38 protein-coding genes and 1 tRNA gene (1 of these 39 only partly in view) are annotated in these 44,780 nt (G+C 71.0%); 21 read left to right on the forward strand and 18 right to left on the reverse strand.

Features of this window, described 5'->3' with window-relative positions; genetic code table 11:
* From prmC to ACFQ53_RS06385, 5 genes are all read right to left on the reverse strand, one after another.
* On the reverse strand, window positions 1-674 hold the 5' portion of the coding sequence (prmC, locus tag ACFQ53_RS06365) for a peptide chain release factor N(5)-glutamine methyltransferase (RefSeq protein ID WP_377856950.1). 238 nt of this gene lie to the left of the window's left edge; 674 of the gene's 912 nt are visible here — the first part of the coding sequence; the start codon lies at window positions 672-674; the stop codon falls past the left edge of the window.
* On the reverse strand, window positions 671-1,831 hold the full coding sequence (gene prfA / locus ACFQ53_RS06370) for a peptide chain release factor 1 (protein ID WP_377856953.1): 1,161 nt from the start codon (window positions 1,829-1,831) through the stop codon (window positions 671-673). Before prfA ends, prmC begins: the two co-directional genes overlap by 4 nt.
* Window positions 1,832-1,942: 111 nt before the next feature.
* Window positions 1,943-2,155, reverse strand: coding sequence for a 50S ribosomal protein L31 (rpmE, locus tag ACFQ53_RS06375; protein WP_200500990.1), 213 nt, complete (start codon window positions 2,153-2,155; stop codon window positions 1,943-1,945).
* A 201-nt stretch (window positions 2,156-2,356) separates the two neighbouring features.
* Window positions 2,357-3,364 carry a LacI family DNA-binding transcriptional regulator gene (locus ACFQ53_RS06380; protein WP_377856957.1) on the reverse strand — a complete coding sequence of 336 codons (1,008 nt, stop codon included), beginning with the start codon at window positions 3,362-3,364 and terminating at the stop codon, window positions 2,357-2,359.
* Complete coding sequence (locus tag ACFQ53_RS06385; RefSeq protein ID WP_377856959.1) at window positions 3,361-5,439, reverse strand: aldo/keto reductase; 2,079 nt, start codon at window positions 5,437-5,439, stop codon at window positions 3,361-3,363. Before ACFQ53_RS06385 ends, ACFQ53_RS06380 begins: the two co-directional genes overlap by 4 nt.
* Before the next feature lie 379 nt (window positions 5,440-5,818).
* Between ACFQ53_RS06385 and ACFQ53_RS06390 the strand changes: the two genes are divergently transcribed.
* From ACFQ53_RS06390 to ACFQ53_RS06400, 3 genes are read left to right on the forward strand one after another with little or no spacing between them, the layout of a single operon-like run.
* Window positions 5,819-7,111 (forward strand): ABC transporter substrate-binding protein, encoded by a 1,293-nt coding sequence (locus tag ACFQ53_RS06390; protein ID WP_377856962.1) that lies wholly within the window; start codon window positions 5,819-5,821, stop codon window positions 7,109-7,111.
* Window positions 7,108-8,094 carry a carbohydrate ABC transporter permease gene (locus tag ACFQ53_RS06395; RefSeq protein WP_377856965.1) on the forward strand — a complete coding sequence of 329 codons (987 nt, stop codon included), beginning with the start codon at window positions 7,108-7,110 and terminating at the stop codon, window positions 8,092-8,094. The genes ACFQ53_RS06390 and ACFQ53_RS06395 overlap by 4 nt, the downstream gene beginning before the upstream one ends.
* Window positions 8,091-9,029, forward strand: coding sequence for a carbohydrate ABC transporter permease (locus tag ACFQ53_RS06400; protein WP_377856968.1), 939 nt, complete (start codon window positions 8,091-8,093; stop codon window positions 9,027-9,029). The genes ACFQ53_RS06395 and ACFQ53_RS06400 overlap by 4 nt, the downstream gene beginning before the upstream one ends.
* A gap of 96 nt (window positions 9,030-9,125) precedes the next feature.
* Here ACFQ53_RS06400 and rho read toward each other — a convergent pair whose 3' ends face one another.
* From rho to lysA, 5 genes are all read right to left on the reverse strand, one after another.
* Window positions 9,126-11,225, reverse strand: a complete 2,100-nt coding sequence (rho, locus tag ACFQ53_RS06405; protein WP_377856971.1) for a transcription termination factor Rho — start codon at window positions 11,223-11,225, stop codon at window positions 9,126-9,128.
* Between the two features lie 269 nt (window positions 11,226-11,494).
* Entirely contained in the window at window positions 11,495-12,472 is a 978-nt protein-coding gene (gene thrB / locus ACFQ53_RS06410) for a homoserine kinase (protein WP_377856974.1), read from the reverse strand.
* 10 nt (window positions 12,473-12,482) lie between these two features.
* On the reverse strand, window positions 12,483-13,541 hold the full coding sequence (gene thrC / locus ACFQ53_RS06415) for a threonine synthase (protein WP_228358174.1): 1,059 nt from the start codon (window positions 13,539-13,541) through the stop codon (window positions 12,483-12,485).
* Between the two features lie 4 nt (window positions 13,542-13,545).
* Window positions 13,546-14,871, reverse strand: coding sequence for a homoserine dehydrogenase (locus tag ACFQ53_RS06420; protein WP_377856978.1), 1,326 nt, complete (start codon window positions 14,869-14,871; stop codon window positions 13,546-13,548).
* Window positions 14,872-15,035: 164 nt separating this feature from the next.
* Window positions 15,036-16,448 (reverse strand): diaminopimelate decarboxylase, encoded by a 1,413-nt coding sequence (gene lysA, locus ACFQ53_RS06425; protein ID WP_377856981.1) that lies wholly within the window; start codon window positions 16,446-16,448, stop codon window positions 15,036-15,038.
* A 451-nt stretch (window positions 16,449-16,899) separates the two neighbouring features.
* Between lysA and ACFQ53_RS06430 the strand changes: the two genes are divergently transcribed.
* On the forward strand, window positions 16,900-19,161 hold the full coding sequence (locus ACFQ53_RS06430) for a bifunctional alpha,alpha-trehalose-phosphate synthase (UDP-forming)/trehalose-phosphatase (RefSeq protein WP_377856988.1): 2,262 nt from the start codon (window positions 16,900-16,902) through the stop codon (window positions 19,159-19,161).
* Window positions 19,162-19,248: 87 nt separating this feature from the next.
* Here the strand turns inward: ACFQ53_RS06430 and ACFQ53_RS06435 are convergent.
* From ACFQ53_RS06435 to ACFQ53_RS06455, 5 genes are all read right to left on the reverse strand, one after another.
* Window positions 19,249-19,321, reverse strand: a tRNA-Arg gene (locus ACFQ53_RS06435).
* Window positions 19,322-19,399: 78 nt separating this feature from the next.
* Complete coding sequence (gene tsaD / locus ACFQ53_RS06440; RefSeq protein ID WP_377856991.1) at window positions 19,400-20,464, reverse strand: tRNA (adenosine(37)-N6)-threonylcarbamoyltransferase complex transferase subunit TsaD; 1,065 nt, start codon at window positions 20,462-20,464, stop codon at window positions 19,400-19,402.
* Between the two features lie 46 nt (window positions 20,465-20,510).
* Window positions 20,511-21,293, reverse strand: a complete 783-nt coding sequence (locus ACFQ53_RS06445; RefSeq protein WP_377856993.1) for a M23 family metallopeptidase — start codon at window positions 21,291-21,293, stop codon at window positions 20,511-20,513.
* 250 nt (window positions 21,294-21,543) lie between these two features.
* A complete protein-coding gene (locus ACFQ53_RS06450) occupies window positions 21,544-22,596 on the reverse strand; it encodes a hemolysin family protein (protein WP_377856996.1) in 1,053 nt (350 codons plus the stop codon).
* Window positions 22,593-23,960, reverse strand: a complete 1,368-nt coding sequence (locus tag ACFQ53_RS06455; protein ID WP_377856999.1) for a hemolysin family protein — start codon at window positions 23,958-23,960, stop codon at window positions 22,593-22,595. Before ACFQ53_RS06455 ends, ACFQ53_RS06450 begins: the two co-directional genes overlap by 4 nt.
* A 192-nt stretch (window positions 23,961-24,152) precedes the next feature.
* On the opposite strand from ACFQ53_RS06455, the gene ACFQ53_RS06460 reads away from it, so the two are divergent.
* The 5 genes from ACFQ53_RS06460 to ACFQ53_RS06480 all read left to right on the forward strand — a co-directional run bounded on the left by ACFQ53_RS06460 (window position 24,153) and on the right by ACFQ53_RS06480 (window position 30,949).
* Entirely contained in the window at window positions 24,153-24,947 is a 795-nt protein-coding gene (locus ACFQ53_RS06460; protein ID WP_377857002.1) for a response regulator transcription factor, read from the forward strand.
* Between the two features lie 47 nt (window positions 24,948-24,994).
* Window positions 24,995-26,023 carry an ATP-binding protein gene (locus ACFQ53_RS06465; protein ID WP_249479366.1) on the forward strand — a complete coding sequence of 343 codons (1,029 nt, stop codon included), beginning with the start codon at window positions 24,995-24,997 and terminating at the stop codon, window positions 26,021-26,023.
* Between the two features lie 183 nt (window positions 26,024-26,206).
* Entirely contained in the window at window positions 26,207-30,121 is a 3,915-nt protein-coding gene (locus ACFQ53_RS06470) for a multifunctional oxoglutarate decarboxylase/oxoglutarate dehydrogenase thiamine pyrophosphate-binding subunit/dihydrolipoyllysine-residue succinyltransferase subunit (protein ID WP_377857007.1), read from the forward strand.
* Window positions 30,122-30,133: 12 nt separating this feature from the next.
* Window positions 30,134-30,811, forward strand: coding sequence for a GDSL-type esterase/lipase family protein (locus tag ACFQ53_RS06475; RefSeq protein WP_377857010.1), 678 nt, complete (start codon window positions 30,134-30,136; stop codon window positions 30,809-30,811).
* 63 nt (window positions 30,812-30,874) lie between these two features.
* Window positions 30,875-30,949 carry a 50S ribosomal protein bL37 gene (locus ACFQ53_RS06480; protein ID WP_370645926.1) on the forward strand — a complete coding sequence of 25 codons (75 nt, stop codon included), beginning with the start codon at window positions 30,875-30,877 and terminating at the stop codon, window positions 30,947-30,949.
* 132 nt (window positions 30,950-31,081) lie between these two features.
* Here ACFQ53_RS06480 and rsrA read toward each other — a convergent pair whose 3' ends face one another.
* Window positions 31,082-31,405, reverse strand: a complete 324-nt coding sequence (gene rsrA, locus ACFQ53_RS06485) for a mycothiol system anti-sigma-R factor (protein WP_249479363.1) — start codon at window positions 31,403-31,405, stop codon at window positions 31,082-31,084.
* Window positions 31,402-32,043, reverse strand: coding sequence for a sigma-70 family RNA polymerase sigma factor (locus ACFQ53_RS06490; protein ID WP_249479362.1), 642 nt, complete (start codon window positions 32,041-32,043; stop codon window positions 31,402-31,404). The genes rsrA and ACFQ53_RS06490 overlap by 4 nt, the downstream gene beginning before the upstream one ends.
* 370 nt (window positions 32,044-32,413) lie before the next feature.
* Here ACFQ53_RS06490 and ACFQ53_RS06495 point away from each other — a divergent pair, with 370 nt between their 5' ends.
* From ACFQ53_RS06495 to ACFQ53_RS06520, 6 genes are all read left to right on the forward strand, one after another.
* The gene (locus tag ACFQ53_RS06495; RefSeq protein ID WP_377857015.1) at window positions 32,414-33,067 is read left to right on the forward strand and encodes a hypothetical protein; all 654 of its coding nucleotides are present in this window, start codon (window positions 32,414-32,416) and stop codon (window positions 33,065-33,067) included.
* A gap of 3 nt (window positions 33,068-33,070) precedes the next feature.
* Complete coding sequence (aroA, locus tag ACFQ53_RS06500; RefSeq protein ID WP_377857017.1) at window positions 33,071-34,393, forward strand: 3-phosphoshikimate 1-carboxyvinyltransferase; 1,323 nt, start codon at window positions 33,071-33,073, stop codon at window positions 34,391-34,393.
* Complete coding sequence (gene rsgA / locus ACFQ53_RS06505) at window positions 34,390-35,433, forward strand: ribosome small subunit-dependent GTPase A (RefSeq protein ID WP_377857020.1); 1,044 nt, start codon at window positions 34,390-34,392, stop codon at window positions 35,431-35,433. Before aroA ends, rsgA begins: the two co-directional genes overlap by 4 nt.
* Window positions 35,434-35,502: 69 nt before the next feature.
* Window positions 35,503-36,294: an inositol monophosphatase family protein gene (locus ACFQ53_RS06510; protein WP_377857023.1), complete on the forward strand. Its 792-nt coding sequence runs from the start codon at window positions 35,503-35,505 to the stop codon at window positions 36,292-36,294.
* A gap of 139 nt (window positions 36,295-36,433) precedes the next feature.
* Window positions 36,434-37,654: a pyrophosphate--fructose-6-phosphate 1-phosphotransferase gene (locus tag ACFQ53_RS06515; RefSeq protein ID WP_249479357.1), complete on the forward strand. Its 1,221-nt coding sequence runs from the start codon at window positions 36,434-36,436 to the stop codon at window positions 37,652-37,654.
* Between the two features lie 16 nt (window positions 37,655-37,670).
* Window positions 37,671-38,471: a crotonobetainyl-CoA--carnitine CoA-transferase gene (locus tag ACFQ53_RS06520; RefSeq protein WP_377857027.1), complete on the forward strand. Its 801-nt coding sequence runs from the start codon at window positions 37,671-37,673 to the stop codon at window positions 38,469-38,471.
* Window positions 38,472-38,486: 15 nt separating this feature from the next.
* Here ACFQ53_RS06520 and ACFQ53_RS06525 read toward each other — a convergent pair whose 3' ends face one another.
* Entirely contained in the window at window positions 38,487-39,128 is a 642-nt protein-coding gene (locus ACFQ53_RS06525) for an SGNH/GDSL hydrolase family protein (RefSeq protein ID WP_377857030.1), read from the reverse strand.
* A gap of 112 nt (window positions 39,129-39,240) precedes the next feature.
* Between ACFQ53_RS06525 and ACFQ53_RS06530 the strand changes: the two genes are divergently transcribed.
* The 6 genes from ACFQ53_RS06530 (at window position 39,241) to ACFQ53_RS06555 (ending at window position 44,677) form a co-directional block, all read left to right on the forward strand.
* Window positions 39,241-40,128 (forward strand): alpha/beta fold hydrolase, encoded by an 888-nt coding sequence (locus ACFQ53_RS06530; RefSeq protein WP_377857033.1) that lies wholly within the window; start codon window positions 39,241-39,243, stop codon window positions 40,126-40,128.
* 272 nt (window positions 40,129-40,400) lie between these two features.
* Window positions 40,401-41,735, forward strand: a complete 1,335-nt coding sequence (locus ACFQ53_RS06535) for a hypothetical protein (RefSeq protein WP_377857035.1) — start codon at window positions 40,401-40,403, stop codon at window positions 41,733-41,735.
* A 289-nt stretch (window positions 41,736-42,024) separates the two neighbouring features.
* On the forward strand, window positions 42,025-42,231 hold the full coding sequence (locus ACFQ53_RS06540) for a helix-turn-helix domain-containing protein (RefSeq protein WP_377857038.1): 207 nt from the start codon (window positions 42,025-42,027) through the stop codon (window positions 42,229-42,231).
* Window positions 42,228-42,812 carry a hypothetical protein gene (locus ACFQ53_RS06545; RefSeq protein ID WP_377857040.1) on the forward strand — a complete coding sequence of 195 codons (585 nt, stop codon included), beginning with the start codon at window positions 42,228-42,230 and terminating at the stop codon, window positions 42,810-42,812. The genes ACFQ53_RS06540 and ACFQ53_RS06545 overlap by 4 nt, the downstream gene beginning before the upstream one ends.
* Window positions 42,813-42,916: 104 nt before the next feature.
* Complete coding sequence (locus tag ACFQ53_RS06550; RefSeq protein WP_377857043.1) at window positions 42,917-43,705, forward strand: metallophosphoesterase; 789 nt, start codon at window positions 42,917-42,919, stop codon at window positions 43,703-43,705.
* A 495-nt stretch (window positions 43,706-44,200) separates the two neighbouring features.
* A complete protein-coding gene (locus tag ACFQ53_RS06555) occupies window positions 44,201-44,677 on the forward strand; it encodes a hypothetical protein (protein WP_377857046.1) in 477 nt (158 codons plus the stop codon).
* The last annotated feature ends 103 nt before the right edge of the window (window positions 44,678-44,780 follow it).

Here is a 44,780-nt window from a genome sequence, read left to right on the forward strand (position 1 = left end):
AAGAGTGCGCGTGCCGGGTCGTGCTCGCGCACCTCCTGCTCGCGGGGGATCGCATCGGCGGGGATGTAGGGCGGGTTCGCGAGCACCGCGTCGACTCCCCCGGCGCGGGCGCCGAGCACGGGCTCCGGGTCCGCCAGCAGCTGCGCGTCCCCGACGTCGCCCGTCCGGACCTCGCCGCGCTCCGGGTCCACGGCCGAGAGGTTCCGGGCCGCCAGGTCCCGGGCAGCGGGATCGATCTCGAGGGCGAGGACGCGCGAGGAGGGCATCTCGTCGAGGACGGCGGCGGCGAGGGCGCCGCTGCCCGTGCAGAGGTCCACGACCGTGCGCACCTCGTCCGACCGTGCGTGCTCGAGCAGCAGATCGATCGCGAGCTCGGTCTCCGGGCGCGGGATGAACACGCCGGGAGCGGTCTCGAGCAGGAGCCGTCGGAACGGGGCGCGGCCCAGGATCAGCTGCAGGGGCTCCCGGCGCTCGCGGCGGGCCACGAGCTCCTCGAGGCGCGCGTCGAAGTCCTCCGGGAGCGCATCGAGCATGACCAGAGGCCCGTCGGCGCGCGCGGCGGCCTCGATGAGGGTGCGGGACTCGGCGCTCGAGGACACGATGCCCGCCTCCCCCAGCCGGGCGGTCGTGCGCGACAGCGCGGTGCGCAGGCGCATCCGCACGTCGATGCTCACAGCTCTCCCTCGGCGGCCTCGCGCAGACGCTGCTCGGCCTCGGCGCGGCGGGAGGATTCGATGAGGGCGTCGAGGTCGCCGGCGAGGACGGCCTCGAGGTTGCCCGCCTTGAAGCCGGTGCGGTGGTCGGTCACCCGTGACTCGGGGAAGTTGAACGTGCGGATCCGCTCGGAGCGGTCGACGGTGCGCACCTGGGAGCGGCGGCTCGCGGAGGCCTCGGCGTCCTGTGCGGCGCGGCGCGCCTCCAGCAGGCGCGAGCGCAGGATCCGCATCGCCTGCTCGCGGTTCTGCAGCTGGCTCTTCTCGTTCTGGCAGGAGACGACGATGCCGGTGGGCAGGTGGGTGATGCGCACGGCGGAGTCCGTGGTGTTCACGCTCTGCCCGCCGGGCCCGGAGGAGCGGAAGACGTCGATGCGCAGGTTCGCGGGGACCATCTGCTCGGCGAGCAGCTCGGCCTCGTCGGTCTCGTCGGCCTCGGGCATCACCAGGACGCCGACGGCGGAGGTGTGGATGCGCCCGGCGGACTCGGTGACCGGCACGCGCTGGACCCGGTGGACGCCGCCCTCGTGCTTGAGATGCGCCCAGACCCCGTCGGCCGCTCCCCCGCCGGTCCCGGCCCCGCCGCCGACGGCGGACGAGCCCGCGCGGATCGAGAGGGTCGCGTCCTTGATGCCGCCGAGGTCGGAGTCGGTGGAGTCGATGACCTCGAGCGTCCAGCCCCGGGAGAGCGCGTACTGCCGGTACATGCGCAGCATCTCCGCGGCGAACAGGGCGGACTCCTCGCCGCCGGCTCCGGCCTTGATCTCCATGAGCACGTCCCGGGAGTCGTCCTCGTCGCGGGGGGCGAGCAGCTCGCGCAGGTGCTCGCGCAGGGTCTCGACGCGCTCGGCGTCCCGCTCTGCCTCCGCCGCGAACTCGGGGTCCTCCGCGGCGAGCTCGCGCGCGGCATCGCGGTCCTCGGCCGCACCGCGCAGGTCGCGCAGCGCGGTGACGATCTGATCGACCTCGGCGTAGCGGCGTCCCACGCGTCGCGCGCGGGAGGCGTCGGTGTGCAGGGAGGGGTCGGCCATGCGCCGCTGCAGCTCGGCGTGCTCCGCCTCGAGGGCGCTCAGCCGCTCGAGCGGGAGGCCGTCGAGGTCATCGGCGGGATGCGCCACGGCCTCTCCTCGGATCAGGACACCGGCAGGATCATGTCATCGCCCGACCGGGAGGCCGGAGACACGACACCGGCGGCTCCCCAGGGGGAACCGCCGGTGTCGGAAGCGCTGTTACTTGGACTTCTTGCCGTAGCGGGCCTCGAAGCGGGCCACGCGACCGCCGGTGTCCAGGATCTTCTGCTTGCCCGTGTAGAACGGGTGGCAGGCGGAGCAGACCTCGGCGCGGATCTCGCCGTCGCCCTTGGTGCTGCGGGTGGTGAACGTGTTGCCGCAGGTGCAGGTCACCTGGGTCACGTGATAATCCGGGTGGATGTTCGCCTTCATGATCTCTCCTTCGTGAGGTCGCTGGGTCGGTGCCCGACGGGCGCCGTGAACCAGAACCGACGCCCGATTGTGCCACGTGCGCACGAGCAGGCACACCCCTCGACGCGCAGGGGTGACGAACTCCCCACGGCGGCCTCCGCACAGGGGGCGCCCGAGACGCGCGCGGGAGCCCCGAGCACCGGGAGGCGGCCCGTCCCGCCCTCAGGCGGACTCGCGGATGACGAGCCGGTAGGGCACGGTGCGCACGGCCCCGCCGTCGGCCGCGCTCAGGCGTCCGGTGAACAGCCCGTCCACGAGGTCGACCGCTTCGCGGGCCACGGCCTCGAGGTCGACGCCGATGGTCGTGAGCTCCGGGGAGACGAGCTCCCCCAGCGCGAGCCCGTCGACGCCTGTCACGCGCACGTCGTCGGGGACGTTCAGGCCGCGGGTGCGCAGCGCCTTGAGCACCTGCAGGGCGTGCACGTCGTTCCAGGCCATGAGGGTGTCCGCGCCCGCATCGAGCGCCGCCTCGACCTGGGCCGGGATGCCGTCCGCCGACGCGGGGACGAGGTCCACCGCGGCGATCCGCCGGCCGACGACCTCCCGCATCTCGTGCGCGCGGCGGCTCTCCCCGTCCCGGGTGCTGTCGAGCACGGCGACGCGAGCGGTGCCGGAGCTCTCCAGATGCGCGGCGAGCTCGCTCATCGCAGCCTCCTCCGCGAAGCGCACGCCCGCACCGTCGGCCTCCTGGAGGTCGAGGCGCACGAGCGGCATGCGCGCGGGGACGATCTCGTCGGCGTCGGCCGGGAGGCTGTAGCCCAGCAGGGCATCGGCCCGACGCACGAGCTCGGTCGCGATCGCCTCGGCCTCCGCTCCGTTCTCGGTCTCGGCGACCACCACGTTCCAGCCGCGCCGTGCGCTCTCGCGGATCACGGCGGCGGCGATCTCGGGGAAGAACGTGTTGGTGAGCTCGTTGACCAGCAGGCCGAGGGTGGGCGGCCCCTGGGAGACGAGGCCTCGTCCGAAGCGCGAGGGCCGGTAGTTGAGCTCCTCGGCCGCCGCGAGGACTCGCTCGCGGGTGTCGGGGCTGATGCCGGGCATGTCGTTCATGGCCCGGGTGACCGTCTGCCGCGAGACGCCGGCGCGCGTGGCGACGTCGACGATGGTGGCGCGCCGGGCGCCCGTCGTCCGGTCCGTCCGCGCACCGGCGCTCTCACGGCTTCTGCTCACGCAATGCCCTCCCGAAGATCCAGCCAGGCGACCTGCTCGGGGGTCAGCTGCACCGAGAGGCCTTCCATAGAGGATCGCATCTCCGCGATCGAGCGGGGACCGAACAGCGGGAACGTGGGGAACGGCTGGGCGAGCACATACGCGAGCGCGATCGCGGTGGGCGGGACCCCGAACTCGCGGGCGAGGGTGCGGGCGCGCTCGAGGCGCTCGAAGTTGTCATCGGAGTAGTAGCAGCGCACGAGCTCGGCGTCCGAGCGGTCCTCGGGCGCGGCGCGGCCGGTGAAGAAGCCCCGGGCCTGGGAGGACCAGGGGAAGAGCGGGATCTTCCGCTCCTCGAGCCAGGCCTTCGAGGCCGGGTCGGTCGCGTGCACGCAGCCGGCCCAGGGGACGTCGAGCGCCTCGGCCAGGCCGAAGTGGTTGCTCAGCAGGCTGAAGCCCTGCTTGCCGTGGGCCGCGGCGTACGCGTTCGCCTCGTCGACGCGCGCGGGCGTCCAGTTCGAGCCGCCGAACGCCCGGATCCGGCCGGCCTCGAGGTGCTCGTTGAGCACGTCGACGAACTCGCCGACGGGGATCTCGAGGTTGTCCCTGTGCATCATGTAGAGATCCGCGTAGTCGGTCTGCTGGCGCTCGAGGGACTCGAGCAGCTGACGGCTCAGGGACTCGGGGTCGCAGTGCGGCGTGTGCGCGCCCTTGGTGATCACGACGACGTCCTCGCGGATGCCGCGGTTCGTGATCCACTGCCCCAGCTGCACCTCGTGGTGACCGCCGCCGTAGATGTACGCGGAGTCGAAGGTGGTGCCGCCGGCCTCGACGAAGGCGTCGAACAGGGCGGAGGCGTGGGCGAGGTTCGGCTGGTTGTCGCAGCCCATGACCAGGCGGGAGATCTTCTTGCCGACGCCCGGGATCTCGCCGTAGGGCATGGCGGAGTGCTCGCGGTCCGCCCGCACGCGCAGCGGGGCGCCCGAGACGGTGGGGATCGCGGAGTCCTCGCACTCGAAGGGATAGCGCAGGCCGATCTGCTCGCGCCAGTCGTCGAGCGCGCGCGCCTGGCCGAGGCTCGCCTCGAGATCGAGATCGGGGACCTCGGACCGTCCGGCGAGGACGGCGCGCGCGAGGGCGTCCGCCTCCAGGGCGTAGGGGTGGGCGTGCTCCACGCGGATCTCGCGCGGCTCCTCGCCCGCCGCGTCGAGACTGATCACGGTGTCCTCGCCGAGCGTCCACGGATCCTCGAGACGGATCACGCCGCGACTGCCGGCGATCGTGGCGGACTGCGGATCCGCCAGACGCACACCGGTGCGCAGGCTCGCGGTGGCACCGCCCGGGAAGGTGAGCTCCGCGGTCGCCCACTCGTCGACGCCCGTGGGGCCGACGGTGCCTGCGGCGCGGAGCGCGGCGGGCTCGACGACGGTGCGCCCCGCGGCGGCCCCGGCGACCAGACGGGCCAGGGACAGCGGGTAGCAGCCGACGTCGAGGATCCCGCCGCCGGCGATCTGCGGGTCGAACAGACGCCCCTCGCGCGCCCCGGTGTCGAACGAGAACGAGGCGTCGACGTGCACGAGCTCGCCGATCGCGCCCTCGCGCACGAGGTCGAGCACCTGGACGGTCTGCGGATGGAAGCGGTACATGAAGGCCTCGAGCAGCACGCGCCCGGTGCGGCGGGCGACGTCCGCGACGGCCATCGCGGTGCCGTGGTTCACCGCCAGCGGCTTCTCGCAGAGCACGTGCTTGCCGGCCTCGAGGGCGGCGATGCTCAGGCGCGCGTGCTCGGTGTGCACCGTGGAGACGTAGACGGCGTCGACCGCATCGGAGGCCAGGACCTCTTCGTAGGTGCCGATCACGGCACCCGGGTCCTCGGCGATGCCGAACTCGCGTGCGAACTCGCGGGCCCGCTCCGGGTCGCGGCTGCCCGCGCCCACGAGCACGCCGAGCTCGCTGTGGGGCAGCTGGCCGGCGAAGCGACGGGCGATCGAGCCTGGCCCGAGGACCGCCCAGCGCAGGCGGGCCGGAGCGCCGGGCGCGGCGGCGCGCTCCGTGCTGCTGTCGTCGTGGGTGGGGACGCTGCTGTCGGTGTTCATGGATGCGACCTCGCTGTCGATGGGTGGGAGCTGCGGACGGCGGACGGATGCTGCGGCGGATGCCGGACGAGGACCGCACCGGGGCACCCGGGCACCGCGGCCCATCCGCCTGCCGTGAACGTTCACGGCGGGGATCACGCTACACGTCCGTCGGCCGCGGCGCCATGCCCGGCAGAACTCCGCCGGGAGGCGTCGATCCGCCGCGGCCGCCAAGGGCGCCGGCACGGAGATGCGCAGGAGACACGATCCGGCATCCGTCGGAGAAGCCGGACCCGCCGGCGAGTTGTGACCCTTGACACCCCCGCGAGCGGGTGCCATAGTCCTGGCCAGCTGTGAACGTTCACGGCCCCGACCGCCTGCTCGATGACGAGGAGAGCCCATGCACCCACCCACGCGACGACACGTCCTGCGAGGCCTCGGCCTGGCGGGACTGGCAGCGGGAGGACTGGCCGCCTGCGGCTCCTCCCCCACGATCTCCGACGACCCCGATGAGCTGGTCATGTGGTACTGGAACCGGTCCGCCAGCCCGAAGCTCCTCGAGCAGGCCGCGAAGAACGTCCCCGGCACGGATCGGCACGTCCGCGCCGACGTCATCGGCACCACCTTCGACACCAAGCTGCGCACGAGCCTCGCGGGCGGCGCCTACATCCCGGACATCACGTACATCAACTCGAACAACGCCCTCTACTTCCGCAACGAGCACCAGTTCCTGGACATGAACGACCTGGGGGCCGCGCAGCACGCGGACGACTACTACGAGTGGAAGTGGAAGCTCGGGGTCACGCCCGAGGAGCGCTTCTGCTTCTTCCCTCTCGACATCGGCCCGACCGGCTTCTACTACCGCCAGGACGTGTTCGAGAAGGCGGGGCTGCCGACGGAACCGGACGAGGTCTCCTCCGCGGTCTCGACGTGGAAGGACTGGATCGCACTCGGCGCCGAGCTCCGCAAGGCGACCGGCTCCGCGCTCGTCAACACCGCGCAGTCCATCTACGAGCAGTTCCTCAACGCGAGCCCCGAGCGCTACCTCGACGCCGAGGACACGCCCCTGTACACGGCCGAGGGCTCGGCGGTGCGCGAGGCCTGGGACACGGCCGTCGCCGCGATCGACGCGCACATCACCGCGGGGATCCCGGACGCCCGCGGCACGGACCAGAACGCCGCGTGGTCCAGCGGGAAGACGGCCGGCCACGTGAACGCCTCGTGGTGGTCCCAGATCATCCAGGAGTCCGCGCCGGACTCCGCGGGCCTCTGGCGCCTGGCCGACCAGCCCGTGCGCCCGGGGAACTCCGGAGGCTCCTTCGCCGCGATCCCCCACACCTGCAAGGACCCGGAGGCCGCCTTCGCCTTCATCCGCTGGATCAACACCCCGGACCACCAGGCCGAGGCCTACAACGACGTCCAGCTCTTCCCCTCCGCACCCGCCTCCTACGAGAGCGGCACCATGAAGTACGCGGGTGACTTCTTCGGGGACCAGGATCCGCTCGCCTTCTTCTCGCACGCCGCCGAGCAGGTGCCGGAATCGTTCATCAGCACGTGGGAGAGCGTCGTCTCCGGCAGCTTCACCCTCGAGATCACCAACGTCGAGACCGCCGGCAAGGACCCGGACCGCGCATGGGCCGATGCGATCGCCGCCGCCGAGAAGGCACTGCGCAAACGAGGAGTCCAGCGATGAGCGTCATGACCACTCCCCCGCCCGTCGACGCCGCCCGGGCCCCCGCCGCGGCCGTCCCTCGCACCCGGGCCCGCGGCTGGCGAGGGATCCTCTCCCACTGGCCCCAGTACGTCGCGATCGCCCCGTTCTACGTGCTCTTCCTCGTGTTCGGGCTGTTCCCGATCGTGTTCTCGATCGTGCTCTCCTTCACCGACTGGGACGGCATGGGCGAGATCCGCTTCGCCGGGCTCTCCCAGTACATCTACCTCGTGCAGGACTCCCGGTTCTGGAACGCGGTCGCGAACACGTTCATCATCTGGTTCCTCTCCACGGTCCCGATGCTTTTCCTGGCGCTCGTCATCGCGTTCCTGCTGCACCAGAACATTCGCTTCCGCGGGTTCTACCGGGTGGCCTTCTTCCTGCCGAACGTCACCAGCATGGTCGCGATGGCGATCGTCTTCGGCTCGGTGTTCTCCGACTCCTTCGGACTCGTGAACTCGGCGCTGACCGCCCTGCATGTCGACTCCGTGCCCTGGCTCTCGAGCAGCCTGGGCATCAAGGTCACCATCGCCGTCATGGTGATCTGGCGGTTCACCGGGTACAACGCGATCATCTACCTCGCCGGGCTCCAGTCGATCCCGACGGACCTGTACGACGCCGCGAAGACGGACGGCGCCTCGACCTGGCAGATCTTCACCCGCGTGACGATCCCGCTGCTGCGGCCGATCATCCTCTTCACCGTCATCACCTCGACCGTCGGCGGGCTGAGCCTGTTCACCGAGCCGCAGGTGCTCCTCGGCGACGCCGGCGGCAACGGCGAGGCCGGCATGACCATCGTGCTCTACCAGTACAACCAGGCATTCACGCAGTTCGACTTCGGCTACGGCTCGGCCATCGCCTGGGCCCTCTTCGTCCTCGCCTCCGTGTTCGCGATCATCAACTGGCGCCTGCTCAGCGAGCGCAGGGACGCGCCCCGTCGGACCGGCAGGAAGGCACGCTCATGACCACCGCTGATTCCACCCGCACCTCCGGACCTCAAGCACTGGGAGGCCCGACGGGGCCGCGGGGGAACGACCGGCCGGGACTGCGGACCTCGGGCGACCGGGCCGCGATCGCGCGCGCCCGCCTCGAGAAGGTGATCACGCATCTGCTGGTCCTCGTCGGCGTCCTGCTGTCGGTGTTCCCGTTCTACTGGCTCGCGGTGATGTCGACATCGACGACCGCGCAGATCTTCGGGTACCCGCCGCGTCTCACGTTCGGCACGAGCTTCGCGGAGAACCTGAGGAACCTCTTCTCGAGCGTGGACATCCTCTCGGCCCTCGTGAACACGATCATCGTGTCCGCGCTGTGCGCCGTGCTGGTGATGTTCTTCGACTCCCTCGCCGCCTTCGCCTTCGCGAAGTACGACTTCCCGGGCAAGAACGCCCTGTTCGTGCTGATGATCGCGACCTTCCTGATCCCCGGGAGCCTCTCCCTGGTGCCGAGCTTCATCCTCATGTCGAAGATCGGCTGGGTGGGGACGCTGCAGGCGCTCATCGTCCCGGGCGCCGCGAACGCCTTCGGCATCTTCCTGCTGCGGCAGATGGCGAGCTCGTCCATCCCCGACGAGCTCGTGGAGTCCGCGCGGATCGACGGCGCCGGCTTCTTCACCATCTACCGCCGGATCGGCGTGCCGATGATGCGCGGCGGCCTCGCGTTCCTGGGCATCTTCACGTTCATCACCGCATGGAACGACTACGTGTGGCCGTTGATCGTGCTGGTCGACCCGAAGCGCCAGACCCTGCAGACCGCCCTGCAGAACCTCAACTCGCTGTACCTCACGGACTACGGGATGGTCATGGCGGGCGCGCTGATCAGCGTGCTGCCGCTCATCGGCGTCTTCATCATCGGCTCGCGCCACTTCATCGCGAACATCGCGGCGGGCGCGATCAAGGGATGACGGAGCCGGGATGACGAAGCGGGGCGGGCACCGAAGTGCCCGCCCCGCCGTCATCGGCCCGGAAGTCCGGACCCGAGAGCTCACTCCCCGGGGAGGTCAGTCGCCGGAGCGGCCGCCCACGCTGGGGGTGTTCTTGGAGACCGTCATCAGGAACTCGGTGTTCGACTGCGTCTTCTTCACGCGCTCCAGGAGCAGCTCGAGCGCCTGCTGCTGGTCGAGGGCGCCGAGCACGCGGCGGAGCTTCCACATGATGGCCAGCTCCTCCTTGCCCATGAGCTCCTCCTCGCGGCGGGTGCTCGAGGCGTTGACGTCCACCGCCGGGAAGATGCGCTTGTCCGCGAGGTTCCGCGAGAGGCGCAGCTCCATGTTGCCGGTGCCCTTGAACTCCTCGAAGATGACCTCGTCCATCTTGGAGCCGGTCTCCACCAGGGCCGAGGCGAGGATGGTCAGCGAGCCGCCGTTCTCGATATTGCGGGCGGCGCCGAAGAACCGCTTGGGCGGGTACAGCGCCGAGGCGTCGACACCGCCGGAGAGGATGCGGCCCGAGGCCGGGGCTGCCAGGTTGTAGGCGCGCGAGAGGCGGGTGAGCGAGTCCAGCAGCACCACCACGTCCTTGCCCATCTCCACGAGGCGCTTGGCGCGCTCGATCGCGAGCTCGGCGACGATCGTGTGGTCCGACGCAGGCCGGTCGAAGGTCGAGGCGATGACCTCGCCCTTCACCGTGCGCTGCATGTCGGTGACCTCCTCGGGGCGCTCGTCGACGAGCACGACCATGAGGTGGGCCTCGGGGTTGTTCGTGGTGATCGCGTTCGCGATCTGCTGCATGATGATCGTCTTGCCGGCCTTCGGGGGCGCGACGATGAGGCCGCGCTGGCCCTTGCCGATCGGCGAGACCAGATCGATGATGCGCGGGGCGATCGCGTTCGGCGCGGTCTCCAGGCGCAGGCGCTCGTCCGGGTACAGCGGGGTGAGCTTGCCGAAGTCCACGCGTTGCTTCGCCCGATCGGGCGTGAGGCCGTTGATCGTGTCGACCTGGAGCAGCGGGGCGTACTTGCCCTGCTGGTTGCCGCTGCGATTGCGGCGGTTGCGCCCGCCGCCGCCCTGCTGGGGCTGCTCCTGGCGCTGCTCCTCGCCGTCCTTGGGGGCGCGCACCAGGCCGGTGATCGCGTCGCCCTTGCGCAGGCCGTTCTTGCGCACCATGTTCATGGAGACGTAGACGTCGCTCGACCCGGGCAGGTAGCCGGTGGTGCGCACGTAGGCGTTGTTGTCGCGCACGTCGAGGATGCCGGCGACGCTCACGAGCTCCTCGCCCTCGCGCACCTGCTCGTCGTCGCCGCCCCCGTTGCCGGTGCCGCCGCCGTCCTGCTGCGGGTTCTCGCCGCCGTTGCGGCCCTTGCGCTTGCGGTCGCGCGAGCGGTTGCGGGAGCGGCGGTTGCGGCCGTCCTCGGAGTCTCCGCGGCCGCCCCGGCCGCCCTGGTCGTTGCGGCTCATGTCGGAGTCCTCACCCGTGCGATCGGGCAGCTCGATGTCCTCGAGACGAGGGCGCGATCCGCGCCCGCCCTGATCGCCGTGGTCGTTGCGGTCGTTGCTGTCCTTGCGGTTGTCGCGGTCCTTGCGGTCCCCGCGGCCCGAACGGTCGTTGCGGTCCTGACGGTCGCCGCGATCCTGACGATCCTGGCGGTCGCCGCGGTCCTGACGGTCGCCGCGCTGGCGGCCCTCGCCCTGGTCGCCGCGCTCCTGGCGCTCGGCGCGATCGTTCTGCTCCGCGCGCGCCGGGCGCTCGCTGCGCTCGTCGCGGCCCTGGCGGTCGTCGCGACCCTGGCGCTCGTCGCGGCCCCGGCGCTCCTGGCGCCCGCCCGTGCCGCGCTCGTCCTGCGCGGGCAGATCCAGGCGCAGGTCCAGGGCGTCGGCCGACGAGGCCGAGCCCTCGGAGGCTCCGCTCGTCGGCGCCGTGCTCCGCGGCGCGGCGGCGTCTGCTGTCGCGGTCTTCGACGCGTCGGCCTTCGGAGCGGTGCTCGTCGAGGAGGTGTTCTTCGGGGCGGTGGAGCCGCCCCCGCTGATCGCGTCGATGAGCTCGCCCTTGCGGAGGCGACGCGCCCCCTTGATGCCGAGCCCGGCAGCGATCTGCTGCAGCTCGGGAAGCTTCTTCGCCGCGAGCGACGTGCTGTCGCCCTGCGGTGCGGTGGTGTCGTTCACCCAGGTTCCTTCCTGTGGATCGCGCGGCGCGCGTCCGTGATGAGTGCATGAGCTGCGCGGCGACCGGGCCGGTGGACGGCGGGGTTCGCGGCAGTCCTCTCCCCGAGGGCGGCCGTGGCGCACAGCGCACGGAAGCACGCGAACGCGGCGTCGCCGGGGATTCTCTGGGGTACGTCCTCACCCAGGACCTCTCTGCACCCACTGTGCGGAAGTCCCCGGGCCGTGGTCGCCGGCGCTGGGCCGGGCCGATCACGTCGTCGGACGCGGCTTCAAGGTACCACAGGCTCCGCACCGGTCGATGAGAGTCCGACACGGGCGATGCGCCAAGCACGGGGGTCGTCGACCACGCGCCGCACGAGCGGCGCGAGCGCAGGGCCCGCACCGTCTATGACCAGCACGGACGGGCCCGCGCCGGAGATCACGGCGGGGTACCCCTCGCTGCGCAGCACGCGCACGAGCTCGACGCTCTGCGGCATGCCCGGGGCGCGGTACTCCTGGTGCAGGCGGTCCTCGGTCGCGGGCAGAAGCAGCGACGGGTCGCTCGTGAGCGCGTGCACGAGCAGAGCGGCCCGGGCCGCGTTGAAGGCGGCGTCGGCGTGGGGCACGGTCTCGGGCAGCAGCGAGCGGGCCGCGCTCGTGGCGAGCCGGGCCGTCGGCAGGAGCACGACGGGGCGGATCGACGGGTCCTGCGCGGCACCGTTCCCGCTCTGCAGGGTCCGGCCGCCGCGTGGCGCACGGCCGCCGGGCGCCGCGAGGTCGAGGCGCTCTGCGCGGGCGCCGACGCGGTCCGTCCAGGAGAGGACCACGCCGCCCAGCAGCGCCGGGGCGGCGTTGTCCGGGTGGCCCTCCATCTCGGTCGCCAGATCCAGCAGCACCTGGTCGTCGAGGGCCTCCGGCTCGGAGACCAGGAGGCGCGCGAGCATGAGCCCGGCGACTGTCGCCGCCGCGCTCGAGCCCAGGCCGCGCCCGTGCGGGATCCGGTTGCGGCAGTGCAGGCGCACCCCGGCCTGCGGGGCGCCCGCGTGGTCGAGGCCCCGGCGCAGGGCGCGCACCACGAGGTGGTCCTCCCCTGCCGGGACGTCGCCCGCGCCCTCCCCCTCGACGGTGACCTCGACCGGGCCCGTGGTGGCCTCGAGCTCGAGGTCGTCCACGAGGTGCAGGGCGAGGCCCAGCGCGTCGAAGCCCGGCCCCAGGTTCGCGCTGGTGGCGGGCACGCGCACGCCGACGCGCTCGGTGGTGATCCTCATGCCGGGCGGCTCACAGCCCCATCGCGTCGGCCGCGGCCTCGACGTCGACCGGGATGACGGTCGGGGTCAGGTCCTGACGGGTGAGCGCGGTGTCGATGTCCTTGAGCCCGTTGCCGGTGACGGTGATCGCGATGGTCGCGCCGCGGGGCACGAGCCCCTTCTCCGCCTGCTGGAGGAGCCCGGCGACCCCCGCGGCCGAGGCGGGCTCGACGAAGATGCCGACCTCGCCCGCGAGCAGCGCCTGCGCGTCGAGGATCTGGTCGTCGGAGACGGCGTCGATCAGGCCGCCCGAGTCGTCGCGCGCCGCGACGGCGAGGCTCCAGGAGGCGGGCGCGCCGATGCGGATCGCGGTGGCGACCGTCTCGGGATCGGTGATCGGGCGGCCGGCCTTGAAGGGCGCGGCGCCCTCGGCCTGGAAGCCCCACATGGCGGGGGCGGAGCCGGTGATGCCCTTGTCGCGGTACTCGGTGTATCCCATCCAGTAGGCGGAGATGTTCCCCGCGTTGCCCACGGGCAGGATGTGGATGTCCGGGGCCTTGCCGAGCGCATCGCAGACCTCGAAGGCGCCCGTCTTCTGCCCCTGGAGCCGGAAGGGGTTCACGGAGTTCACGAGCTCCACGGGGTGGGCGGCGTCGAGCTTGCGGGCGATCTCGAGGCAGTCGTCGAAGTTGCCCTCGACCTGGATGAGCTTCGCCCCGTGGACGACGGCCTGGGCGAGTTTGCCGGCGGCGATCTTGCCCTGCGGCAGGAGCACGGCGCACGTGATCCCGGCGCGCGTCGCGTAGGCGGCGGCCGAGGCGCTGGTGTTGCCCGTCGAGGCGCACACCACGGACTTCGCGCCGTCGGACACGGCCCGGGACATCGCGGAGACCATGCCGCGGTCCTTGAAGGAGCCGGTGGGGTTCATGCCCTCGACCTTGACGTGGACATCGGCGCCGACCGTGCGCGAGAGGGTGGGCGAGTGCACGAGGGGCGTGCCGCCCTCGCCGAGCGTCAGCAGGGTGTCCTCGTCGGAGAACGGGAGGTGCTCGCGGTATTCGGCGAGCACGCCGCGCCACTGGTGTGCCATCGGGTCATTCTCCTTCGAGGCGGATCACGGAATCGATCGTGAGGACGGCCCCGGAGCTGTCCAGGTCGTCCAGGGCGGAGTCCATCGCGGACTCGAGCGCCCGGTAGGTGGCGATGCCGATGCGCGCGCGCTCCGGCTCGCCCTCCTCGGCCGGCTCCGTCTCCTGATGGATCGTCGAGATCGAGATGCCGTGGGAGGACAGGGTGCCGGCGACCTCGGCGAGCACGCCGGGCTTGTCCTGCACGGTGAGGGAGACGTAGAAGGCATTGCGCAGCGCGTCGACCGGGATGATCCCGAGGTCCGCGTAGCGCGACTCGCGCGGGCCCACGCCGCCGTGCACGCGCTGGCGGGCGACGGTCACGAGGTCGCCCAGGACCGCGGACGCCGTCGGCGCGCCGCCCGCGCCCTGCCCGTAGAACATGAGGGAGCCGGCGGCCTCGGCCTCGACGAACACCGCGTTGTAGGCCTCGGACACCGAGGCGAGCGGGTGGCTGTCGGGGAGCATCGCCGGGTAGACGCGCGCGGAGACGCGCTCCTCGCCCTCCTCCTCGACGCGCTCGACGATCGAGAGCAGCTTGATCGTGCGTCCCATGCGGGAGGCGGCGGCGATGTCGGCGGCGGTGACCGTCGTGATGCCCTCGCAGTGCACGTCCTGCATGCCCACGCGGGTGTGGAAGGCGAGGGACGCGAGGATCGAGGCCTTCGCGGCGGCGTCGTGGCCCTCGACGTCGGCCGTCGGGTCCGCCTCGGCGTAGCCGAGCTCCTGCGCGCTGGCCAGGGCGTCGTCGAAGGAGGCGCCGGTGCGGGCCATCGCGTCGAGGACGTAGTTCGTGGTGCCGTTGACGATGCCGAGCACCTTGCCGATGCGGTCGCCCGCGAGCGACTCGCGGATCGGCCGCACCAGCGGGATCGCGCCGGCGACGGCCGCCTCGAAGTGCAGGTCCACGCCGTTCGCGTCGGCCGCCTCGTAGAGGGCGACGCCGTCCTGCGCGAGCAGGGCCTTGTTCGCGGTCACGACGCTCGCGCCGTGCGCCATCGCCTCGAGCAGCAGGGTGCGGGCGGGCTCGATGCCTCCCATCAGCTCGACGACGATGTCCGCGCCCGCGATCGCGGAGGCCGGATCATCGGTGAGCAGGGATGCGTCCACGTGCTCCCCGCGGTCCTTGCCGAGGTCCGTCACGGCGATGCCCGTGACCTCGAGCGGCGCGCCGATGCGGTGCGCGAGCTCGTCTCCGCTGGTGCCGATGACGCGCAGCACGTCGGCTCCGACGGTGCCGGCGCCGAGCACGGCGACCCGCAGCGGGGCGTGGTCGGGCAGGGGATCAGTCATCAGTGGTCCTTCCGCAGAATCCGGGCGACGACGGGCGATTCCAGCGTGGCCTGCGGGCTCGAGGGCACCGCGGGCTCAGGAAACTGTATCCAACTCCGAGACGCGAACGCGTCGCCATGTGTCCGTATGCGTCGTGCGAGGGACGCCCGTGGCGGGCGCTCCCCTCAGCCGACGTCGAGGGCGAGCAGGTCCTCCTCGCTCTCGCGACGCACGAGGGTGCGCCATCGGCCGTCCTTCACCGCGACCACCGGGGGCCGCGGCACGTGGTTGTAGTTCGAGGCCAGCGAGTAGCAGTAGGCGCCGGTGACGGGCACCGAGACGAGGTCCCCGCGTTGCACGTCGGCGGGCAGGTACTCGTCCTTGACCACGATGTCGCCGCTCTCGCAGTGCTTGCCGACCACGCGCACCACCTCGGGCGGGGCGTCGGAGACGCGGCCGGCGAGCAGGCACGAGTAGTCGGCGTCGTACAGGGCGGTGCGGACGTTGTCGCTCATGCCGCCGTCGACCGAGACATACACGCGGTGGTGCGGGCCGCCCAGTCGCACGTCCTTCACGGTGCCCACCGTGTAGAGGGTCTGGGTCGAGGGCCCGGCGATCGCGCGCCCGGGCTCGAACGCCACGTGCGGGACCTCGAGCTCGAGCTCGTGGCACTCCTTCTCGATGATCGCGGCGATGCCGCTCGCGAGGGCCTCGGGCGTCGAGGGCGTGTGCTGCGTGTTGTACATGACACCGAAGCCCCCGCCGAGGTCGAGGTGCTCGATGGTGTGCCCGAGCTCCTCGCGGACCTGGGCGACGAGGTCGAGGACGCGGCGGGCGGCGACCTCGAAGCCGCCGACGTCGAAGATCTGGGAGCCGATGTGCGAGTGCAGGCCGACGAGGTCCAGCTCGGGGCTCGCGAGCACCTCCCGCACGGCCGTCAGGGCGTCGCCGGAGGTGATCGAGAGGCCGAACTTCTGGTCCTCGTGGGCGGTCGCGATGAACTCGTGGGTGTGCGCCTCGACGCCGGTGGTCACGCGCAGCATGACGTGCGCCTGCACGCCCAGGTCCGACGCCACGCGCGCGGCCTGCCGGACCTCGGCGAGGGAGTCGATGACGATGCGGCCGACGCCCGCTTCGAGCGCACGGGCGATCTCGCGATCGGACTTGTTGTTGCCGTGCAGGGCCATGCGGTCGGCAGGGAACCCTGCGCGCAGCGCGACGGCGAGCTCGCCGCCGGTGCACACGTCCAGGCCCAGACCGTCCTCGTCGACCCAGCGGGCGACGGCTCCGCAGAGGAACGCCTTGCCGGCGTAGTAGACGTCGGCCCCGGCGTGGGGGGCGAAGGCCGTGGTGAAGGCGGTGCGGAAGGCGCGGGCGCGCTCGCGGAAGTCGTCCTCGTCCAGCACGAATGCGGGGGTGCCGACCTCCTCGGCGAGGGTCGTGGTGCTCACTCCGCCGATCTCGAGGGCCCCGTCCGCGTCGCGCACGCAGGTGCTCGACCAGAGTCCGGGGATCAGGGCGTTGACATCAGTGGGAAAGGGCAGCCAGGTGGGCGCGGCGTCGTTGCCGTGCAGGGCTCCTGCTTCATGGGCTCGCATCGCGCGTGGCCTCCTGGGTCGGGCATCGGGCATCGGGCATCGGGGTCGGGCGTGCAGAGCGTTCGGCCTCTCCGGCCGACCCCCGGGGCCCGCGCATCCGTGCGAACGCGGGCGCGGTCCCGAGGACGAACACTATGCGGCGCGGTCGCCCGCTCGCTGGCCGTGTCCACGCAGTGAGGAGCGGCGCACCCGTGCTGCGGTGCGCGCCTGCCGCCTTGGCCTCTCCCGCCCTCTGCACGCCGAGTGCGCACCGGGCGGCGAGGATAGCTCCACGCATCCCGTCATGCACTCATCGGTCCTGGTGAGGAGTCAGATGGCGACGCCATGGTGCGGTCGTGGACGGGTCCCCGGCGGGCGATCGCGACGCGCGTCGCGCAGCCATCGCGGGGTCTTCGTGACCCCTCTCACTTGATAGCCTGACGGTGTCGTCCCCCCATGTCAGGAGGCCCCTGTGGCATCGCAAGAACTGCACGATCTGGTGGTCGTCGCCAACCGTCTTCCGGTCGACGCGAAGACCCTTCCCGACGGCGCCACCGAGTGGGTGACGAGTCCCGGCGGTCTGGTCACCGCCATGGAGAGCGTGATGCGGAACGTCGACTCGGCGGCCTGGGTGGGCTGGGCCGGCTCCCCGGGTGAGGCGCCCGAGCCGTTCCGCGCAGACGGCATGGACCTGTACCCGGTCTCCCTCGACGCGACCGACATCGAGAAGTACTACGAGGGCTTCTCGAACGCGACCCTCTGGCCGCTCTACCACGACGTGATCGTCGACCCCGCCTACCACCGCACCTGGTGGGACACCTACGTGGGCGCGAACCGCCGCTTCGCCAAGGCCGCGGCAGCCGTGACCGCGCCCGGCGGCACGATCTGGGTGCACGACTACCAGCTCCAGCTCGTGCCGGAGATGATCCGCTCCGAGCGACCGGACGTCCGCATCGGCTTCTTCAACCACATCCCCTTCCCGCCCGTCGAGCTGTTCAGCCAGCTGCCCAAGCGCAACCAGGTCCTCCGCGGCCTGCTGGGCGCGGACCTCGTGGGCTTCCAGCGCGAGAGCGACACCCTGAACTTCCTCGCATCGGTGCGCCACCTGCTGGGCTACCAGGTCGATCAGCGCACCGTCACGGTGCCCGGGATCGGCGCGGTCGAACCGCGCGACGTGATCGCCGGGACCTTCCCGATCTCGCTCGACACCCAGGCCGTCACCGAGCTGACAGAGGATCCGGAGATCAAGGAGCGCGCCCGCCAGCTGCGCCACGACCTGGGGGATCCCGAGAACGTCGTGCTGGGCGTCGATCGTCTCGACTACACCAAGGGCATCCGCCACCGCCTCAAGGCCTGGGGCGAGCTGCTGAACGACGGCTCCATCGATCCTCGCGAGACGGTTCTCGTGCAGGTCGCCACGCCCTCGCGAGAGAGGGTCGACGCCTATCGGCAGCTGCGCGACGAGGTCGAGCTGACCGTCGGCCGCATCAACGGCGACCACGCCCCCATCGGCCGCCCGGCCATCTCCTACCTGCACCGTTCCTTCAACCGGCGGGACATGACGGCTCTGTACATGGCGGCCGACGTGGTGCTGGTGACCGCCCTGCGCGATGGGATGAACCTCGTCGCGAAGGAGTACGTCGCCTCGCGACCCGACCTGCGCGGCGTGCTGGTGCTCTCCGAGTTCGCCGGAGCGGCCGACGAGCTGCGCGCCGCACTGCTGGTGAACCCGCACGACATCGACGAGCTGAAGTCCGCGGCGCTGCGTGCGCTGAGCATGCCCGAGGAGGAGCAGGAGGAGATGATGACCTCCCTGCGCCGGCAGGTCCTCGACCACGACGTGCAGTCCTGGGCGAAGCACTTCCTCGACGAGCTCGAGTCCGTCGGCGAGCCCGCTCCCCCGTCGGCCCCGATCATCCGGCTGTCCGGGGACGAGATCCCGGACGCCGCGCAGCTCGACGCGGCGCTCGAGGCCTTCGCGGACACCCCGCGGATCCTCGTCGCCTCGGACTTCGACGGCGTGCTCGCACCGATCGTCGCCGACCGCGACGCGGTGCAGGCGAACCCCCGCTCGATCGGCGCGCTCCGGGAGCTCACCGAGCTGTCCGGGGTGAACGTCGCGCTCGTCTCCGGGCGTGCGCTCGAGGATCTGCAGCACCACGCGGGGATGCCCAGCTCCGTCGCGCTCGTCGGCTCGCACGGCGCCGAGGTCGGGGCTCTGCCCTCGGACCTGCACGCCGACGTCATGGACGCGGGCACGATGACCATGGACGAGACCCGGCAGAACCTGCGCGACTCCATCGCGCGCCGTCTCCAGCACATCGCCGACCAGCACCCGGGGGCGGAGGTCGAGGTCAAGCCCGCCTCTGCCGTGCTGCACACGCGCAACGCGAAGGGGCGCGGCGCGGGCAACGCCACCGAGGCCGCGCTCGAGTTCGCGCGCGGCCTCCCCGACGTCACCGTCACGCCGGGCAAGGAGGTCGTCGAGTTCTCCGTGGTCGACTCCCACAAGGGCACCGCCGTGCGCGCGCTCGGCCGGGCCGCCGCGGCCGACGCGGTCCTCTACCTCGGCGACGACGTGACCGACGAGAACGTCTTCGCGATCCTCGAGGACGGGGACCTGGGGGTGAAGGTGGGCGATGGCGACACCGCCGCCGCCTTCCGGATCGGGGGCACCGACGCGGTCGCCGATCTCCTCGAGCGCCTGCTGGAGCTGCGCACCGGCGAGGAGTGAGCTCCGGGGCGCGCCCGCACCCCACCCCCGCACGCAGGAATCCCCGGCCGGCGACCTCGAGAGGTCTCCGACCGGGGATTCCGTCGGTGCCCGCGACAGGATTCGAACCTACGACCTTCTGCTCCGGAGGCAGACGCTCTATCCACTGAGCTACGCGGGCGGACCGTGACAGTCTAGCGCGAGGACCCCGTCGCCCGCGCCCCGAGCCGGGGCGCGCGGCGCGAGTGAGGCACAGGTCTCAGACGGCGAAGCCCGCGGGCAACGGCAGCTGCGCGCCATGGAGCACGGCCGACGGGTCCGCGGCGATCTGCAGCCCGCTCGGCGAGGCGCCGCCGCGCACCAGCAGGTCGCCGACCGCGGCGATCATCGCTCCGTTGTCGGTGCACAGCCGGATCGGCGGGATCCGCAGCTCGACGCCCGCGGCGTCGCAGCGCTCCTGGGCGACGGCGCGCAGCCGCTGGTTCGCGGCCACTCCCCCGACGATGACCAGGGTGTCGAGGCCCTTCTCCTGCACCGCGCGCAGCGCCTTGGTGACCAGCACGTCCACGACGGCCTGCTCGAAGGAGGCGGCGATGTCGGCGACGGGCACCTCCTCGCCCGCGCGCTCGAGGGACTCGACGGTGCGCGCCACGGCCGTCTTCAGCCCGGAGAAGGAGAAGACGTACGGCTGATCGCCCGGGCGAAGCATGGCGCGGGGGAAGGAGAACGCCTCCGGATCCCCCCCGACGGCCGCCTTCGAGATCGCGGGGCCGCCCGGGTAGCCGAGGCCCAGCAGTCGCGAGACCTTGTCGAAGGCCTCGCCGGCGGCGTCGTCGAGGGTGTCGCCGAGGTGCTCGATGGGGTCGGCGACCAGATCCTTCACGTGGAGGATCGAGGTGTGCCCGCCGGAGACGATGAGGATGATCGACTGCGCGGGCAGCGGGCCGTGCTCGAGGGTGTCGGCCGCGGCATGCCCGGCGAGATGATGCACTCCGAACAGCGGGACGCCGAGGGACCAGGCGACGGACTTCGCAGCGGCAAGCCCCACGTGCACGGCGGTCGCGAGGCCGGGTCCGGAGGTCGCGGCGACGTGCGTGATGTCGCGCAGCTCGACGCCGGCGTCGTGCAGGGCGATGCGCAGGGTGGGGACGGCCGCCTCGAGGTGGGCGCGGGCCGCGATCTCGGGGACCACTCCCCCGAACTCGGCATGCTGGGAGGCGCTCGAGGCGAGGCCCTGGCCGAGCAGGACGCCGTCGCTGACGATGCCGAAGCCGGTCTCGTCGCACGAGGACTCGACACCCAGGACGACGGGGACGCCGCTCACAGGACTCCTCCGTCAGAGGTCGCGGGGGCCACCGCACTCAGCGAGGTCACTTGAACAGCGACATCGGGTTCGAGTAGGTCCCGGACTCGTCCATCTTCGCGAAGTGCAGGTGGCAGCCGGTGGAACGGCCGGTCGAGCCGACCTCTCCGATGACGTCGCCCTGCTCGACCTTCGCGCCCACGCTCGTCTTGAACGAGGAGAGGTGGTAGTAGCCGGTGATGACGCCGTCGCCGTGGTCGATCTTCACACGGTTGCCCGAGGCCGAGTTGTGCTCGACGGCGACCACGGTGCCGGCCGCGGCGGCGCGCACGTCGGTGCCGCAGGCCGCGCCGAAGTCGACGCCGTCGTGCATGATGCGCGTGTGCAGCACCGGGTGGACGCGCTCACCGTACGGAGAGGTGATCCGGGCGTTCACCGGGTGGATGAAGCCCTCGTCGGACTCGCCGCCCAGGGCCTCGATGGCCTCCGCGTTGGGCGAGGTCTCCACGGAGAGGTCACCGGTGGCCTCCTGCGAGGACGAGGCGGCCGACGCCGCGTCGGCGTCCTCCGCGTCGGAGCCCTCGGCAGCCGTGGCGATGGAGACCGGGGCGAGCTGTGCGCTCGCGGCCTTCGCCTGCGCGGCGGACTGGCCGCCGTTGATGGTGGGCAGCGGAGCGGACTGGCCGCCCGCGCTCGCGGACGCGAGCGGGAACGCGATGGTGGCGGTCGCGAGCGCGCCGAGCACGCCGACCTTCAGCACACCGGCCTGCACTGCCGAGTCACGATGGGAGGCGCTACCTGTGCGCAGCGTCCGGACGTGTGCCCGGCCGAGGGCGCGATGATTCGCCACGATGGAGCTCCTGAAGGGGGGTCGGAGACGCAGAGTCCTGGTGAGTGCCCGGGGTGCGACGCCGGACGGGGAAGGACGCGTCGCCGAACAACGCGGTCCAAGCTACCCAGGTCAGAGAGGTCCGACGTCACAGGAAGCGACCTCATTACCGAACCTTTGCCCCGCCCCACAGGCGGGTAAAGACCCTTGACCCACCGCGCAGGCCGCGTGTCGTGTCGGTCACCTCGGCGCACGGGCGCCGGACCGGGCGTCAGGCCCGGCTGCGCTGCATGACGTCCTTGACCTCGCCCACGAGCTCCTCCAGGACGTCCTCGAGGAACACGGCGCCCACGCTGCGCGAGGTCGGGGCGTCGACGCGGGCCAGGTGCGCACCGTTGTACTGCATGGCGCGCAGGGCCTCCTCGATCTCGTCGTCGTCGGCCACGGACACCACGGCGCGCACGATCCCGGGATGGATCGGCCGGTCGTAGTCCTCCTCGGGGGCGTCGGCCGGCAGCAGCACGTCCTTGAGATGGACGTACCCCACCAGATCCCCCGCGTCGTTGCGCACCCCGATGCGGCTGAAGCCCGTGGTCGCGACGATCTGCTCGATCTGGCCCGGGGTGACGTCGTAGGTGACGGTGACGACGTCGGCCATGGGCACCATGACGTCCCCCGCGGTGCGGTCGGAGAACTGGATGGCGCCCTGCAGGAGCCCCTGCTCGTCCTCGAGGAGCCCCTCGCGGCGGGACTCGTCGACTATCGCGGAGATCTCCTCCGCGGTGAAGCGCGACTCGACCTCGTCCTTGGGCTGGACGCCCAGCAGGCGCAGGATCATGTTCGCCGTGTGGTTGAGCACCCAGATCACCGGGGTGAGCACGCGCGCCACGAGCACGAGGGGCGTGGCGAGCACGAGCACCGCGCCCACGGGCACGGCGATCGAGATGTTCTTGGGGACCATCTCGCCGAACACCACGTGCAGGTAGGAGGCGATGAGCAGGGCCACCACGAAGGCGATCGGGTGGGTGAGCACGGCGGGCACGGAGAGGTGCTCGAGCAGGGGCTCGAGGAAGTGCGCGATCGCGGGCTCGGCGACGGCGCCCAGGGTGACCGAGCAGACGGTCACGCCGAACTGGGCGGCGGCGAGCATCACGGAGACGTGCTCGACGGCCCACAGCGCGGTCTTCGACCCCGGGCGTCCGGCCTCGACGAGGGGCTCGAGCTGGCTGCGGCGGGCGCTCATCACGGCGAACTCGGCACCCACGAAGAAGGCGTTGCCGAGCAGCATGGCCAGGCCCAGGACCAGGGCGGCGGTGTCGCTCATCGGTGGTCCGCCTTCCGCTCGTCGGCGCTCTCGTCCTCGTCGTCCTCCTCGCGGCGCACGAGCGCCGCGGGATCAGTGGCCCTCAGCCGCACCTGGTCCACGCGCCGCCCGTCCATCTCGACGACCTCGAGGCGCAGGCCGGAGACGTCCACGACGTCCCCTGCGGCGGGGACCCGGTGGAGGCTGTCCATGACGAGCCCGCCCAGCGTGTCGTAGTCGACGGACTCGGGCACGTGCACGCCGAGCTCCCGGCGGATCTCGTCGGGCCGCATGAGGCCGCTGACGCTCCAGCCGTCCTCGCCGTCGGGCAGGAAGCGCTCGGGCTCGTCGTCGTCGTGCTCGTCGCTCACCTCGCCGACGATCTCCTCGATGACGTCCTCGAGGGTGACGATGCCGGAGGTGCCGCCGTACTCGTCGACGACGACGGCGAGCTGCGCGCCGACGTCCCTGAGGTCGATCAGCAAGTCGTCCAGCGGCACCGTCTCCGGCACGCGCGGGATCTCGGCCATCAGTTCGCTCGCGGGAGTGCGCGCGCGCTCGGAACGCGGGACCGCGACGGCCTGGCGCACCTGGACGACGCCCACGATGTCGTCCTCGCCGCCGTCGGTGACGGGGAAGCGGGAGTGCCCCGTGGTGCGGGAGAGCTCGAGGACCTCCTGGGCGCTCGTGTCCGCGGCGACGCTCACCATGGCGCCGCGGTGGGTGAGCACGTCACCCGCCTCGCGGTCGCCGAGCTGGAGGGTGCGGGAGAGGAGCACGGCGGTGCCCTCGTCGAGGGTGCCGGCGCGCGCCGAGTGCCGCACGAGGGACTCGAGCTCCGCGGGTGAGCGGGCGGCCGAGAGCTCCTCCTGGGGCTCGATGTTCACCAGGCGCAGCACGGCGTTCGCGGTCGCGTTGAACACGGCGATCAGCGGCTTGAAGAGCATCGTGAAGCCGTGCTGGATCGGGGCGACGATGCGGGCGGTGCCCATCGGGGTGGCGATCGCGAGGTTCTTGGGCACGAGCTCCCCGAAGATCATCGAGAACGCGTAGGCGATGATCATCGCCACGACCACGGAGACGGGGACCGCGACGTCCTCGCCGAGGCCCGCGGCCCGGGCGAGAGGACTGAGCAGCCCGGCCAGCGGGTCCTGGACGGCGAAGCCGAACAGCAGGGTGGTGATGGTGATGCCCAGCTGGGCGCCGGAGAGGTTCGTGGAGAGGTGCGTGAGGGCGTGGAGCACGCCGCCGGCGCGCTTGTCCCCGCCGTCGCGGGCCTTCTCGACCGTGTGGCGGTCCAGGGCCACGAGCGAGAACTCGGAGGCGACGAACACCGCCGTGCCCAGCGTGAGGACGATCCCTGCTGCGAGCAGGATCCAGGTCATCGGGTGATCTCCCCACGGGCGGGGAGGGCGCGCATCCGCGGCACAGTGTCCGTCCGGGTGCGCGCGCCGGTACTCGGCACGGGCGAATCGCTCATAGTGGCATCGAGTGTATAGGAGCGCGTGCGCGCGGGCGCAGGGAGCGTCCAGGGTCCGACGGGGCCGTGTGCAGGGCCGCGCGGTTACAGTGACGCCATGTCGAAGCCTGCCGAGACCGAGAGCGCGAGCCGCCCGACCCGCGTGGTCGTCGTCGAGGACGAGCCCACCATCACCCGCGCGATCGCCGACCGCCTGACCGCAGAGGGCTGGGAGGTCTCGACCGCGCTCGACGGCCCCTCCGGCGTCGCCGCCGTGCGCGAGGCCGCGCCCGACGTGGTGGTCCTGGACGTGATGCTCCCGGGCTTCGACGGCCTCGAGGTGTGCCGTCGGATCCAGGCGGAGGACCCGGTCCCCGTGCTCATGCTCACCGCGCGCGACGACGAGACCGACATGCTCGTGGGCCTCGGAGTCGGGGCCGACGACTACATGACCAAGCCCTTCTCGATGCGCGAGCTCGTGGCGCGGCTGAAGGCGCTGCTGCGCCGGGTGCGCCGCGCCTCGTCGGCCCCCGAGGTGGGGACCGGCGGAGTCGGCGACGCCCCCGCCGTGCTGCAGCTGGGCGACCTGGTCATCGACCGCGCCGCGCATCGCGTCACCCGTGCCGGCGCGCCCGCCCACCTCACCCCTACGGAGTTCGACCTCCTGCTGTGCCTGGCGAACGCGCCCGGCACCGTGCTCACGCGCGAGCAGCTGCTCGCGGACGTCTGGGACTGGGTCGACGCGACGGGCACCCGCACGGTCGACTCCCATGTGAAGGCGCTGCGCCGCAAGCTCGGTGCGGACCTCGTGCGCACCGTCCACGGCGTCGGCTACGCGCTCGAGCTGCCCGACGACGAGGACGAGCCGGAGCCCGATGGGCTCGGGGCCGACGGTTCGGGGCGGTCCTCCTGAGACGCCCGAGCCGCGCGGCGGTCCAGGAGTCGCTCGAGAACCTCGAGGTGCGGCCGCTGGACCAGCTGCGCTCGTTCAAGGTCAAGCTCGGCGTGCTCGTCGCCGTGAGCGTCATCGTGGCCGTGGTGCTCACCTGGCTGAGCCTCGCCGCGAACCTGCATCCCCTGCTCACCCTGCCGCTCGTGGTGCTCGCGGCGCTCGCGGTCACCCAGGTCCTCGCGCGCGGCATGACCTCCCCGCTGCGCCAGATGACCCGGGCCGCGCGCGCCATGGCCCGCGGCGACTACTCCCAGCGCATCGAGGCCTCGAGCCGCGACGAGGTGGGCCAGCTCGCCGAGGCGTTCACACGCATGGCCACCGAGCTGCAGGTCACCGACAAGGTGCGGCGCGACCTCGTGGCGAACGTCTCGCACGAGCTGCGCACGCCCGTGGCGGGGCTGCGCGCCCAGCTCGAGAACATCGTGGACGGGGTCACCGACCCCGATCCGGCCGCGCTCGAGGTCGCGCTCGGGGAGACCGAGCGGCTCTCCGACCTCGTCGACGACCTCCTGGACCTCTCGCGGATCGATGCCGGTGTGATCGACATCGACGTCGAGCAGGTCGCCCTCACCCCGTTCCTGCACGAGGCGGTCGACGCCGCGGATCTGGGCGCCCGGGCCCGCGGTCGCGAGCTGCGCTGGGTCGTCGAGGTCGACCCCGCCGACCTCACCGCCGCGGCCGACGCCGCCCGCATCCGCCAGGTCATCGCGAACCTCCTGGACAACGCCTCCCGCCACTCCCCGCCCGACGGCAGGGTGCGCGTGCGCGCCGAGCGCACCGCGGCCGACGACGGCGTGCTCATCGAGGTGCGGGACGAGGGCCCGGGCATCGCCCGCGCCGACCGCGAGCGCGTCTTCGAGCGCTTCCAGCACGGCGGGGGCACCGACGACGGCTCGGGCGGCACCGGACTGGGCCTCGCGATCGCCCGCTGGGCGGTCGAGCTGCACGGCGGTCGGATCCAGGTGATCGACGATCCGCGGCCGCACACTGACCCGGATCGCTCCTCGGCGATACGCCTGACGCTGCCCGATCGCTGAGCCCCGCGTCCGCGGTCGCCGCGCCCTCCGGGGACCGTCGGCTCCGGCCCCTCCCACCAGAGGTGATCTACCCCTCCGTCATCGGTGCGCGGATGCCCACTTCATGGGCGCGGGGACCCCTCCCCTCGGTTAGGGTGGACGAGTCCGCTCCATTCGATTTTCATGAAGGTTGGCGATCGCAGAGTGTCACAGAAGACACCCCTCTCCGATTCCGTTGACGAGGAGCCCGAGTTCGGGCCCAACCAGTGGCTGGTGGACGAGCTCCACGAGCAGTGGAAGGCCGACCCCTCGAGCGTCGATCCGAGCTGGGCAGAGTTCTTCCGCTCACGCACGCAGCAGACCCCGAGCGCTCCCGCATCGTCGTCCGCGTCCCCGTCGCCCTCCGGCGAGAGCTCTTCCGCTCCCACCGAGCAGTCGGCACCCTCGGAGCAGCCCCCCGCGGCCGCGCAGGCGACGAAGCCCGCGCCCGACCCCGCGCCGGCCGCCACGGCTGCTGCTCCCGCCGCCGAGGAGCCCGCCCCCGCGGCGAAGGCCCCGAAGACCGCGCCGGACCCGGCGCCCGAGGCCACCTCGAAGCCCGCGCCCGACGGCGCCTCCCGCTCCGCATCCGCCGATGCCTCTCCGTCCGCACCCTCTTCTGCGAAGGACTCCCCTGCCGTGAACGACGCTCCCGCCGCGAAGGTCTCCGACACCTCCGACCGGCCGATGCGGTCCACCACCCCGAGCTCGACCATCCCCGAGCGCGAGTTCACCGAGCCCGTCCCGACCAAGCTGCGCGGCCCGGCCGCCGCGGTGGTGCGGAACATGGACGAGTCGCTCACGGTGCCGACGGCGACGTCCGTGCGCGACGTCCCGGTCAAGCTGCTCTTCGACAACCGCATCGTGATGAACAACCACCTCAAGCGGAACCGCCGCGGCAAGGTCTCCTTCACCCACCTCATCGGCTGGGCCATGGTCGAGGCCATCACCGAGATGCCCGACATGAACAACGGCTTCGACGTCGACGAGAAGGGCAAGCCGCTCCTGCTCCAGCGCGAGGACGTGAACTTCGGCCTCGCGATCGACATGCCCCGGCCCGACGGCTCGCGCTCCCTCGTGGTGCCCTCGATCAAGGCCGCGCAGCAGCTGGACTTCTTCACCTTCTGGGCGAGCTACGAGGAGATCGTCAAGCGCGCCCGCGCCGGCAAGCTCACGATGGACGACTTCACCGGCACCACCGTGACCCTCACGAACCCCGGCGGCATCGGCACCGTCCACTCGATCCCGCGCCTGATGTCCGGCCAGGGCACGATCGTCGGCGTCGGCGCGATGGACTACCCGGCGCAGTTCCAGGGCGCGAGCCAGGCCACCCTGGCCGAGCTCGCGGTCTCGAAGGTCATGACGCTGACCTCGACCTACGACCACCGGATCATCCAGGGCGCCGCCTCCGGCGAGTTCCTCAAGAAGATGGCCGACAAGCTCCTGGGCAAGGACGGCTTCTACGACCGCGTCTTCGCCTCGCTGCGGATCCCCTACGAGCCCGTGCGCTGGATCGCCGACAACCCGCTGCACGACACCGAGGCCGAGAAGCTCGCGCACGTCATGGATCTCATCCATGCCTTCCGCGTGCGCGGCCATCTGATGGCCGACACGGACCCGCTGCAGTACCGCGTGCGCACCCACCCCGACCTCGACGTGCAGACCTACGGGCTCACCCTGTGGGACCTGGACCGCACCTTCCCGACCCGCGGGCTCGGAGGCCGCAAGGAGGCCACGCTCCGCGACATCCTCGGGATCCTGCGCGACGCCTACTGCCGCACCGTGGGCGTGGAGTACATGCACATCGCCGATCCGGAGGAGCGCCTCTGGATCCAGGAGCAGTTCGAGTCGCCCAAGAAGCAGTACGACAAGGACCAGGTCACCCACATCATGGACCGCCTCAATGCCGCCGAGGCGTTCGAGACGTTCCTGCAGACCAAGTTCGTGGGCCAGAAGCGCTTCAGCCTCGAGGGCGGCGAGTCCGTGATCCCGCTGCTGGACTCGATCCTCTCCGACGCCGCCCATGGCGACATCGCGGAGGTCTGCATCGGCATGGCCCACCGCGGCCGCCTCAACGTGCTCTCGAACCTGGCCGGCAAGAGCTTCGGCCAGATCTTCCAGGAGTTCGACGGCTCCTCGGGCGGCCTGGGCTCGGGAGACGTCAAGTACCACCTGGGCACCGAGGGCACGTACACCGCCGAGGACGGCACCACCACAAAGGTGTACCTCGCGGCGAACCCCTCGCACCTCGAGGCCGCGAACCCCGTGCTCGAGGGCATCGTGCGCGCCAAGCAGGACCAGCTCGAGCGGGTCACCGACTTCCCGGTGCTCCCGATCCTCATCCACGGCGACGCGGCCTTCGCCGGCCAGGGCGTGGTCACCGAGACCCTGAACCTCTCGGAGCTGCGCGGCTACCGCACCGGCGGCACCGTCCACGTGATCATCAACAACCAAATCGGCTTCACCACGCTGCCGGACTCCTCGCGCTCCTCGTTCTACTCGAGCGACGCCGCGAAGACCACGCAGCTGCCGGTCTTCCACGTCAACGGCGACGACCCCGAGGCCTGCGTGCGTGTCGCCGAGATCGCCTTCGCCTACCGCGAGAAGTTCCACCGCGACGTGGTCATCGACATGATCTGCTACCGCCGCCGCGGCCACAACGAGGGCGACGACCCGGCCATGACGCAGCCGCTCATGTACAACCTCATCAAGGACCGCCCCTCCGTCCGCAAGCTCTACACCGACTCCCTCATCGAGCGCGGCGACCTCACCGAGGACGAGACCGGCGCCCTGGTGAAGAACTTCCAGCAGCACCTGGACCAGGCCTTCGCCGACGCCCGCAACGCCAGCAGCGAGGCCGACCCGAAGAACTCGGTGCAGGGGCTGGACCTGCCCAGCTCGCAGCACACCGGCGAGATCGTGGTGCCCTCGGCGACCGCCGTCTCCGCGTCGGTGCTCGAGCGCATCGGAGACGCCCACATGGCCGCACCCGAGGACTTCACCGTGTACCCGAAGCTCACCGGCCTGCTCGAGAAGCGTCAGGAGATGTCCCGCACGGGCGGCATCGACTGGGCCTACGGCGAGCTGCTGGCCTTCGGCTCCCTGCTCATGGAGGGCACGCGCGTGCGCCTGGCGGGCCAGGACTCGCGCCGCGGCACCTTCGTGCAGCGCCACAGCGTCCTCATCGACTCCCTGAACCAGGACACGTTCACCCCGCTGCTGCACCTGAGCGAGGACCAGGCGCGCTTCAACGTCTACGACTCCTCGCTCTCCGAGTTCGCCGCGCTCGGCTTCGAGTACGGTTACTCCGTGGAGAGCCCGAACGCCCTGGTGCTGTGGGAGGCGCAGTTCGGCGACTTCGTCGACGGCGCGCAGACCATCATCGACGAGTTCGTCTCCTCCTCCGAGCAGAAGTGGGGACAGCAGTCCTCCGTGGTGATGCTCCTCCCCCACGGCTACGACGGCCAGGGCCCGGACCACTCCTCCGCCCGCATCGAGCGCTTCCTCGTGATGTGCGCCGAGGAGAACATGCGTGTGGCGATGCCCTCGACGCCGGCGAGCTACTTCCACCTGCTGCGCCGTCAGGCCCGCACCGAGCCCCGCAAGCCGCTGATCGTCTTCACCCCGAAGTCGATGCTGCGCAACAAGGCCGCCGTGAGCTCCGTCGAGGACTTCACCTCGGGCACCTTCGAGCCCGTGCTCCCGGATCCCACCGTGGAGCCCTCGAAGGCCAAGAAGGTGCTGCTGACCAGCGGGAAGTTCTACTGGGAGCTCGTGGCCGCGAGGGAGAAGCAGGGCATCGACGACGTCGCGATCGTGCGCCTCGAGCAGTACTACCCGCTGCCGGAGGAGGAGCTGCGCGAGACGCTCTCCGCCTACCCGGACGTCGACCTCGTCTGGGTGCAGGAGGAGCCTCTGAACCAGGGCGCCTGGGGCTTCATGGCCCTGAACTTCTCGGCCGCCGTGGGGCGTACCCTGCAGGTCGTGGCGCGACCGGCCTCCGCCTCGCCGGCCACCGGGTCCGCCAAGACCCACAAGGCCGAGCAGGAGACCCTGGTCGCGCAGGCACTGCAGAACTGACGAGGAGACGACGTGGAACAGCCCGCCCCCCGCTCGGTCCCGGTCCAGCGGACCGTCCCGGCCAGCCCCGCCCCCGCGAGCGACAGGCCGATCCGCCTGGTGGCCCTCGGCGAGGAGCTCCTCGCCGGCGTGGGCGACGCCCGGGCGCTCGGCTGGCTCGGCCGGGCCGTCGCCAAGGAGCAGGCACCGAGACCGCGGGTCGAGCTGTACACGAGCGCGGTCCCCTCGGAGACCTCGGCCGACCTCTCCGAGCGCTGGGACGAGGAGGTGCGTCTGCGCACCGACGCCGAGGGCCTCGCCCAGGGCACCGTGGAGCATCGCGTGGTGCTGGGCCTGGGCGGCGGGGACGTCGATGCCGGCATCTCGCTGGCCCGTTCCCGTCTGAACCTCGCCAAGGTCCTCGACGGTCTCGAGCGGCTGCGGATCCCGGCGTTCGTCGTCGGCCCGCCGCCCAGCGCCGACCGTGCGCGCACCGACGCCCTCGTCGAGCTCTCCGGGGCCTTCGACGACGTCTGCGCGCGGCGCCGCGTGCCCTACGTGGACACCGTGCGCTCCCTCGAAGGCCACGAGCAGTGGACCTCGGACCTGGCCCGCAGCGGCGGCGACCACCCCGGGCAGACCGGCTACGGCCTCATGGCCTGGCTGGTCCTGCATGGTGGCTTCGGTCGCTTCCTGGGCACCTCCGACTGAACCAGCCGATCCCCTGTGACAGAATGCTGAGGTTGTCTGTCCGGGCGAAGGAAGGAGAGCGTGATGAGCAAGCGCGGTCGCAAGCGCCGGTCCCGTCGCAAGAACGGCGCCAATCACGGCAAGCGTCCCAACACCTGAGGCGCGCTCGCGCGGCGTGAAGGGCGAGGATCCGTCCGGCCCACGCGCAGCACCCCGAGCATCGACGAGGCCCCCTCCATCCGGAGGGGGCCTCGTCGCGTCAGGGGCCGGATCGGCCGGTATCAGCCCGGGTCAGCCCAGGGTGTCGCGGCGCACCGTGGTGGAGCGGAAGGTGGCGCCGTCGGGCCCGTGCTCGACCTCGAGGCGCTGGTACTGCACGCTGCGGTACTGCACGCTGATGCGCTCGCGCAGGGTCTGCGGGGCGGTGTCGTTCGCGCAGCAGCGCCGCACCAGGTCCTTCATGGCGCGCAGGCGCTCGAGCTCGTCGGCGCACTCCGGGCAGTCCTCGGCGTGGCGCGTCATGCGCTCGACCACGTCGCGCGGGAGCTCGCCGTCCAGCGCCTCCTCGAGCCCGAACCGCAGATCGCGGCGGGTCTCGTCATGCTCCTCGGTCATCGTCCCTCCTCCCCGTCATCTGCTCCGTCCCGCAGGAACCCGCTGCTGCGCGCGTAGTCGCTCAGCGCTTCGCGCAGCTGGCGGCGTCCGCGGTGCAGCCGGGACATGACGGTGCCGATCGGCGTGTCCATGATCTCGGCGATCTCCTTGTAAGCGAAGCCCTCGACGTCGGCGAGGTAGACCGCCATGCGGTAGTCCTCGCGCAGGTCCTGCAGGGCCGTCTTCACCGCGGTGTCGGGCAGGCGGTCCAGCGCCTCGGCCTCGGCCGAGCGCAGACCGCGGCTCGAATGGGACTCGACCTCCGCGAGCTGCCAGTCCTCGACCTCGTCGGTCCACGACTCCCGCGGCCGACGCTGCTTCTGCCGGTACGTCGAGATGTACGAGTTGGTCATGATGCGGTACAGCCAGGCGCGCAGGTTCGTGCCCGGCGTGAAGCGATCGCGCGCCCGCAGCGCCTTGAGGTAGGTCTCCTGGACCAGGTCCTCGGCGTCCTGGGGATTGCGGGTCATGCGCAGCGCGCCGCCGTAGAGCGAGTCGAGGTGCGCGAGCGCCTCCGCCTCGAAGTCGAAGTCCTCGGGAGCCGTGTCCTCGGGGGCGGCGCCGGGGGCTCGGTCGCCGTCGTGATCAGTGGTGGTCATCAGGCTCCACGGTACGGCACCGGTCGGTGCGAGGACGGTCGTGCACGAGGTCCCGCGCAGGGACGAGCGGCGCAAGGGGAGGGCCGACGGCGGCCGCGTCCGCAGGCACGTGGTCATCGGCTCTCTCCTCTCCCTGCGCCGCAGGGCGCGCTGGTGCGAACGGTGGGGACGGTCCGCGCGGCGGCGGATGCTCGTCGGCGACGAGGTCCGTCCGCTCCTGCGCTTCCCGTCAGGGTCCGCTGGTTGCAACGCGCACGACCCCTCGGCTGTTCCCCGGTGGCCGGACGCACGGGGCGGGGTGCGCGATAGGCTGGTCACAACGCCGGGCCCCGCCCGGCAGAGTCCATCGAACCCGAGACGTGAGGACACCATGTCGCTCATCCGCCGCATCGCCCGCCCTGCTCTCGCCGCCCCCTTCATCTTCGAGGGCGTGCGCACCGCGATCTCCCCCGAGCGTGAGATCGAGGTCGCGCCCTCCGCCTTCGCCCAGGTCGACAAGGCCCTCGAGAGCACGTCGGCCCCCTCCTTCGTCGACTCCCGCACCGTGCTGCGCGCCACCGGCGCCGTCGCCGCCGTCGCGGGCCTCGCCTACGCGACCGGCCGCGCGCCCCGCACCGCCGCCGGTGTGCTGCTCGTGACCACGAGCGTGGGCCTGGCCGGGCGCAAGAAGGTCTGGCAGCTGCGCGGCGAGGAGCGCATGGACGAGATCAAGTCGATCCTCGCCGACGTCGGCCTGCTGGGCGGCGTGATGATCGCGGTGCTGGACCGCGAGGGCCGCCCGTCGCTGGGCTACCAGTGGGGCCAGTTCGTCGAGCGCAGCCAGAAGAAGGCCGCCGCCACCCAGCGCGACCTCGAGAAGAAGGCCGATCGGCTGACCAAGAAGGCCGGCAGCTCCTCTGGCTCGCTCTCGAAGAAGGCGAGCAAGAAGGCCGACGAGCTCAGCAAGAAGGCCTCGAAGAAGGCCGACGAGGTCGCCAAGCAGGCCAGGAAGTCCAGCGAGAAGCTCGCGGACCAGCTCGGCTGATCGATGTCGGAGGTCACCTGGACCGCCCCCGTCGCGGGCGGTCCCGTGGACGCGCTCGTGCGCGTCCCCGGCTCGAAATCGCTCACGGCGCGCTGGATGATGCTCTCGGCGATCGCCGATGCCCCCACGGCGCTGACGGGGGTGCTGGTCTCCCGTGACACGCGCCTGATGCGCGATGCCCTCGAGCGCCTGGGGGCGACGCTGAGCGTGGAGGGCGAGGCGCTGCGGGTCACGCCTCTCCCGCCGCCCGCGGAGCATGCCGAGGGGCCGATCGAGATCCACACGGGACTCGCCGGCACCGTCATGCGCTTCGTGCCGCTGCTCGCGGCCCTGCACCACGGCGACGTCTCCTTCACCGGGGACGAGTCGGCGCTGCTGCGGCCCATGGGACCGGCGATCCAGGCGCTGCGATCGCTCGGCGTCGAGGTCACCGAGACGGGCGAGCCCGGACATCTGCCGTTCGTCGTGCACGGCCGCGGGCGCCTGACCGGCGGGAGCATCGACGTGGACGCGTCGGCCTCGAGCCAGTTCATCTCGAACCTGCTGCTGGTCGGCGCGCGCTGCGATCAGGACCTGCGGGTGCGGCACGTCGGCGACTCCCTGCCCTCGCTCCCCCACATCGAGATGACGATGACGGAGATGCGCCGCGCGGGCATCGACGTCTCCCACAGCCAGGAGCCCGACGGCACCCATGTCTGGACCGTCCGCTCCGGACCGATCGCCTTCGGCGACGTGCGCATCGAGCCGGACCTCTCCAACGCGGGGCCGTTCCTGGCCGCCGCGCTGGTCGCCGGCGGGGAGATCGAGATCGCCGACTGGCCGAGCCGCACCGACCAGCCGGGTGACGCCTTCCGCACCCTGCTCGCGCGCATGGGCGGGGAGTTCTGGCGCGAGGACGAGGACGTGTGCGTGCGCGGCACCGGCGTCATCCACGGGATCGACGCGGACCTCTCGGCGACCGGCGAGCTGACGCCCACGATCGCCGCCCTCGCCGCTCTTGCGGACTCCCCCAGCCACCTGCGCGGCATCAAGCATCTGCGCGGCCACGAGACCGACCGCATCCATGCCCTCGCCACGGAGCTCTCGAAGCTGGGCTGCCGCACCGTCGAGCACGAGGGATCCCTCGAGATCCATCCCGGGCCCCTCACCGGCTGCGAGTTCGAGACCTACCAGGACCATCGCATGGCGACCGCGGGCGCGATCATCGGCCTCCGCGTGCCCGACGTGCGCGTGGTCGACGTCGCCACCACCCAGAAGACCCTCCCGGACTTCGTGGGCATGTGGCTGGCCATGCTGCACACGGACGAGGCGGGCGAGGCGAGGTGAGTCGCCGGATCCGCGACCTGGACGAGTCCGACGTCCGGATCCGGCCCAACCGCCGCGGCTCGCGGCCGCGCACGAAGATCCGCCCGAGCCACGACGACGCGATCCCGGCGTTCGTCACCGCCGTCGATCGCGGGCGCTGGCGCACCGTCGTCGGCTCCGGGACGGCCGGCGAGCACGTGGTCACCGCGATGCGGGCCCGCGAACTGGGCCGCACCCCGATCGTCCCCGGCGACGTGGTGGGTCTGGTCGGCGACACCAGCGGGACGGAGGGATCGCTCGCGCGCATCGTGAAGGTGCACGAGCGCTCCTCCTTCCTGAGGCGCAGCGCCGACGACGACGATCCGACGGAGCGCCCGCTGGTCGCGAACGCCGACCTCATGGTCATCGTCACGGCGCTCGCGGACCCCGAGCCGCGCGGCGGCATGATCGACCGCTGCCTGGTCGCGGCCTGGGTCGCCGGGATCGACGCCCTGCTCTGCCTGACGAAGTCCGACCTGCGCGATCCCGCCGACTTCCTCGCCCAGTACGCGCCGCTGGGCGTCGAGCACGTGGTCACGAAGCTCGACGCGGAGGGGGATGTCGTCGGCGTCGAGGAGCTCGACGCGCATCTCCACGGCCGCACGAGCGTGCTCATCGGCCATTCCGGCGTGGGCAAGTCGACGCTGCTGAACGCGCTGGTGCCCGGTGCCGACAGGGCGACGGGACACGTCAACGACGTCACCGGCCGCGGTCGCCACACCTCGTCCTCGGCGCTCGCCCTGCGCCTTCCCGACCAGTCGGGCTGGGTGATCGACACCCCGGGCGTGCGCTCCTTCGGACTCGGGCACGTCTCCCCCGAGGAGCTGCTCGAGGCCTTCGCCGATCTCGCCCCGCTCGCCGAGGAGTGCCCGCGCGGCTGCACCCACGCCGCCGACGCCCCCGACTGCGCGCTCGACGCCGCGGTCGAGGAGGGGCGCGCGGGCTCGGCCGGTCCTGAGCGCCTGGCCTCGTACCGCCGTCTCGACGAGGCGCTGCGCCGCAACGACCCGTGGGAGGCGTGAGCGCGGCGGACCTGCGCGCGGCGTGGGCGGTGCCGGGAATCGGGGCGCCCAGGCCGTAGGGTTGGGCGCATGTCCTCTCGATTCGCCGACGATCTGCGGCTCGCCCATGTCCTCGCCGATGCGGTCGATCAGCTCACCATGTCCCGCTTCAAGGCCCAGGACCTCACGGTCGAGACCAAGCCGGATCTGACGGAGGTCACCGACGCGGACACCGCGGCGGAGGAGCTCGTGCGGGCCCAGCTCGCCCGCTCCCGCTCGCGCGATCAGGTGATCGGCGAGGAGTTCGGCTCCACCGGCCACTCCCCACGCCAGTGGATCATCGACCCGATCGACGGCACCTCGAACTTCGTGCGCGGAGTGCCCGTCTGGGCGACGCTCATCGGCCTCGTCGAGGACGGCGAGACGGTGGTCGGCCTGGTCTCCGCGCCCGGGCTCTCGCGCCGCTGGTGGGCGGGTTCCGGGACCGGCGCGTGGACGGGCACGCGCCTGAACGCGGCGACGAAGATGCAGGTGTCCGACGTGCGCAGCATCGAGGACGCGTCTCTGTCCTACTCCTCCCTGCACGGCTGGGCCGACCTGGACAGGCTCCCCCAGATGCTCAACTTCATGCAGCGTTTCTGGCGCACCCGCGCCTACGGCGACTTCTGGTCGTACATGCTGCTGGCCGAGGGCGCGGTCGACGTCGCGACCGAGCCCGAGCTCAAGCTCCACGACATGGCCGCACTCGTCCCGATCGTCACGGAGGCGGGCGGCCGGTTCACCTCGCTCGACGGCGAGGACGGCCCCTTCGGCGGCAATGCGGTGGCCACCAACGGCCACCTGCACGAGGAGACGCTCGAGGCCCTCGCACCGCGCGACTGACGCGCCGCGCCGAGGGGTCCGACGCGCGGGCCGCCGGCGCGTGTCCGCGCACCCGGCCGATACGATGGCTGTGTTGTCCACGCGCTGCGCGGTCCGCATCCGTGCGCGCACGTCACGTACACCGCGAAGGACCTGACCCATGACGATCAAGCGCGTCGCACTGCTCACCGCCGGCGGCTACGCCCCCTGCCTCTCCTCCGCCGTGGGAGGACTGATCGAGCGCTACACCGAGCTCGTGCCCGACGTCGAGATCATCGCCTACAAGCACGGCTACTGGGGCCTGCTCTCCGGCGAGAAGATCGTCGTGGACGACGAGGTGCGCAAGCACGCCGGGATCCTGCACAACTACGGCGGCTCCCCCATCGGCAACTCCCGCGTGAAGCTCACCAACACCGCCGACCTGGTCAAGCGCGGCCTCATCCAGGAGGGCGAGGACGCTCTCGAGGTCGCTGCGAACAAGCTCAAGGCCGACGGCGTGGACGTGCTCCACACGATCGGCGGCGACGACACCAACACCACCGCCGCGGACCTGGCCAAGCATCTCCACGAGAACGGCTTCGACCTGCAGGTCGTGGGACTGCCCAAGACGATCGACAACGACATCGTGCCGATCCGCCAGTCCCTGGGCGCGAAGACCGCCGCGGAGCAGACCAGCGTCTTCGCCCAGAACGTCCTCGCGGAGCACGGCTCGAATCCGCGCATGCTGATCATCCACGAGATCATGGGCCGCTCCTGCGGGTACCTCACGGCGCAGGCCGCCGAGTACTACCAGCAGTGGCACGCCCAGCAGCAGTGGCTGCCCGGCATCGGTCACACGCCCGAGCGCTGGGACGTGCACGCCGTGTTCCTGCCCGAGATGAAGCTCGACATCGAGGGCGAGGCCGAGCGCCTCAAGGCCGTCATGGACGAGGCCGGCTGCGTGAACATCTTCCTCTCCGAGGGCGCGGGCATCCCCGAGATCGTCGCCGAGATGCAGGCGCGCGGCGAGGAGCCCGAGAAGGACCCCTTCGGCCACGTCAAGCTCGACACCATCAACCCCGGCCAGTGGTTCGCGAAGCAGTTCGCAGAGCGCCTGGGCGCGGAGAAGGTCATGGTGCAGAAGTCCGGATACTTCTCGCGCTCGGCCAAGGCGAACGCGGAGGACCTGCGCCTCATCAAGTCCATGACGGACCTCGCCGTGCAGGTCGCCCTCGAGGGCGGCACCGGCGTGATCGGGCACGACGAGGAGCGGGGCGATCTGCTGCGCGCGATCGAGTTCGAGCGCATCGCCGGCCACAAGGCCTTCGACATCTCCCAGCCCTGGTTCGGGGAGGTCATGGCGCGCATCGGCCAGGACGTCGAGCCCGTCGAAGCCCACTGATCAGGCACTCCCGCCCATGAGCTGGCGCCGCCGGCTGCGCGCGCTCGTCGTCCCTGCACGGCGGGCGCGCGTGCTGTCCGCGGGCCCGGCGGGCGTCGGCTTCCGCGTCGACGGCTCCGCGCTGGACCTCGAGGCCCGTCCCCGCCAGGGCGCGTTCGGCGACTGCTGGGTGGCGGCGGCGATGCTCGCGATCCACGAGGCGGCGCCCGCGCGCATCGCGGGGATGATCAGGGCGCACGACGGGTCGAGCAGCGTCGGAGTCCTGCTGCGCGGGGGCCGCGTGCGCATCGCGGTCGATCGGGCGATGCCGGTCGACGCACGGGGCCGCTGGATGGGCGCACTCCAGTCCCGGTCCGGGGCCGGGGCTGGGTCCGGGTCTGGGACTGGGTCCGGATCCGCACCCGGGGGCGCCGCCGACGCACCGGGATGGCCGGGCCTCGTGGAGAAGGCCGCCGCGATCCATGTCGCCGGGTCGTACCGGATGCTCGGTCGGGGGCTCGGGCGGTTCGGCCTCCAACTCCTCACGGGGATCCCCACGCGCACGCACGTGCTGCTCCCCCGCCCCGACCGCCTGCGGGAATGGCTCGACGAGGGGCGCGCCGCGCTCGCCTCCACGCATCCGCTCTCACCCCGCGTGATCACGGCGCGCGGGTCGCTGCCGGGGAACCATGTGATGGCGATCGTGGGATGCGACCCGGCGACGGGCGAGGTCTCGTTGCGCAATCCGTGGAGGCCCGACGAGCTGCTCGTCGTGGACCGCCGGACGCTCCGCCGCGGCTTCCTCTCGATCGACGTCACCGCCCGACCGCTGCGCTGAGGCGGCCGGGCCGCGTCAACGCCGCGGGTCCACCGTCGCGAAGGCTTCGAGCCACGCGTCGGCCAGCAGACGGTGCCCCGCGATCGTCGGGTGCACGCCGTCCTCGGCGATGGTCGCCGGGGTGTGGCCGGCGGCGTAGGCGCGCTCGAGCACGCGCTCGGTGTCCACGAGGGGGTGGCCGAACTCGCGGGCGAGCGCCCGGACGCGGGCGACCTTGGGAGCGAGGTCCTCGTGGTAGCGGGCCTTCTCCTCGTCGATGTCGGCCACGAACGGGAGGATCAGCAGCACCGGCACGCCCGGTCGTGCTCCCGAGAGCTGGTCGAGCAGATAGCGGTATCCGGCCTCGAAGTCCTCCACGGAGGTGGGGTCGTCGCTGTCGTAGCGGCGCCAGGTGTCGTTCACGCCCACGTAGAGGGTGACGACGTCTGGGGCGAGGTCCAGGCAGTCCGGACCGAACCGCGCCACCAGGTCGGGCACGCGGTTCCCGCCGATCCCCGTGTTCAGCACCCTCGCATCCGGCTCATGGGCCGAGAAGTGCTCGGCGATCAGCCGCACGTATCCGAACCCGAGGTGCTCCGGATCCTCGCGACGCCCGGCGTCGGTGATCGAGTCCCCGATGAAGACGAGGGTGCGGGCGGGGACGGCGGTGTCGTTCATGCGCTGATCTTCTCAGACCGCGAGGGCTCGCGCCCTCTTCTCGCTTATGCTCGAGCACCCGACGTAGTCGCCGACGACAGGCTCGACGCCGCGCCGGGTCGGAGAGGATCCCATGGAGTGCGCGCCGCTGAACGCCCGAGGCATCGATCTCCCGATCGGTCCTCATCGGGTGATCCACGCGGAGGATTCGGGGCCTGTCCCCTACGACGGGCCGACGGTCGTCCTGGAGGCGGGAGCAGCTTCCACGCGGTCGATCTGGGCGCTGGTCCACCAGCGGCTCGCACAGTCCGTGCACACCATCGCGTACGACCGTGCGGGACTGGGCCGCAGCCCCGGCGCGTCCGGCCCTCGTCGACTCGAGAACCTGGCGCGGGATCTGAATGCGCTCCTGGACGGTCTCGAGAGAGCGGGACGCAGCACGGCCGCGCACGGTGTCGTGCTCGTCGGCCACAGCTGGGGTGGACCGATCGTGCGCGCTGCCGCGATGCGCCGCCCTGAGCGCGTCCGGGCACTCGTGCTCGTGGATCCGGCCGACGAGCTGTGCCCCTACTACCTCTCGCCCGGCTTCGCCCGCATGAACGCCCTCCAAGCGGTGCTGTTCCCGCCATTGGCCCGCTTGGGCGCACTGGGGCCGATGTATGCGCGTTCGGTCCCGATGCTGCCCGAGCACGCACGGGCGGATTCGCGCACGGAGATGTACACCCCGCAGGCAGTGAGGACGCAGCTCGCCGAGAGCGCGGACATGGCCGGTGATCTCCGCCTGCTGGGGGCGGCCGACGAAGCCGCGGAAGACCCGGGGTTCCCGGTGACGGTGATCTCCGGTGCGAGCGCCGCCGGCGTGGGCCGCGCGGTGCGGGCGCAGATGAACGCGGCTCACCGCGAGCGCGCGGGCCGCACCGCCGCCGGACGCCACGTGCTGGCCCAGGACTCCGGTCACCTGGTCATGCTCACCGAGCCGGGCGCCGTGAGCGAGGAGATCCTCCGGACCATCGGGCGCTGAACCCGAGCGCCCGTGGTCCGCCGCCGCGTTGCACCGGAAAAGCCGAAGGCCCCCGATCCGTTTCCGGATCGGGGGCCTTCTCTTCGTAGCGGGGGCAGGATTTGAACCTACGACCTCCGGGTTATCGCGGCCAATACTGCGAGTCCCCTGGTAGTTGCACCCTTCCATGCAGGTCACGAGCGCATCCGGACGCGTCTGGATTACTCCAGAAGACTCCCGAACACCCCGGATTGCGCGAATCTTGCGTATAGCTCTGCGTATAGTCTTGAGGCATGACGAAGCAACGGACGCGAGCCGCGACCACCCGGCTCGGCGAGGGCGAGCACAGCATCGACCGAGTGCAGGTGACTGAGGAGCGCGACGCAGAAGGCAAGGTGCTCTATCGACGCCTGGCGTGGACGATCCGGCTCCCGGGAAACGCGAAGACCACACGCAAGTTCACCCAGGGGTCACCCCGGAGCACGGACACCGCGATTCGCACCAAGGCCCGGGCTACCGCCAAGCGCATGCTCGAGGAGCACACTCGAGGCGGCGCGTCCGACTGGACGAAGCGATCGTCCTTCGCAGAGTTCTGCGAAGCGGTCGTCAGACCAGACATCGCCAAAGCGCCAGGTCTCTCCGTGACGACGCGCAAGGCGTACTCGGCATCGCTCGATCTGCTGATTGGGAAGTGCGACGGCTTGTCACACGAAGCGACCCAGCACGACAAGGCACTCGGCCCGAAGACGATCCAGGCCGCCGCGAAGATTCTCGCGATCGAAGCCTGCCTTCAGGAGATCGCACGGCTCCACGGCAAAGAGACCTCGCGACGGGCGCGCTCGGTTCTCACCGGATGGGTCTTCCGAGATCTCCGTCGACATGAACTCCTCGAGACCAACCCGATCAAGGGAGAGCGGATCGACCTGAGCTCCATGGCACGCCAGCGCGAAGTGGCTTCCGGGGGGCAGACGGTCGCGCTGACGCGGGACGAGTACAACCGCGTCATGGACTTCTTGGTCGACATGGACCCATCACAAGGGATCACAGCTCCCAAGCGGGGACGTTGGGGACTCGAGCATCGAGTCGCCATGAGGCGGAACATGATCTCGGTGACGCTGATCCAGGCGGGAACGGGCTTGAGGATCTCGGAGGCCCGTCAGGCGTGGAGAGGGCTTGTCCGCGACGATGCAGCGCACATGGCGATCGATGTCGACAAGGCAATCGCCAAGGGGAAGGTTCCGCGCCTGGCTCATGTCCTCGACGAGAGGACGATCTGGCACATCCGCGAGCTTCTCCTCGCCCACCCGGAGGACCCGGAGGATGCTCTGATCGTCGGCCAAGCTGGAGACAGAACAAAGGTGTGGGAGCTGTCCAAGGTTCGAGCAGAAGCACGAGCGCTGTACGACCTGGTCGCGGAGGAACTGGGCATCGCGAAGCTGTCGATGCCGGGCCATCTCACGCACATCTGGCGCGCGACGATGAACATGCAGCTGATGGCAGTGGGTATTCCGCCGGCCGCACGAGCGCAGCAGCTAGGACACACCGAACAGGTCGCGTTGGACTACTACACGTCAGCAATGCCGGTAGAGATGGCCACCGAAGCGCGAGCCGCGATCTACGCAGGCTGAGACATTCTGAGCCCCGACAATTCGGGACGCCTTCTAGGACGAACTGTAGCGATAGGAGCGGTCGACGAGTATTATGGACGTACACGACTTCAGAGGTTGGTTCAGCCCGGTTCGCCACCAGGTTTCCGCCTCGATCTTGGCGTCCTGGGTGGCGACAGACCAGGACACGCGACCTTGTGCAGCACCACGGGCCGTGATCAGCGTGATGTGCCGGGGAACAATCCGCCCCCGGCGCAGGTCAGTGCAGCGGAGCCCTAGCAAGTTGCCGGAGCGCTGCACCATGACAGAATTGACCATCACGCCCGTCGCCTTCCGCGGCGACCAGGCTGCCGCCTACCTCAACCTCTCGCCGAAGACGCTCGCGAAGATGCGCATGGCGGGAACGGGCCCGCGTTACGCCAAGCTCCACGACGGACCTCGCGCCGGCGTGCTGTACCGCGTCTCAGACCTTGATGCATGGGTCGAGGAGCGTCTTGTCGGAGATGGTCGGCGGTGAGCGACACCATCTTCACTCCGGACGACGAGGAATTCTTGGTCGACGTTCCCTCCGTCGAAGTTGAGCTTCCGAGCGATATCTCCCCGCACAACGAACTGCGACGCTTCAGCGCGTGGGTCGAGATGATCAATTCCTTTGATGACCAGGTGCACCTTGCAGGTCGAATCCACGGTCTCGTAACCACCGCCCACTGGGACGTCACGGACCACGAGCTCGCGTTCTCAGGCGACCAGTATGACGATGACGCAGCTGAGCTTGGAAAGGAAGCCGATGCACTCCTCGATCGGTTCGACGAGCCGACGGCCGCCGTCCTCATGACGCGCCTGACGCTTGAGGAGAAGTGGCGCGGATACCGCCTGTCCAAGGAGCTCGTTCCCCAGGTCCTCGAGATTTTCGGCCTTCTTCCACAGCAGACGATAGTGGTCTTCAGGCCCGAGCCCCTGACGCCTGAGGGTCCGATGGAGTGGGGCCCTGAACGCGACGCGGCGCTCGCTCGGCTGTGCCACGCCTACGAAGACCAAGGCTTTCGGCGGTGGCGGACCGGGCCTGTGTGGTGGCTCCCCCTCGATGCAGAGCGCTAAGAGCTGCTTCAGCTGCTGCTGCATCAGGTTCTCTACAGACGGCTCGGGGCGAGCGCTCCGAGCCGCTCCGCGGTAGACAACGCCTCGTGGGCGAGAATGGAGCGGTGCCCAGCTACTACGCGCTCTCTGACATCCACGGCCATCGGGAGCAGTTCGCCGCGGCCCTGGATCTCATCGGACTCGACCGGGACGCAGACGCCCACCTGATGCTTCTCGGCGACTACGTAGACCGCGGACCCGATAGTGCGGGCGTTCTGCAGCTCGCCCATCGGACTCATCAGCGCTACGGCGGCCGCGTGGTCGCGCTCCTCGGGAACCACGACACAGCCTTCCTCGACTGGCTGGACGGCGACGACGAGGACTACAGCTGGCTCCTAGCTGATCGAGACTTCACCACTGTCCGCTCGTTCCTGTCCCCCCTGGAACTGGCCGACGCCCTCGGTCACGAGTCTCCGGGCGATGACTCCTCCGATCTCGACGGCGAGACGATGAACCGCAACCTCAAGCGGGCCATCCTCGGTCACCACGGACGCCTTGTCGCGTGGATGCGTCGACTGCCCCTCGTTCACGAAACAGAGCACCACATCTGGGTGCACGCCGGCCTCGATGAGGAGGCGGGCGAACTCTGGCGACAGGCGACGCCGGACTACGTCTTCACGGAGAAGTACCCAGCTTCTGTCGGGTCACACGAGGTCGGCAAGACGATCGTCGCAGGGCACGTGCAAACCTTTCAGCTCCACGGGGACCCTGAGCAGCACACGGTCTACGCGGATCACGGACACATCTACATCGATGGCTCCGTCGAGGTGACGGGTCGGCTTAACGTGCTCCATGTTGGAGAGAACTGCATCTGGAGCGAGCGATCCGTAGGAGCCTCAGCAATCGAGCGCTGAAAGGGTCCGCGCCCGTGACGTCATCGGCTACGTGCTCGCGCTCCTCCTCGACCCTGCGGGGGTGACTCGGTCGGCATAGCCGACCCGGGGTGAGTCTTGAAGAGACTTTCGTGCTCCCGCAGGTCGAGGAGATCCTATCCATGCTGTCAAATCGACGCAACTTGCCCCAGAAGACCCCAGCAAGGGGCTGTGTCACTCCACTCCCGCCTGGTCATACGTCTGCACGACGTGCTCAGTGATGAGCTGCGCCGATGGGCGCGGAAGTCGTAAGAGCGTGAGCTCGAGGCGAAGCCTGCTCGCGCCAGTGACGAGGCCTTCGCGGGCAGGGATGCATGAGCGACGCCGCGGTGAGCCGGACAGCGTCCGGCTGAGGAGCAGCACAGCTGCTCCGGGGGAAAGCATGAAGAGCGACAAGCGAAGGAGCAGCACAGCTGCTCCGGGGAAGAGCTCGAAGAGCGACGAGAAGTCGAACTACCACCAGAAAGCGAACCTACGATGACCACTGCACCCACCAGCCTCAGCGCCTGCACGCGATGCAAGCGCCTCTACTCTGAGATGCTCTCCAACGCGGCGATGTGGAACGTCAACTTCTTCCAGGGGTATCCGGTCGGGCTCCTGTGCCCCTCCTGCCAGACTCCGGACGAGTTCCTTGAGGCCGAGACCAACACGGCCAACCTCGAAGGCACCGAGCTCGTGACCCTCAGTTCCGTCGACCCGGTGAAGCGCGCCGAGATGGTCGTCGAGATGATCTACAAGAGCGCGCAGAGCGTCATCAAGACGCACCGCGAGAAGGCGGAGCGAACCGGCGAGACTCACGTCCGAGTGAACGTCGAGACATGGGCCACAGAAGCGACGGCCGGCGTTCTCGTCATCCAGGGCCAGCCGGAGTCCGTGAGGGCTAGTGCGCGCGGAATCGCTATGGACTACATCAACGGGGCGCTCGGCCTGTCGAAGCACGCCGCGAAGGTCTGAGATCGCGATGAAGCGCCCTGGGTTTCGTTCCGTGGTTAGGCGGGCGCGGTCGTCGTGGGGTGAGTGTAGGACGCTTCGACCGCTGCGGGGGTGCGGTAGTCGA

Source organism: Brachybacterium sp. NPDC056505 (assembly GCF_042794925.1).
In the GTDB taxonomy this organism is placed as follows: Bacteria; Actinomycetota; Actinomycetes; order Actinomycetales; family Dermabacteraceae; genus Brachybacterium; species Brachybacterium kimchii.

Bases quoted from the DNA above. Each gene is read 5' to 3' on its own strand.
- rpmE (WP_200500990.1), bottom strand. From the start codon at position 2,155: ATGAAGGCGAACATCCACCCGGATTATCACGTGACCCAGGTGACCTGC.
- ACFQ53_RS06385 (WP_377856959.1), bottom strand. From the start codon at position 5,439: ATGAACACCGACAGCAGCGTCCCCACCCACGACGACAGCAGCACGGAG.
- ACFQ53_RS06390 (WP_377856962.1), top strand. From the start codon at position 5,819: ATGCACCCACCCACGCGACGACACGTCCTGCGAGGCCTCGGCCTGGCG.
- ACFQ53_RS06395 (WP_377856965.1), top strand. From the start codon at position 7,108: ATGAGCGTCATGACCACTCCCCCGCCCGTCGACGCCGCCCGGGCCCCC.
- ACFQ53_RS06400 (WP_377856968.1), top strand. From the start codon at position 8,091: ATGACCACCGCTGATTCCACCCGCACCTCCGGACCTCAAGCACTGGGA.
- thrB (WP_377856974.1), bottom strand. From the start codon at position 12,472: ATGAGGATCACCACCGAGCGCGTCGGCGTGCGCGTGCCCGCCACCAGC.
- thrC (WP_228358174.1), bottom strand. From the start codon at position 13,541: ATGGCACACCAGTGGCGCGGCGTGCTCGCCGAATACCGCGAGCACCTC.
- ACFQ53_RS06420 (WP_377856978.1), bottom strand. From the start codon at position 14,871: ATGACTGATCCCCTGCCCGACCACGCCCCGCTGCGGGTCGCCGTGCTC.
- lysA (WP_377856981.1), bottom strand. From the start codon at position 16,448: ATGCGAGCCCATGAAGCAGGAGCCCTGCACGGCAACGACGCCGCGCCC.
- ACFQ53_RS06450 (WP_377856996.1), bottom strand. From the start codon at position 22,596: ATGAGCGACACCGCCGCCCTGGTCCTGGGCCTGGCCATGCTGCTCGGC.
- ACFQ53_RS06455 (WP_377856999.1), bottom strand. From the start codon at position 23,960: ATGACCTGGATCCTGCTCGCAGCAGGGATCGTCCTCACGCTGGGCACG.
- ACFQ53_RS06460 (WP_377857002.1), top strand. From the start codon at position 24,153: ATGTCGAAGCCTGCCGAGACCGAGAGCGCGAGCCGCCCGACCCGCGTG.
- rsrA (WP_249479363.1), bottom strand. From the start codon at position 31,405: ATGACCGAGGAGCATGACGAGACCCGCCGCGATCTGCGGTTCGGGCTC.
- ACFQ53_RS06490 (WP_249479362.1), bottom strand. From the start codon at position 32,043: ATGACCACCACTGATCACGACGGCGACCGAGCCCCCGGCGCCGCCCCC.
- ACFQ53_RS06495 (WP_377857015.1), top strand. From the start codon at position 32,414: ATGTCGCTCATCCGCCGCATCGCCCGCCCTGCTCTCGCCGCCCCCTTC.
- aroA (WP_377857017.1), top strand. From the start codon at position 33,071: ATGTCGGAGGTCACCTGGACCGCCCCCGTCGCGGGCGGTCCCGTGGAC.
- ACFQ53_RS06510 (WP_377857023.1), top strand. From the start codon at position 35,503: ATGTCCTCTCGATTCGCCGACGATCTGCGGCTCGCCCATGTCCTCGCC.
- ACFQ53_RS06515 (WP_249479357.1), top strand. From the start codon at position 36,434: ATGACGATCAAGCGCGTCGCACTGCTCACCGCCGGCGGCTACGCCCCC.
- ACFQ53_RS06520 (WP_377857027.1), top strand. From the start codon at position 37,671: ATGAGCTGGCGCCGCCGGCTGCGCGCGCTCGTCGTCCCTGCACGGCGG.
- ACFQ53_RS06525 (WP_377857030.1), bottom strand. From the start codon at position 39,128: ATGAACGACACCGCCGTCCCCGCCCGCACCCTCGTCTTCATCGGGGAC.
- ACFQ53_RS06530 (WP_377857033.1), top strand. From the start codon at position 39,241: ATGGAGTGCGCGCCGCTGAACGCCCGAGGCATCGATCTCCCGATCGGT.
- ACFQ53_RS06535 (WP_377857035.1), top strand. From the start codon at position 40,401: ATGACGAAGCAACGGACGCGAGCCGCGACCACCCGGCTCGGCGAGGGC.
- ACFQ53_RS06555 (WP_377857046.1), top strand. From the start codon at position 44,201: ATGACCACTGCACCCACCAGCCTCAGCGCCTGCACGCGATGCAAGCGC.